Source organism: Bifidobacterium moraviense (assembly GCF_012932365.1).
GTDB classification, from domain to species: domain Bacteria; phylum Actinomycetota; class Actinomycetes; order Actinomycetales; family Bifidobacteriaceae; genus Bifidobacterium; species Bifidobacterium moraviense.
On record NZ_JAAIIH010000004.1, the window covers coordinates 57,672 to 113,388 of the forward strand.

The 55,717-nt window shown below is 67.2% G+C and carries 56 protein-coding genes, 1 tRNA gene and 1 pseudogene (1 of these 58 running past the window's edge); 6 read left to right on the forward strand and 52 right to left on the reverse strand.

All coding sequences use genetic code 11. The features are described from left to right. The 11 genes from G1C96_RS04250 to G1C96_RS04300 all read right to left on the reverse strand — a co-directional run. A protein-coding gene (locus G1C96_RS04250) for a DNA-directed RNA polymerase subunit alpha (protein WP_169275417.1) crosses the window boundary here: on the reverse strand, nt 1-368 show its 5' portion. Its footprint begins 628 nt before the window's first position; the window shows 368 of its 996 coding nt (coding positions 1-368); its start codon is at nt 366-368; its stop codon lies off the left edge, out of view. A gap of 79 nt (nt 369-447) precedes the next feature. Beyond that, nucleotides 448-846 carry a 30S ribosomal protein S11 gene (gene rpsK, locus G1C96_RS04255; protein WP_043164473.1) on the reverse strand — a complete coding sequence of 133 codons (399 nt, stop codon included), beginning with the start codon at nt 844-846 and terminating at the stop codon, nt 448-450. A gap of 80 nt (nt 847-926) precedes the next feature. Further along, on the reverse strand, nt 927-1,304 hold the full coding sequence (rpsM, locus tag G1C96_RS04260; protein WP_169275418.1) for a 30S ribosomal protein S13: 378 nt from the start codon (nt 1,302-1,304) through the stop codon (nt 927-929). Nucleotides 1,305-1,432: 128 nt separating this feature from the next. Next, a complete protein-coding gene (gene rpmJ / locus G1C96_RS04265; RefSeq protein WP_003808136.1) occupies nt 1,433-1,546 on the reverse strand; it encodes a 50S ribosomal protein L36 in 114 nt (37 codons plus the stop codon). A gap of 22 nt (nt 1,547-1,568) precedes the next feature. Further along, nucleotides 1,569-1,787 carry a translation initiation factor IF-1 gene (infA, locus tag G1C96_RS04270; protein ID WP_004268611.1) on the reverse strand — a complete coding sequence of 73 codons (219 nt, stop codon included), beginning with the start codon at nt 1,785-1,787 and terminating at the stop codon, nt 1,569-1,571. A 485-nt stretch (nt 1,788-2,272) separates the two neighbouring features. Then, nucleotides 2,273-3,172, reverse strand: a complete 900-nt coding sequence (locus G1C96_RS04275; protein ID WP_169275419.1) for a carbohydrate ABC transporter permease — start codon at nt 3,170-3,172, stop codon at nt 2,273-2,275. 1 nt (nt 3,173) lies between these two features. Further along, on the reverse strand, nt 3,174-4,142 hold the full coding sequence (locus tag G1C96_RS04280) for a carbohydrate ABC transporter permease (RefSeq protein WP_169275420.1): 969 nt from the start codon (nt 4,140-4,142) through the stop codon (nt 3,174-3,176). Nucleotides 4,143-4,327: 185 nt separating this feature from the next. Further along, nucleotides 4,328-5,686, reverse strand: a complete 1,359-nt coding sequence (locus G1C96_RS04285; RefSeq protein ID WP_169275421.1) for an ABC transporter substrate-binding protein — start codon at nt 5,684-5,686, stop codon at nt 4,328-4,330. A 439-nt stretch (nt 5,687-6,125) separates the two neighbouring features. Beyond that, nucleotides 6,126-9,509, reverse strand: coding sequence for a glycoside hydrolase family 2 TIM barrel-domain containing protein (locus tag G1C96_RS04290; protein WP_169275422.1), 3,384 nt, complete (start codon nt 9,507-9,509; stop codon nt 6,126-6,128). A 251-nt stretch (nt 9,510-9,760) separates the two neighbouring features. After that, a complete protein-coding gene (locus G1C96_RS04295) occupies nt 9,761-10,591 on the reverse strand; it encodes an alpha/beta hydrolase (protein ID WP_169275423.1) in 831 nt (276 codons plus the stop codon). Between the two features lie 8 nt (nt 10,592-10,599). Continuing rightward, a complete protein-coding gene (locus G1C96_RS04300; RefSeq protein ID WP_169275424.1) occupies nt 10,600-11,646 on the reverse strand; it encodes a LacI family DNA-binding transcriptional regulator in 1,047 nt (348 codons plus the stop codon). 670 nt (nt 11,647-12,316) lie between these two features. Here G1C96_RS04300 and G1C96_RS04305 point away from each other — a divergent pair. Next, entirely contained in the window at nt 12,317-13,522 is a 1,206-nt protein-coding gene (locus tag G1C96_RS04305; RefSeq protein ID WP_169275425.1) for a Gfo/Idh/MocA family protein, read from the forward strand. An 86-nt stretch (nt 13,523-13,608) separates the two neighbouring features. On the opposite strand, the gene G1C96_RS04310 is transcribed toward G1C96_RS04305, so the two are convergent. The 23 genes from G1C96_RS04310 to rpsJ form a co-directional block, all read right to left on the reverse strand. Next, nucleotides 13,609-14,172 carry an adenylate kinase gene (locus G1C96_RS04310; protein ID WP_169275426.1) on the reverse strand — a complete coding sequence of 188 codons (564 nt, stop codon included), beginning with the start codon at nt 14,170-14,172 and terminating at the stop codon, nt 13,609-13,611. Nucleotides 14,173-14,269: 97 nt separating this feature from the next. After that, nucleotides 14,270-15,604: a preprotein translocase subunit SecY gene (gene secY / locus G1C96_RS04315; protein ID WP_169275427.1), complete on the reverse strand. Its 1,335-nt coding sequence runs from the start codon at nt 15,602-15,604 to the stop codon at nt 14,270-14,272. A gap of 277 nt (nt 15,605-15,881) precedes the next feature. Continuing rightward, complete coding sequence (gene rplO, locus G1C96_RS04320; protein ID WP_169275428.1) at nt 15,882-16,340, reverse strand: 50S ribosomal protein L15; 459 nt, start codon at nt 16,338-16,340, stop codon at nt 15,882-15,884. Nucleotides 16,341-16,342: 2 nt separating this feature from the next. Beyond that, entirely contained in the window at nt 16,343-16,525 is a 183-nt protein-coding gene (gene rpmD / locus G1C96_RS04325; RefSeq protein ID WP_169275429.1) for a 50S ribosomal protein L30, read from the reverse strand. A gap of 2 nt (nt 16,526-16,527) precedes the next feature. Then, nucleotides 16,528-17,265: a 30S ribosomal protein S5 gene (rpsE, locus tag G1C96_RS04330; RefSeq protein WP_169275430.1), complete on the reverse strand. Its 738-nt coding sequence runs from the start codon at nt 17,263-17,265 to the stop codon at nt 16,528-16,530. Continuing rightward, nucleotides 17,262-17,633, reverse strand: a complete 372-nt coding sequence (rplR, locus tag G1C96_RS04335; RefSeq protein ID WP_169275431.1) for a 50S ribosomal protein L18 — start codon at nt 17,631-17,633, stop codon at nt 17,262-17,264. Before rplR ends, rpsE begins: the two co-directional genes overlap by 4 nt. Before the next feature lies 1 nt (nt 17,634). Continuing rightward, the gene (rplF, locus tag G1C96_RS04340; RefSeq protein WP_169275432.1) at nt 17,635-18,174 is read right to left on the reverse strand and encodes a 50S ribosomal protein L6; all 540 of its coding nucleotides are present in this window, start codon (nt 18,172-18,174) and stop codon (nt 17,635-17,637) included. A 17-nt stretch (nt 18,175-18,191) separates the two neighbouring features. Next, nucleotides 18,192-18,590 (reverse strand): 30S ribosomal protein S8, encoded by a 399-nt coding sequence (rpsH, locus tag G1C96_RS04345; protein WP_169275433.1) that lies wholly within the window; start codon nt 18,588-18,590, stop codon nt 18,192-18,194. 79 nt (nt 18,591-18,669) lie between these two features. After that, entirely contained in the window at nt 18,670-18,855 is a 186-nt protein-coding gene (locus G1C96_RS04350) for a type Z 30S ribosomal protein S14 (protein WP_033493929.1), read from the reverse strand. A gap of 1 nt (nt 18,856) precedes the next feature. After that, entirely contained in the window at nt 18,857-19,432 is a 576-nt protein-coding gene (rplE, locus tag G1C96_RS04355) for a 50S ribosomal protein L5 (RefSeq protein ID WP_169275434.1), read from the reverse strand. Beyond that, on the reverse strand, nt 19,429-19,764 hold the full coding sequence (rplX, locus tag G1C96_RS04360; RefSeq protein ID WP_169275435.1) for a 50S ribosomal protein L24: 336 nt from the start codon (nt 19,762-19,764) through the stop codon (nt 19,429-19,431). Before rplX ends, rplE begins: the two co-directional genes overlap by 4 nt. 2 nt (nt 19,765-19,766) lie before the next feature. Further along, on the reverse strand, nt 19,767-20,135 hold the full coding sequence (gene rplN / locus G1C96_RS04365; RefSeq protein ID WP_169275436.1) for a 50S ribosomal protein L14: 369 nt from the start codon (nt 20,133-20,135) through the stop codon (nt 19,767-19,769). A 103-nt stretch (nt 20,136-20,238) separates the two neighbouring features. Then, nucleotides 20,239-20,502 carry a 30S ribosomal protein S17 gene (gene rpsQ, locus G1C96_RS04370; RefSeq protein WP_169275437.1) on the reverse strand — a complete coding sequence of 88 codons (264 nt, stop codon included), beginning with the start codon at nt 20,500-20,502 and terminating at the stop codon, nt 20,239-20,241. 2 nt (nt 20,503-20,504) lie between these two features. Then, on the reverse strand, nt 20,505-20,768 hold the full coding sequence (gene rpmC / locus G1C96_RS04375) for a 50S ribosomal protein L29 (RefSeq protein ID WP_169275438.1): 264 nt from the start codon (nt 20,766-20,768) through the stop codon (nt 20,505-20,507). Continuing rightward, entirely contained in the window at nt 20,768-21,187 is a 420-nt protein-coding gene (gene rplP / locus G1C96_RS04380; protein ID WP_169275439.1) for a 50S ribosomal protein L16, read from the reverse strand. The genes rpmC and rplP overlap by 1 nt, the downstream gene beginning before the upstream one ends. A gap of 4 nt (nt 21,188-21,191) precedes the next feature. Next, on the reverse strand, nt 21,192-21,989 hold the full coding sequence (gene rpsC / locus G1C96_RS04385) for a 30S ribosomal protein S3 (RefSeq protein ID WP_169275440.1): 798 nt from the start codon (nt 21,987-21,989) through the stop codon (nt 21,192-21,194). Between the two features lie 2 nt (nt 21,990-21,991). Continuing rightward, nucleotides 21,992-22,351, reverse strand: a complete 360-nt coding sequence (gene rplV, locus G1C96_RS04390) for a 50S ribosomal protein L22 (RefSeq protein WP_169275441.1) — start codon at nt 22,349-22,351, stop codon at nt 21,992-21,994. Between the two features lie 20 nt (nt 22,352-22,371). Continuing rightward, on the reverse strand, nt 22,372-22,650 hold the full coding sequence (rpsS, locus tag G1C96_RS04395; protein WP_003814508.1) for a 30S ribosomal protein S19: 279 nt from the start codon (nt 22,648-22,650) through the stop codon (nt 22,372-22,374). A gap of 15 nt (nt 22,651-22,665) precedes the next feature. Next, nucleotides 22,666-23,496 (reverse strand): 50S ribosomal protein L2, encoded by an 831-nt coding sequence (rplB, locus tag G1C96_RS04400; protein WP_169275442.1) that lies wholly within the window; start codon nt 23,494-23,496, stop codon nt 22,666-22,668. Between the two features lie 36 nt (nt 23,497-23,532). Next, complete coding sequence (gene rplW, locus G1C96_RS04405) at nt 23,533-23,829, reverse strand: 50S ribosomal protein L23 (RefSeq protein ID WP_169275443.1); 297 nt, start codon at nt 23,827-23,829, stop codon at nt 23,533-23,535. 5 nt (nt 23,830-23,834) lie between these two features. Beyond that, nucleotides 23,835-24,500: a 50S ribosomal protein L4 gene (gene rplD / locus G1C96_RS04410; protein ID WP_169275444.1), complete on the reverse strand. Its 666-nt coding sequence runs from the start codon at nt 24,498-24,500 to the stop codon at nt 23,835-23,837. A gap of 6 nt (nt 24,501-24,506) precedes the next feature. Continuing rightward, nucleotides 24,507-25,160, reverse strand: a complete 654-nt coding sequence (gene rplC, locus G1C96_RS04415; protein WP_169275445.1) for a 50S ribosomal protein L3 — start codon at nt 25,158-25,160, stop codon at nt 24,507-24,509. 17 nt (nt 25,161-25,177) lie between these two features. Beyond that, entirely contained in the window at nt 25,178-25,486 is a 309-nt protein-coding gene (gene rpsJ, locus G1C96_RS04420) for a 30S ribosomal protein S10 (RefSeq protein WP_003827292.1), read from the reverse strand. A 688-nt stretch (nt 25,487-26,174) separates the two neighbouring features. Between rpsJ and G1C96_RS04425 the strand changes: the two genes are divergently transcribed. Next, nucleotides 26,175-27,344 (forward strand): type IV toxin-antitoxin system AbiEi family antitoxin domain-containing protein, encoded by a 1,170-nt coding sequence (locus G1C96_RS04425; protein ID WP_169275446.1) that lies wholly within the window; start codon nt 26,175-26,177, stop codon nt 27,342-27,344. Between the two features lie 521 nt (nt 27,345-27,865). Here the strand turns inward: G1C96_RS04425 and G1C96_RS04430 are convergent. After that, complete coding sequence (locus G1C96_RS04430; protein ID WP_335341923.1) at nt 27,866-28,798, reverse strand: glycosyltransferase family 2 protein; 933 nt, start codon at nt 28,796-28,798, stop codon at nt 27,866-27,868. Nucleotides 28,799-29,123: 325 nt separating this feature from the next. Between G1C96_RS04430 and budA the strand changes: the two genes are divergently transcribed. Next, the gene (gene budA / locus G1C96_RS04435) at nt 29,124-29,888 is read left to right on the forward strand and encodes an acetolactate decarboxylase (RefSeq protein WP_169275448.1); all 765 of its coding nucleotides are present in this window, start codon (nt 29,124-29,126) and stop codon (nt 29,886-29,888) included. A 66-nt stretch (nt 29,889-29,954) separates the two neighbouring features. On the opposite strand, the gene G1C96_RS04440 is transcribed toward budA, so the two are convergent. Beyond that, nucleotides 29,955-30,890, reverse strand: a complete 936-nt coding sequence (locus G1C96_RS04440) for a YwiC-like family protein (RefSeq protein WP_169275449.1) — start codon at nt 30,888-30,890, stop codon at nt 29,955-29,957. A gap of 227 nt (nt 30,891-31,117) precedes the next feature. Then, nucleotides 31,118-33,859: a bifunctional acetaldehyde-CoA/alcohol dehydrogenase gene (gene adhE / locus G1C96_RS04445; protein WP_169275450.1), complete on the reverse strand. Its 2,742-nt coding sequence runs from the start codon at nt 33,857-33,859 to the stop codon at nt 31,118-31,120. 407 nt (nt 33,860-34,266) lie between these two features. On the opposite strand from adhE, the gene G1C96_RS04450 reads away from it, so the two are divergent. Both G1C96_RS04450 and glgX read left to right on the forward strand, forming a co-directional pair. Next, nucleotides 34,267-35,640 (forward strand): ROK family transcriptional regulator, encoded by a 1,374-nt coding sequence (locus G1C96_RS04450; protein WP_205832046.1) that lies wholly within the window; start codon nt 34,267-34,269, stop codon nt 35,638-35,640. An 80-nt stretch (nt 35,641-35,720) separates the two neighbouring features. Next, nucleotides 35,721-38,480 carry a glycogen debranching protein GlgX gene (gene glgX, locus G1C96_RS04455; RefSeq protein WP_169275452.1) on the forward strand — a complete coding sequence of 920 codons (2,760 nt, stop codon included), beginning with the start codon at nt 35,721-35,723 and terminating at the stop codon, nt 38,478-38,480. A gap of 116 nt (nt 38,481-38,596) precedes the next feature. Here glgX and rpsI read toward each other — a convergent pair whose 3' ends face one another. From rpsI to G1C96_RS04505, 11 genes and pseudogenes are all read right to left on the reverse strand, one after another. Continuing rightward, complete coding sequence (rpsI, locus tag G1C96_RS04460) at nt 38,597-39,088, reverse strand: 30S ribosomal protein S9 (RefSeq protein WP_169275453.1); 492 nt, start codon at nt 39,086-39,088, stop codon at nt 38,597-38,599. Nucleotides 39,089-39,112: 24 nt separating this feature from the next. Next, a complete protein-coding gene (gene rplM, locus G1C96_RS04465; RefSeq protein ID WP_169275454.1) occupies nt 39,113-39,562 on the reverse strand; it encodes a 50S ribosomal protein L13 in 450 nt (149 codons plus the stop codon). A gap of 289 nt (nt 39,563-39,851) precedes the next feature. Next, the gene (malQ, locus tag G1C96_RS04470) at nt 39,852-42,017 is read right to left on the reverse strand and encodes a 4-alpha-glucanotransferase (protein ID WP_169275455.1); all 2,166 of its coding nucleotides are present in this window, start codon (nt 42,015-42,017) and stop codon (nt 39,852-39,854) included. Nucleotides 42,018-42,183: 166 nt separating this feature from the next. Continuing rightward, entirely contained in the window at nt 42,184-42,822 is a 639-nt protein-coding gene (locus tag G1C96_RS04475) for an AbrB family transcriptional regulator (RefSeq protein ID WP_240945100.1), read from the reverse strand. 26 nt (nt 42,823-42,848) lie between these two features. Then, a complete protein-coding gene (locus G1C96_RS04480) occupies nt 42,849-43,502 on the reverse strand; it encodes an IMPACT family protein (protein WP_169275456.1) in 654 nt (217 codons plus the stop codon). 10 nt (nt 43,503-43,512) lie between these two features. After that, nucleotides 43,513-44,511, reverse strand: coding sequence for an NAD(P)-dependent oxidoreductase (locus G1C96_RS04485; protein ID WP_169275457.1), 999 nt, complete (start codon nt 44,509-44,511; stop codon nt 43,513-43,515). Between the two features lie 55 nt (nt 44,512-44,566). Beyond that, a complete protein-coding gene (locus tag G1C96_RS04490; protein ID WP_169275458.1) occupies nt 44,567-46,000 on the reverse strand; it encodes a CapA family protein in 1,434 nt (477 codons plus the stop codon). Nucleotides 46,001-47,445: 1,445 nt separating this feature from the next. Continuing rightward, nucleotides 47,446-47,568 carry a hypothetical protein gene (locus G1C96_RS10355; RefSeq protein WP_277347682.1) on the reverse strand — a complete coding sequence of 41 codons (123 nt, stop codon included), beginning with the start codon at nt 47,566-47,568 and terminating at the stop codon, nt 47,446-47,448. 1,294 nt (nt 47,569-48,862) lie between these two features. After that, nucleotides 48,863-49,039, reverse strand: a pseudogene (locus G1C96_RS04495) (transposase-like zinc-binding domain-containing protein); the annotation flags it as partial. A gap of 237 nt (nt 49,040-49,276) precedes the next feature. Continuing rightward, nucleotides 49,277-49,365, reverse strand: a tRNA-Ser gene (locus G1C96_RS04500). A 40-nt stretch (nt 49,366-49,405) separates the two neighbouring features. After that, a complete protein-coding gene (locus G1C96_RS04505) occupies nt 49,406-50,338 on the reverse strand; it encodes an EamA family transporter (RefSeq protein WP_169275459.1) in 933 nt (310 codons plus the stop codon). A gap of 311 nt (nt 50,339-50,649) precedes the next feature. Here G1C96_RS04505 and dinB point away from each other — a divergent pair, with 311 nt between their 5' ends. Further along, nucleotides 50,650-51,984, forward strand: coding sequence for a DNA polymerase IV (gene dinB, locus G1C96_RS04510; protein WP_169275460.1), 1,335 nt, complete (start codon nt 50,650-50,652; stop codon nt 51,982-51,984). Between the two features lie 45 nt (nt 51,985-52,029). Here dinB and G1C96_RS04515 read toward each other — a convergent pair whose 3' ends face one another. From G1C96_RS04515 to G1C96_RS04530, 4 genes are all read right to left on the reverse strand, one after another. Then, nucleotides 52,030-53,172, reverse strand: coding sequence for a hypothetical protein (locus G1C96_RS04515; protein WP_169275461.1), 1,143 nt, complete (start codon nt 53,170-53,172; stop codon nt 52,030-52,032). Further along, a complete protein-coding gene (locus G1C96_RS04520; protein ID WP_169275462.1) occupies nt 53,169-53,873 on the reverse strand; it encodes an ABC transporter ATP-binding protein in 705 nt (234 codons plus the stop codon). Before G1C96_RS04520 ends, G1C96_RS04515 begins: the two co-directional genes overlap by 4 nt. Beyond that, the gene (locus tag G1C96_RS04525; protein ID WP_169275463.1) at nt 53,864-55,060 is read right to left on the reverse strand and encodes a hypothetical protein; all 1,197 of its coding nucleotides are present in this window, start codon (nt 55,058-55,060) and stop codon (nt 53,864-53,866) included. Before G1C96_RS04525 ends, G1C96_RS04520 begins: the two co-directional genes overlap by 10 nt. A 67-nt stretch (nt 55,061-55,127) precedes the next feature. Beyond that, nucleotides 55,128-55,688, reverse strand: coding sequence for a hypothetical protein (locus G1C96_RS04530; protein WP_169275464.1), 561 nt, complete (start codon nt 55,686-55,688; stop codon nt 55,128-55,130). Nucleotides 55,689-55,717 lie beyond the last annotated feature (29 nt).

Sequence of the window (55,717 nt, forward strand, 5' to 3'; positions counted from 1 at the left end):
AGATCCGGGTTGGCGATGGTGACGCCGGCCGGAGGGGTGATGTCCCCCGCGGTGGCCTCGCCCTTGCCGTTCTTGCGCAGATACATGACGACCGGCTCGTCGTACTCGCTGGTGAGCACGATTCCCTTGATGTTCAGCAGGATCTCGGTGACATCCTCCACGACGCCCGGCAGAGTGGTGAACTCGTGCAGGGCACCGGAGATGCGCACCGACGTCACCGCCGCTCCCGGGATGGAGCTCAGGAGGGTACGGCGCAGCGAGTTGCCAAGCGTGTAGCCGAAACCGGGCTCGAGAGGCTCGATCGTGAAACGGGAGCGCTGGGGATTGACTACTTCCTCAGTCAATGTCGGACGCTGTGCGATCAGCACTTTGGTTATCCTTTCAGCTTTGGCCGGTTGTGCACCTCACCGGCGCGAAGCGGGTGGACGATTGGGTTCTTCTCAGTGCTCAGACGCGACGGCGCTTCGGGGGACGAACGCCGTTGTGGGCCTGCGGGGTGACGTCGGTGATGGAACCGACCTCGAGACCCGCGGACTGCAGGGAACGGATGGCGGTCTCGCGACCGGAGCCCGGGCCCTTGACGAAGACGTCGACCTTCTTCAGGCCGTGCTCCATGGCCTTGCGGGCGGCCGACTCGGCGGCCATGCCGGCGGCGTACGGCGTGGACTTGCGGGAGCCCTTGAAGCCGACGTCACCACCGGACGCCCAGGACACAACCGCGCCGGACGGATCCGTGATGGAGATGATGGTGTTGTTGAAAGTGGACTTGATGTGCGCCTGCCCGACCGGGATCGACTTGCGATCGCGACGACGGGGCTTGCGTGCGGCTTGCTTGGGAGCTGCCATTGACCCTCGTTTCCTAATAACGAATGTTCACTATTGTCCGGGCGATGGGACTCGCGTCCCGTGGTCCGGACGGGCCGACCTTACTTGGTGGCCTTCTTCTTTCCGGCGACGGTGCGCTTCGGACCCTTGCGGGTACGAGCGTTGGTCTTGGTGCGCTGACCGCGGACGGGCAGACCGCGGCGGTGACGCTGACCCTGGTAGCAGTTGATCTGGATCTTGCGGCGAATGTCGGCGTCGATCTCACGACGCAGATCGCCCTCGATCTTGAAGTTGGCTTCCAGGTAGTCACGCAGCGTGATCAGCTGCTCGTCGGTGAGATCCTTGACGCGGATGTCCGGGCTGATGCCGGTGGCCTCAAGGGTCTTCTTCGCGCGGGTACGACCGACACCGAAAATGTAGGTGAGGGCGATTTCAATGCGCTTCTCATTGGGGATGTCGACTCCGGCAAGACGTGCCATTGCGATTCCTTCTGTGTTCACGCAGGTCGTGCACCGAGTCGCCCGGTCTCCCGGCCCGGGCCTGCGTACCCGGGGTTCAGCTTTCGCTGTGACTCAGCGCCTGATGGTATTGCCGCTGGAATCTGCTCTCAGCCCTGACGCTGCTTGTGGCGGGGGTTGACGCAGATCACCATGACGCGGCCGTGACGGCGGATCACGCGGCAGTTCTCGCAGATCCTCTTCACGCTAGGGCTGACCTTCATGGTTTTCCTTTGCTTGTACCTTTTACTTGTAACGGTACGTAATGCGACCGCGGTTCAGATCGTAGGGGCTCATCTCAAGCACCACGCGATCCTGCGGAAGGATGCGAATGTAGTTCTTGCGCATCTTGCCGGAGATGGTGGCGAGCACGATGTGCTTGTTCTCGAGTTCGACGCGGAACATCGCGTTCGGCAGTGCCTCCACCACCCGACCTTCGACTTCAATCACACCGTCTTTTGCCATGAGCCTCAGTTTCCGTTCGTTGGTCTGATTACATTGCGGCATGTCAAAAGACACGCCAAACTGCGACTCTACCAGAAAGCTTCAAATGACACAACGGCGTGTCGCGCCCGCGGAGCCTCTCCGGGCGTCTGTACGAGGACACTATAGCACGGGCGGGCGCGGGCGGCCAAGGAACCCCGGGAATTCGGGGCCGGATGTGCGAAAAACCGGTGCGCCGCATGGCGAAGGACCATGCGGCGCACCGGCGGAAGGAAAGGTAAGGAAAGAAAGCATCGACGTATTGGGCGACCTCCAGAAGACGGGTGGATGGTGATGCGGGCACTCAGGCTGAACCTGCGAGGGAGCCCACCGGGCTCCCCGTAACGGCTCGCCTCCGGCCCTGCAATTACTGACTCGCCTACGGCGAGACTCATCGTTACCTTCGCGCCCTTAGCGGGCGCTCAGGCTGACGCTACGCGGAGCCCACTGGGCTCCGCGTAAACGCGTCAGCCCTTCATTCCCGAAGTGGCGATGCCCTCGATGAAGTACTTCTGACCGAAGAGGAAGACCACGAGGATCGGCAGGACGGAGAGCACCGAGCCGGTCATGATCATGTCGTACGAGGCGGAGTACTCGCCGATGAACGTCTTCAGGCCGATCTGGATGGTCCACAGCTCCGGGGAGCGCAGGTAGATCAACGGCTGCATGTACTCGTTCCACGCGTTGGTGAACGTGATGATGCCCAGCGCGGCGATGGACGGGCCGGACAGCGGCAGGATGATGCGCCCGTAGATGCCGAACTCGCTCAGGCCGTCGATGCGGGCCGCCTCGGAGAGCTCCTCGGGAATGGTGTCGTAGAACTGCTTCATCATGAACACGCCGAACGCGGAGAACGACTGCATGAGGATGATCGAGGGCAGCGAATCGGACAGGCCCCAGCTGGAGAGCATCTTGAACTGCGGGATCATGTAGGACTGCCACGGCACGGCCATCGTGGCGATGTAGCACAGGAACAGCACGTCGCGTCCGGCGAACCTGATCTTGGAGAAGCCGTAGGCGGCGAACGATCCGGTCACGATCTGCAGCAGCGTCACGGCCACCGCCAGGATGATCGTGTTCTTGGTCCAGCCCAGCAGGTCGGCCTTCTGCCAGATCAGCCCGTAGTTCTCCCAGTGCCACACGTCGGGCAGCCACTTGAGCGGGACGGTGAAGATCTCGTTGTTGTTCTTGACCGACGAGAGCACCATCCACACGAACGGCAGCAGCGTGAACGCGGCGATGACGATCATGATCACGTAGCCGACCGCCGTGGCCGCGACCTTCAGCGGACTGACGGGCCTTCTGTTGAACGGGATGTCGGCCGAATGGACGGTGCCGGCCGGGGTGTAGGGAATCGCGGCGCTCATCTCACTTCTCCTTGATGTTGTTGTAGACGAACTGGATGATGGTGACGACCATGCACATCGCGAAGAGCACGATGGAGATGGCGCCGGAGTAGCCGAACTCGTAGTCCTGGAACGCGGTGTCGTAGGCGTACTGCGCGAGCACCATGGTGGCGGTGCCGGGGCCGCCCTCGGTCATGACGAGGGTCAGGTCGAGGACGCGGAACGAGTTGATGGTCAGCGTGACCATGACGAAGAACAGCGTGGGGCGCATCATCGGCACCGTGATCTTCCAGAACTGCTGCCATCCGTTGGCGCCGTCCACGCGGGCGGCCTCGTACAGCTCGGTGGGGATGGTCTGCAGGCCGGCGAGGATGAGGATCATGAAGTATCCCACCTCGCGCCACGTGCCCACGATGATCACGGCGGGCATGGCCCACTGCGTGGTGGACAGCCAGCCGGGGGCCCAGCCGTCCGCGCCGCCGGTGAAGACGCGGATGAACTGGTTGATCGGGCCGGAGTTCGGGTCGAACATCATGTTCCACACCTGCGCGGCGGCCACGATCGACGTGATGTACGGGAAGTAGGCGGCGGTGCGGAAGAACGCGCGGCCCTTGAGCTTCGAGTTGAGCAGTACGCCCAAGCCGAAGCCGATGGCCAGGGTGAGCGGGATGTGCACCAGCGCGTAGTAGCAGGTGTTCCAGAACGCCGTCCAGAACAGGTCGTCCTTGGCGAGGCGGATCCAGTTCGCCGCGCCGGTGAAGGTCGGGTCGCCGAACGCGCTCCACTCGCTGAAGCAGATGTAGAACAGCGTGAGCACCGGGAACATGATGAGCACCGCGAAGCCGATGAAGTTCGGGGCGATGAAGATCAGGCCGTTGCGGATGTTGCGCCTGTGCACGACCCGGAAGGCCTTGTCCAGTTCCTTCGCGTTGTCGCGGCCCGGGGCGACGGGTCCGGTCGCCGCGGCCATGCCGGTTGTGCTGTTGGTCATGGCACAACTCCTTTGTGTTGGTTCATGCCGCCCCGCGAGATGCGGGCCGGTTGGATGTGGTGGGATATGACGGATGAGAGAGATGATGGGGACGGAAGGCGCGGCGAGGCCGGCGCCCGGCGGAGAGACGTGCCGGGACGCCGGCCTCGCTGCGGTTGGGAAACGGAAGGAGGAGGACTGCCTGCCTACTTGCTGAGCACGCCGCTGTCCGCGATCTTCTGCTCGGCGTCGGCCAGGGCCTGATCCACGGTGGCGGTCTCGGTCATGATCGAGGAGTGCGCGTCGCCGAGCAGCGAGGTGACCTTGGAGACCGCGGTGCCGGTGATGACGGGCGTGGACTGCTTGGTGTCGTAGTCGGAGAACGCGGCCTTGCTCAGATCGTCGTTCGGGATGCCCTCCACGGAGAAGAACGCCTCGGTGACCTTGTCGGAGATGTAGGCCGGGTTCACGCCGTTCTTGGCGAGCGCCACGGCGCCCTCCTCGCCGACGGCGAACTTGGCGAACTCGCGGGCCGCGGCGGCCTTCTGGCCGGTGGCGAAGGCGGAGACCGCCAGACCGGTGGCGCCGGCCACGGTGACGGGCTTGTCCGTCTGCGTGTTGGTGGACTTGTCCGGGTTCTGCGGCACCGGAGCCATGCCCCAGTTGAACTTCTGGGAGTCACCGGACTTCTGCTGGCTCAGCAGCGTGGCCGGGTACCAGGAGCCGGTGGGGAACATGGCCACCTTCTGGGTGCCGAACTGGCCCTGATAGGTCACCTTGGTGGAGGTGATGGTGTTGTAGCTCAGGGTCAGGCCCTCGTCCTGCAGCTTGAGCGCGCGCTCGTAGTAGGGCTTGAAGAAGTCGTACTTGCCGGAGAGCTTGGCGGCCTTCGGGTCCTTCTGCGTCTGGTTGAGGGCGAAGTCCTGCACGAACGCCTGCTTGTTCCACGTGAAGGTGGGGTACACGTCGTCGCCGTAGCCGGCGGCGGGCAGCTTCTGCTTGAGCTCCTCGGCGGTCCTGATGTAGTCGTCCCAAGTCCAGGTGCCGTCCGGGGTGGCCACGCCGGCCTTCTCGAACATGTCCTTGTTGTAGTAGAGCACCCACAGGTCACGGCGGTACGGCAGGCCGTAGTACTTGCCGTCGATCTCGTGCGTGGAGACGTCCAGGTGGGAGGAGTCGAAGGACTTGGCGATGTCGGTCAGGTCCGCGAGTCCCTTGGCGTCCTTGGCGTAGGTGTAGTAGCTGGTCATCGACTTGAGCGGGAAGACCTCGGGGACCTTCTGGGAGGCCAGATCGGCGGTCATCTGCTTGTCGTAGGAGTCGGAGCTGTATTCCTTGATGTTCACCTTGACGTTCGGATACTTGGCCATGAACGCGTCGGCGAGGGTCTGGAACTCGATCGAGGAACTCAGCGACCAGCCGGCGAAGCTGATCTCGGTCTTCGCGTTCGGGTCGAACGCCTCGGTCTTGCCTCCCGCACCGGCTCCGTTGGAGCCGCAGGCGCCGAGCATCATCGTTCCGGCGGCAAGGATGGCTACGGCCCCGGTGAGCTTCGTGGATTTCATGATTCTCTCCTTCTCGGCGTCAGCGCCGATCGTTGACGAACCCGTCACATGCCACTGCGCATGTAATCGTTGGCTCTCAAGCTCTGTGCAGTTCTCTTCCGAACTGTTGCAATGATTGTATTACAACGTCGGAAGTTTTGTCAACCACAAACTTCCCTTTGTTGCGGCACTGCTTGTTTTTCTTGCATTGGAATCCTTGGAAAACCAACGACTCCGACCCTTTACAACGTTGTACGCTACATCGTTTTCATAGGACACGCGGGGCGGTTGCCCTATGTTTCCAATCAGTCCAGCCTCCGATCGACCCGGCTCCCGATCGACCCCGCCCCGATCGGTCGCCGCCCGTCCGCCGCCCGGTCTTCGGCACGGAACGACATGACGTCGGCCGCCCCGCTCGTTCACGGGACGGCCGACGTCATGCATGGGCCTCAGGCGGCGCTCAGCGCACGGTCGCACGCGCCAGCGAGGACGGCGAGGGGACGGCGGAGATCTCCATCGCGGCCGGCGTGAACGCGTCGCCGCCGTCCAGCGCGCCGGTGTCCACGCGCAGCACATGCACGCGCTCGTCGTACTGCACGGTCACGTCCTCGATCCAACTCACCAGCGCCGCAACCTCCATCACCACGTCGCCGCGCGGCGACAGGTACGGCTCGCCGTCCATGAGGTTCTCCCTGCCGTCCACGAGCAGATGGGTGCGCCCCACCTGCGCCTGCACCACGTGTCCGCCGGAGCGCAGCGTCAGCGTTCCCGCAGCCGGATCCCACGCATACGTGAACCGGTCGCCGCACTGCATGGTCATGCGTTCGAGCACCACCATCACGTTGCCCCACACCGCGCCGTTCTTGTTCACGGTGGGCACCATGCGCGAATCCGGCTCCTGGCCGTCGATGAGGATCTTGCAGAAGTCCTCGCTCGGCGGCACGTACTTCGCCTTGTCGGCGGCCTTGTTCGGCGGGAACTCGCGTGTCGGCAGCGGCGCGACGGGCGCATACCGCGCATAGGAGCGCGCCGGCGCCTCGTCGCTCAGCGGCGACAGGTCGGCGGTCACCGTGCGGATCCGCGCCACGGCCTGCGGCACGCCGTCCATCGACGCCGTGACGCGCACGACGCCCGGCGTCTCGCCGGCGCGCAGGAACACGCGGTTGAGGCCGCAGTCGGCGAACACATGGCTCGTGTGGATCACGCTGTCGTCCGGCCTGCCGTCGACACGGTCGTCGAACCGCCCCTCGTTGTAGCCGCCGAGGAACGTCGCCGGGCCCTCCAGCGAGAAGTCGATGCGGTCGCTGGCCAGCGGGCATACGCGCCCCTGATCGTCCACCACCGTCACGTCGATCCAGGCGAGATCCTCGCCGTCGGCGCGCAGACCGCCCGGCGCCGCATGCGGCTCAAGCACCAGACGCGTCGGCTTGCCGGCGGTCTCGATGCGGTCGCGGGCGACTTCCCGGCCGTCGTAGCCGTACGCCACGGCCTCCACGGCGCCGGAGCGGGTCACGTCCACGTGCTCGAACGCGAAGACGAACGTATCGGTGGGGCTGTCGCACTCCCCCACCTTCTCGCCGTTGACGAGCAGCTCGACGCGGGCCACCGGGTAGCTGGCGATCGCATACACGGTCTTGTCGGTGGGGTCGCGATAGCCGAATTCGCCGGCGCCTTCCCAGAACCTGCCGTTGAACCGCTTCTTCTCGTAGCGGTAGACCGGCCCTTCGTGCGCCGTGTTCGCCGGCTCGTAGTTCCAGTGCCCCACGATCTTCACCGCCGGCGCCTCGCTCTGCATGACGCGGAACACGTCGAAGTTCTGCTTGCGCACGCGGTCGGGGCGCACGCGTCCGGACATGCGCGCGTTCTCCGAATACGACTGGCGTCCGTGCTGCGCCGAATCCGTCCAGCACAGCGCCGCCGCGGCGGCGTACAGGTCGCGATGCGAGCCGCCGCCGAGACGGTCGTTGAAGAACTCGGCGTAGCCGTGCGCGTCCGCGAGCGCCAGGCCTTCGGCGGTCAGGTCGTAGAAGTCGACGCCCGGGCCCTTGCGTCCGCCCACGCCGATCCACTTGTTGCGGTAGTCGTAGTCGGGGCCGGTGTAGTCGTCCCAGATGCGTCCCGGCGCCTCCTCGCGGGCGTATTCGGTTTCGGTGACGGGTCCGTGCTCGGCGATGAAGCGCGCCGCATGACGGTTGAGCATCGTGCCCACGTATTCGGATTCGGCGACGGTCTCCTCGGTGTTGAGCGTGCGGCATCCCATGAACCGGCCGCCGCGGGGGTCGAGCAGGCGCTTGAGCTGGAGCATCTCGTGCATGTGGTTGGCGTGCAGCGAGTTGTTGCCGGCCTCCCAGAACACGATGCTCGGGTTGTTGCGGAACGCGATGATGACGTCGCGCATGAGCTCGACGCGCTGGTCCCACTGGCGTCCGAACGTCTCCTTCTCCTTGTCGCCTGCGGGCTGCGTGCATACCACGCCGTGCGCGTCGTAGGCGGCGACGTCCGCCGGACTGGCGGCCACGTGCATCCAGCGCACGTGGTTGGCGTTGGAGGCGCGGATCAGCGCGGCGTCCTCGTCCTTCATCCATGCGGCGGCGATGCCGGTGGCGGACCATTCGTTGGTGGCGCGCTGCGCGTAGCCGCGCAGCCACACCGGCACGTCGTTGATGGTGACGCCCTTGGCGTTGTCGTAGCCGATCTTGCGGAATCCGGTTTCGATGACGGTCTCGTCCGCGTCCTCGCCGCTGACCTCCAGCGTCACGGTGACGCGGTACAGGTACGGGTCGTCGAGCGACCACAGGCGCAGCGGCACGGCTTCGCTCTGCGCCTGCATGACCGACACGGCGCGCGAATCGGTGACGGTGGGCCTGACGGCGTCCTCGTCGTCGACGGCGACGTAGCGCTGCTCCTGCTCGTTCCATGCGTAGGCGTCGTCGGGCGTGATGGACGGCGGCTGGTCGAGCGTGCCGACCGCGGCGATGGTCTGCGGCGCGGAGGCGAACGAGGCGACCTCGACGCCGTCCAGCGTGCGGATAACCACCTTGAGCCGCGCTTCGACGGCGTCGTCACGCTCGTTGCGCACTTCGGATTCCACGGTGATCCTGGCCTTCGGCGCGGCGGGATCGCTCAGATCGAAGTCCGACGCGGTGACGTACGTGCCCTTGGTGCGCAGGTTGGAGTACAGCGGCAGGGTGAGGTAGGCGTAGGGCTTGAAGTGCACCTTGACCGGACGCGTGATGCCGCCGAGCGTGGGGTTGAAGTCGTTGGTGTTCCAGAAGAACGGGGTGCCTTCCGGGTGGCCTGCGGGCACGTCGCCTTCGCCGCGCGCGATGTAGGAGCCGGGTTCGACGCCGTCCCTGTTGGGGGTTTCCGCGCCGTAGAAGGGCAGGTTGCGCGAGCTGGTGTTGTCGGTGACGACGGTGATCTGGTTCGGGCGCTCGTCGTCGATGAGCGACGTGACGTCGATGCCGAACGGCGCGACGCCGTTCTCCACGTAGCCGGCGAGCGTGCCGTTGACGTAGAGGTAGCAGGTCTGGCGGATGCCTTCGAATTCGAGGATCACCTTCTGCCCGCGGTGCTCGGGCGGGACGGTGAGCCGGTTGCGGTAGAAGGCGGCGCAGCGCTTCTGCCGGCTGCCGCCGTCGAGGATGCGGTCGCGGAAGATGTCGACGTCGTTGAAGGTGTGGGGCAGCGCGACGGACTGCCACGAGGCGTCGTCGTAGGCGGGGTCGAAGACGTCCCGGCCGTCGGCGTCGCGCCACCGGGCGAGCGCCTCGCGGATCGGGAAGGCGTCGGCGCATTGGAACTTCCATCCGTGGTGGAAATAAAGGGTGGCTGCTTGGCTCATTGGGGGTCATCTCGCTTCGTTGCCTGACATGGTCCCGGTTCATCGCGCGCATCGTGCTTCGTTGACACTTCGTGAAGTAACCGTTTACCTGCACTATAGCCAAGGTTTTTATGCATGTCAAACACGTGAGCATTACCGTCGTTGTATGTTGATCGCAGCGTCGGCGCATGCCCGTTGCATATGTGTTGCACGCGCCCCGACGGCAACGCGTCACCGGGCGCGGCACGTCCGCGCCGCGCCACGGGAGGCGGTCACAGATAGCGCGCCAGGAATCCGATGTACAGCGTGACGGCCCGCTCGTTCTGGAACACGTCGTCGTGCCCGTGCCCGCCGGTGGGCGGATACCAGCTCACCACGGCGCCGCCGGCCGCGCGCAGCGCGCGTTCCATCGTCGGCGTCATGTCCCAGTTGACCACCGGATCGTCCTGCGCATGCGCCAGCAGCATCGGCACCGGAGCCGACCGCTCCCCCACGTGCGCCACGGGGCTCGCCTCGAGCGCCGACTCACGCGTGTATCCGCGCCCCAGGAAGCGTTCGATGAAGTCGCCGTTCGCGTTGGCGCTCGGCGGCACCAGCCACGCGCTCACGTCGCTGATGCCGTAGCTGGAGAGCACCGCCCGCACGTCGCTCGACGCCTCCGGCGAGCCCATGGCGCGGTCCTCGTATCGTTCGTCGCCGTTGGTGACGCCCAGGAACTGCGCCAGATGCGCGCCGGACGACGACCCGTACGCGGCGATGCGCGCCGGATCCACGCCGTACTCGCCGGCGTGCGCGCGCAGATGGCGGATCGCGGCCTTGCAGTCGAGGATCTGCGCCGGCCAGAGCGCCTCGTCCGTGAGCCGGTAGTTGACGAACGCGAGCGCGTAGCCGGCCGCCAGCATCGCCGGGAAGATCGGGCGTCCCTCCACCTCGATCGGCTCGCCGGCAGGGAAGTTGCCGTGCTCCCAGCCGCCGCCGTGCACGTAGACGACCAGCGGCCAGCCGTGCGCGGGCGCCTCGCCGTCCGGCGTGACGACGTACAGCAGCTGGGAGTCGAGGTCCGAGCCCTCGACGTAATGGACTTGTGGATGCGTGACGGGCATGATGCAGCTCACTTTCTGGTCGAGTCGCGCTCCACCAGGCGTGGATGCAGCGCGATGGTGGCGTACGGCGAATCGTCGCCGTTGATGCGCGCCAGCAGACGCGTGACGCACATCTTGGCATAGTCCTTCCACATCGGGTCCACGGTGGTGAGCGACGGCGAGGAGAACCGGCTTTCCGCGATGTTGTCGAAGCCGATCACCTGCACGTCCTCGGGCACCTTCACGCCGCGCAGCTGCAGCTCGTAGAGCGCGCCCAGCGCCGACGAATCGTTGTAGCACACGATCGCGTCCGGCTTCGTCCCGGCCCGCAGCATGTCCTCCACGGCGGACGCGCCGCCGCCCAGCGTCCAGCGCCGTCCGTCCGGCACCAGATCCCAGTCGATCGGCACGTCGTTGTCGCGCAGCGCGTCGAAGTATCCCTCGAGGCGGTCGATGACCGCGGCGCCGCGCACGGCGTCCTTCTTGTGGTACGTCTCGCGCGTGATCCCCTCCGGAGCGCACAGCGCGGCGATGCGGCGGGCGCCGCGGTCGAGCAGGTGCTGCGTGGTCTCCTTGAGCGCGCCGCGGTTGTCGAGCGTGATGAGGTCGGCCTTGCCGAACGCGGTGTAGTTGCCGCACTGCACGATCGGATAATCGCCCTCCAGCACCTCGCCCTCGTTGTTCAGCGGATGGCTGGCGTACACGATCCACCCGTCGGCGTTGGAGTACGGCGCCTCGCGGATCAGCTCCTCCACGCCGCCCTCGAGCTGGTTGTACGTGCTGATGGTCACGGTGAAGCCATGTGCGGTGGCCTCCTCGATCACGCCCTCGAGCAGCTGCGTGTAGAACGGGCTGTCGAAGCCGCCGATGGCCAGACCGATGGTCTGGTGGCGGCGGGTCTTGAGGTACCGCGCGGCGGTGTCGATGCGGTAGCCGAGCTTGGCCACGGCGTCGTCCACCTTCTTCTGCGTCTTCGGCAGCACGTTGCCCACGCCGTTGATCGCGTTCGACACGGTCTTGATGGACACGCCCGCTTCCTTGGCCACATCGGCCATCGTGACTCGTCTTCCCGCCATGCCCACGCTCCTCGTCGTGCTCGTCTGTGTTCGCCCGCGCGTCGCCACGGACCGTCCGGCCGCGCCGCCGGACTCGAATGCTAAGTAAATGATTACCCACACTATATAGAGGGGATCCGATGTTTGTCAACGCATCGTCCGCACTGCGCGCATTACCCGCGCCGCGCATCACAGGACCGTCGCATGCGCACGCTCCCGACGCACGCGCTTCCCACGCGCACACTCCCATCACGCACGCTCCCGTCACACACTCTCCCGCACACGGGCCGTACGTCACGCGGACCGCGCGTCACGCGGGCCGCGCATCGCGGAATCGCTGCAATATCGCCGTTTTCCGAAGGTACGGCCCAGGTGACGCACGGTCCGCGTGACGCAATACCCGGTCCGCGTGACGCAACGTACGGCCCGCGTGACGTCCGACGACCCATGCACCCGCCGCCGTCTCGCAACGACTGTCTTGCCGCAATGGAAAAGTAGGCCATGCAACGTTGCATCACCGGCGTCGCGCCGCAGCGACACGGAGACACGGAGACACGGATGAGACGCGTTGCGCGGGATTCCGCGGAACGGCATCGACGCCGAACCGCACGGGCATCCCGGGCAACACAGACGTCCCGACGCAACACAGACGGACCGGACGATCCAGTCGTCCCCAGGCAAGGAGGCTTCCATGCACGCACCGACCACACCGACCGCACCGAATGCATCGGACACATCAGGCACGCCGCACGCGCCGGACGCGCGCGTCCGCGTCGCGCTGATCGGCACCGGCGGCATGGGGCGGCAGTACGCCGAGCTCATCCGCGACCACCCGGACGGTCCGCTCGTCCTGACCGCGGCCTGCTGCCGCAGTCCCGAATCGCAGCGCTGGGCCGCCGAGGCGCTGGGCCCCGGCACCGCCACGTACCCGAGCGTGGACGAACTGTACCGTCATGCGGACGACTTCGACGCGGTGCTCATCGTCACCCAGCAGGAGCTGCATCCGGCGCTCGCCGTGCAGGCGTTCGAGCACGGCAAGCATGTGCTGTGCGACAAGCCGGCCGCGCGGTCGCTGGGCGAATGCCGCGCGATGACGGAGGCCGCCGACCGCACCGGGCTCACGTTCGGCATGATCTTCCAGCAGCGCTGCTACGCGAGGCACCGCCGCGTGCGCCAGCTGCTGCGCGACGGTGCGCTGGGCGAGGTGCGGCGCATGCAGCTCACCGACACCCAGTACTTCCGCACGGTCTCCTACCATCATTCGCGCCCGTGGCGCAGCAGCTGGGAGCACGAGGGCGGCGGCGTGCTCACCAGCCAGGGTCCGCACATCCTCGACCTGTGGCAGTGGCTGTTCGGCATGCCCTCCGCCATGCGCGCGGTGATCCCGTTCGGCAAGTACAACGACTTCGCCGTGGACGACGAGTCCACGCTGGTCATGACCTACCCGGACGGCCGCACGGGCGCGTTCGTCATCTCCACCGGCGAGCCGGTTCCGGAGACGCGGCTCGACATCCGCGGCTCGCGCGGGCGGCTGCTCATGGACGGCGACGTGCTGCGCCTGTGGACGTACGACCGCGACGCGGACGAGTACCGGCGCACGGCCGCCTGCACCGACGCGCGCGAACTGGGGATCGCGTACCGCGAGGAGCGCATCCCCGATCCCGTGGGGCTGGAACACTACTGGGAGGTGCTGGAGAACTTCGGGTTCGCCGTGATGGGCGAGGCGGAGCTCATCGCCGACGGACGCGAGGGGCTGCGGTGCCTGGAGCTGGCGGATGCGGCGTACTTGTCCGCGTGGGACGACGCGACCGTGGCGCTGCCGCTGGACGCCGATCGGTTCGATCGGGAGCTGCGGGCGCACGTGGACGAGGAGCGGGCGCAGCGGGCGGAGGCCTGAGCGGCGGCTGAATACGAGAACGGCCCCTGCGGCAATCCGCAGGGGCCGTTGCGCCACATCGGCGCGTCAGTTCGACGCCGCCATGCTCAGGCGTCGAGCTTGGCGATGATGTTGGCGGAGATCTCCTTGATCTCGCCCACGCCGTCCACCGCGACGAGCTGGCCGCGGTCGCGGTAGATGTCCAGCAGCGGAGCGGTCTCCTTGGCGTAGGTCTCGAGACGCTTGGCGATGGCCTCGGGCGTGTCGTCCGAGCGGCCCTCGATCTGCGCGCGCTTGGCGATGCGCTCCATGAGCACGTCGTGATCGGCGTCCAGCGCGACGACCTTGTCGAGCGGGGTGCCCAGCTCCTCGAGGATCGCGTCGAGCGCCTCGACCTGTGCGGCGTTGCGCGGGTAGCCGTCGAGGATCCAGCCGTTCTTCGCGTCGTCCTGGGCCAGACGGTCCTTGACGATCTTGTTGGTCAGCTCGTCGGGGACCAGCTCGCCCTTGTCGGTGTACTTGAGCGCCTCGAGGCCGAGTGGGGTCTTGTTCTTGATGTTGTAGCGGAAGATGTCACCCGTGGAGATGGCGGGGATGTCGTAGTGCTCGGCGAGCAGCGCGGCCTGCGTGCCCTTGCCGACGCCCTGGGGACCCATGATCAGCAGACGCATGGTGATCTCTCTTTCTGGTTGTGCGGTGGTTGGAAAATCGCGGTGATACGGGAAGTCCCGTCGCGCGATGCGGCGGGACTTCATGACGAGCGGACGCTCAGTCCTTCTCGACGGCCTTGGCGTCGTCCTCGAAGAGGAAGCCGGCGTACTGGAACTGCTCGGTCTGGGCCTTGGCCTGGCGCAGGGTGTCGAGGCCGACGCCCGCGATGATCAGGATCGTGGTGCCGCCGAAGGGCAGCTGCTGGCTGATCTGCAGGGCCATGATGAGCACGGTCGGGATGAGGGCCACGAACAGCAGGTAGATGGCGCCCACGGTGTTGAGGCGGTTCATCACGTAGGTGAGGTAGGCGCTGGTGGCGCGACCCGCGCGGATGCCGGGGATGAAGCCGCCGTACTGCTTCATGTTGTCGGCCGTCTCGTCCGGGTTGAACGTGATGGACGTGTAGAAGAAGCAGAAGAACACGATCATCAGCGCGTACAGCGCGATGTACCACACGGAGGTGGTGGAGGCCAGGTTCGACTGGATCCACTGCACCCAGCTCTGATCGGAGCTGCCGAACTGGGAGATCAGGGTCGGGATGGCCAGGATGGACGACGCGAAGATCGGCGGGATCACGCCGGACATGTTGATCTTCAGCGGCAGGTAGGTGGAGGAGCCGCCGTACATCTTGCGGCCGATCATGCGGCGCGTGTACTGCACCGGGATGCGGCGCTGGGAGAGCTCCACGAAGTCCACGAAGATGAAGATGACGAGCAGCACGCCCACGACGATGCCGAACTTGGTCCAGTTGCCGTCGGTGCCGTTGGTGCCCCAGCCGATCTCCCACAGCTGCGGCAGGAAGCCGGAGCAGATGGACATGAAGATGAGGATGGACATGCCCTGGCCGATGCCCTTGTCCGTGATGAGCTCGGCCATCCACATGATCAGGCCGGTGCCGCCGGTCATGATGAGCACCATGACGAGCAGGTTCCACACGGAGCCGTCCGGGATGACGGACTCGGTGCAGCCGGAGAACAGGGCGCCGGAGCGGGCGGTGACGAGGATGGTGGTGGACTGCAGCACGGCGAGTCCGATGGTGAGGTAACGCGTGTACTGCGTGAGCTTGGCCTCGCCGGACTGGCCCTCCTTGTGCAGGGCCTCGAAGCGCGGGATCACCACGCGCAGCAGCTGGATCACGATGGACGCGGTGATGTACGGCATGACGCCCAGCGCGAAGATCGACAGCTGGAGCAGTGCGCCGCCGGAGAAGAGGTTGACCAGACCGATGAAGTCCTCGCTGCCGGCGGAGGCCATGCAGCTCTGCACCGCGGTGTAGCTCACGCCCGGGGTGGGGATGAACGAGCCGATGCGGTAGATGATGATGATGAAGAACACGAAGAAGATCTTCTTCCTGAGTTCCTTCGTTCTAAAGGCCTGGATAAGCGTCCTCACCTGATGTCCTCCTGAATACCGCTCCAATTGCGGAACGTCTACAAACACAAACTGTCAACGAGTCTACTCGCTCCTAGGACCAAACCCAACCCTTCGAGGTCGTCCGTGGAACGTTGCGGGCCGCTCGCGGGCCCTGCGCGCGTGTCGCCGCGCGCGACGCGACGTGGCGGATGCCTGCTGCGCGCCGAACTCGCACCGAATACGCAGATGACCCTCCCTGCGCCTTGCGGCGTGGGGAGGGTCATCTCATCGCTTGTTCAGCGCTTCCCCGAAAAGCTTACTCCTCGGAGACGGAACCGCCGGCGGCCTCGATCTTGGCCTTGGCGGAGGCGGAAGCCTTGACGCCCTTGATGTTCAGGGCGACGGCCAGATCGCCGTCACCGAGCACCTTCACCGGGGCGCCGTCGCGGACGAGGCCCTTGGCGACGAGGTCGGCCACGGTCACATCGCCACCGGCCGGGAACACCTCGGCCAGACGGGCGACGTTGACGACCTGGAACTCGACCTTGAAGGGGTTGCGGAAGCCACGGAGCTTCGGCAGGCGCATGTACAGCGGCAGCTGTCCGCCTTCGAAGCCCGGACGCACCTGGTAGCGGGCCTTGGTGCCCTTGGTGCCGCGGCCCGAGGTCTTGCCCTTGGAGCCTTCACCGCGGCCAACGCGGATGCGGTCCTTGTTGGCGCCCGGCGCGGGCTTGAGATCATGCATCTGCAGGATGGTGGTCTCTTCGTTAGCCATAATCAGTCAGCCTCCTCGACGGTGACCAGGTGACGCACGACGGCGATCTGGCCGCGGACGGCCTTCGTGTCCTCGCGGGTCACGGTCTTACCGATCTTGTTCAGACCCAGGGTCTGAGCAGCGGCGCGCTGCTTCGGGGTGGAATTCACCAGACCATGGTGCAGAGTGATGTTGATGTTGGCCATGCTCACTCACCATCCTTCTCTTCGGCGGCCTTGGCGGCAGCGGCTTCCTCGCGGGCCTTGCGGGCCTCGGCGATGCCGGCGGCGCGGGCGCGCAGGAGCGCGTCCGGAGCCACTTCCTCGAGGGTGAGGCCGCGGCGGGCCGCGATCTCCTCGGGCTCCTCGAGCTGCTTGAGGGCATCCACGGTGGCGCGGACCATGTTCACCGCGGTGGCGGAGCCCATGGACTTGGTCAGGATGTCGGTGATGCCGGCGCACTCCATGACGGCGCGGACCGGGCCACCGGCGATAACGCCGGTACCGGGGGCGGCGGGGCGCAGCAGGACGGTGCCTGCGGCGTCGTGACCGATCACCGGGTGGGTGACGGTGCCGCGCACGCGCGGGACGGAGAACATGTGCTTCTTGGCGTCCAGCTGGCCCTTGGCGATGGCCGCCGGGACCTCACGGGACTTGCCGTAGCCGACGCCCACGGTGCCGTTGCCGTCGCCGACCACCACGAGGGCGGCGAAGCTGAACGTACGGCCACCCTTGTGGGTCTTGGAGACGCGGTTGATGGTCACCACGCGATCGAGGAGCTCATCGCCCTTGTTCTCTTCGCGACGGTTGCGGCGCTCGCCGCGACGACCTTCACCGCGCTGGCCGCGACGGCCGCCGCGACGGTCGTCGTTGTTCTTGGTCTCTTCGGTGGCCACGGTGTTCTGGGTTTCTTCAGCCACTTGAGTTTCCTTTTCGTTGTCGCTCACAGTGCCAGACCTCCCTCGCGGGCGCCCTCAGCAACGGCTGCGACGCGACCGGTGTACTTGTTGCCGCCGCGGTCGAAGACCACTGCAGTGATGCCGGCCTCCTGGGCCTTCTTCGCGAGCAGCTCGCCGACGTGCTTTGCAGCCTCGGTCTTGGTGCCCTCGAAGCCCTGGAAATCGTTGTGCAGGGTGGACTCGGAAACGAGGGTGACGCCCTTGGTGTCATCCACGATCTGAGCGACCATGTGGCGGTTGGAACGGGTGACGACGAGACGCGGACGCTCGGGGGTGCCGACGATCTTCTTGCGAAGACGCGCGTGACGACGCTGGAGAGCGACCTTCTTGCCCTTACCGAAAATCTGGACGGTCATATTACTTACCAGCCTTTCCAGCCTTGCGCAGGATGTGCTCATCGGCATACTTGATGCCCTTGCCCTTGTAGGGTTCCGGAGCACGAAGCTTGCGGATGTTCGCCGCGACCTGGCCGACCTGCTGCTTGTCGGTGCCCTTCACCACGACCTCGTTCGGGTTCGGCAGCTCGAAGGTGATGCCTTCGGGAGCCTCGACCGTGATGGTGTGGGAGTAGCCGAGGGAGAACTCGATGCCCTTGCCCTTCATGGCGGCACGGTAACCGGTGCCGACGATGAGCAGGTGCTTCTCGTAGCCGTCGTGCACGCCCTTGACCATCGAGGCGATGATCGAGCGGGACAGACCGTGCTTGGCACGGGTCGGACGGAGGTCATCGGCCGGGGTGAGGATGATCTCGTTGCCCTCGACGACGGCGGTGATGCCCTCGGGGATCACGTAGGAGTCAGAGCCCTTGGCGCCCTTGGCGGCAAAGTTCTGACCGTCGATCGTGACTTCCACGCCAGCGGGAATGGTGACGGGGAGCTTACCAATATGCGATGCCATGTGTCAGCTCTCCTTTCTCACCACACGTAGGCGACGATCTCGCCGCCGATGCCCTTGTCCAGGCATTCCTTCTGGGTCAGCAGTCCCGACGAGGTCGAGATGATGGCGATGCCGAGGCCGCCCAGAGGCATGGGCAGGGAATCGGACTTCGCGTAGCGACGCAGGCCCGGCTTGGAGATGCGCTTGATGCCCTGCAGGGAGCGCTCGCCGTTCGGACCGTACTTGAGGGTGACCTCAAGGGTCTGGCCGACCTTCGCTTCCTTGGCGGAGAAGTCGGCGATGTAGCCTTCGCGCTTGAGGATCTGCGCGATGTTGGCCTTGAACTTCGAGTACGGCATGTCAACGGTGGTGTGCTTAGCCGCGCTCGCGTTACGCAGACGCGTAAGCATGTCTGCGATCGGATCTGTCATTGTCATTGTGGGCTTATGCCCTTTCTCGTCGTGGTTTCCGCCGCCTGCCCGATGGGCTGGGGCCGCGGACCTTCGGCGTCGATGTTTACCAACTGGACTTCGTCACGCCGGGCAGCTCGCCGCGGTGGGCCTTCTCGCGAAGGCAGACGCGGCACAGGCCGAACTTGCGGTACACGGAATGGGGACGACCGCACACCTGGCAGCGCGTGTAGGCACGCACCTTGAACTTCGGCTTGCCGGCCGCCTTGTTCTTAAGAGCGGTTTTTGCCATATCAGTTCTCCTTGAAGGGGAAGCCGAGGTGCTTGAGCAGCACGCTGGCTTCCTTGTCGTCCTTGGTGCTGGTCACCACGGTGATGTCCATGCCGCGCTGGTGATCGATCGAATCGGGATCGATCTCGTGGAACATGGACTGCTCCGTGAGGCCGAAGTTGTAGTTGCCCTGGCCGTCGAACTGGTTGCCGTTGATGCCGCGGAAGTCGCGGATGCGCGGCAGGGCCAGCGTCAGGAGACGATCGAGGAACTCCCACATGCGGTCGCCACGCAGGGTGACGTACGCGCCGATGGCCTGACCCTCACGCAGGTGGAACTGCGCGACGGACTTCTTGGCCTTGGTGATCTTCGGCTTCTGGCCGGTGATCAGGGTGAGGTCCTTGACGGCGCCCTCGATGAGCTTGGAGTCGCGGGCCGCGGCACCGACGCCCATGGAGACGACGACCTTCTGGAGACGCGCCACCTGCATCGGGTTGGAGTAGTTGAACTCCTTCTCGAGCTCGGGGATGATGACGTCCTTGTACTGCTGCTTCAAGCGCGGGACTGCAGGCGCTTCAACTGCGGTAGTATCGCTCATGCCAGCTCCTTGCCTGACTTCTTGGCCACGCGGACGCGCACGGTCTTCACCTTGCCGTCGCGGGCTTCTTCCTTCACGATCACGCCGACGCGGGTGGGCTTGCCGGTCTCCGGGTCGATCAGCATCACGTTGGAGCGATGGATCGGAGCCTCGACGGAGACGATGCCGGCCTGCTCGCCCTGCTGGGTGGCGCGCACGTGCTTCTTGACGATCTGCACGCCCTCGACGATCAGACGATCGTCCTTGAGCACGCGGAGGACCTTGCCCTCCTTGCCGCGATCCTTGCCGCGGATGACCTTGACCTGGTCGCCGGTCTTGATCTTGGCTACCATACTCAGATCACCTCCGGGGCGAGGGACACGATGCGCATGAACTTCTTGTCGCGAAGCTCACGGGCGATCGGTCCGAAAATACGAGTGCCCTTCGGTTCACGGCCGGAGCCGAGAATGACGGCGGCGTTCTCGTCGAACTTGATGTAGGAGCCGTCGACGCGACGGTGCTCCTTGACGGTGCGGACGACGACGGCCTTCACCACGTCACCCTTCTTGACCGACCCGCCGGGGATGGCGTCCTTGACGGAGGCGACGATCACGTCGCCCAAGCCGGCATAGCGTCGCTTCGATCCACCGAGCACGCGAATGGCAAGGAGTTCCTTGGCACCCGTGTTGTCGGCGACATGAAGCCGCGATTCCTGCTGAATCATTGATTCTCCTTAGCCGAGCTGGTTCTCCCCGCACACCGCGGCGCCACCAGCCAGTCTCCTGGTCAGTGGCGCCACGGTGTACGCGGAGCCTTGCCGAACTTGTTTACTTGGCGCGCTCGATGATGGATTCGAGACGCCAACGCTTGGTCTTGCTCAGAGGCCGAGTCTCCATAATACTCACAAAATCGCCAACGTGTGCGGCGTTTTGCTCATCATGGGCCTTGACCTTGCTGGTGGTGCGGACGACCTTGCCGTACAGCGGGTGGGTCGAACGCTGCTCGAGCTCAACCGTGATGGTCTTGTCCATGGAGTCGGACACGACGTAACCACGGCGAACCTTGCGGAAATTGCGCTGTTCCTCAGCCATGTTCACTTCTCCTCAGCCTTAGTCTCGGCGGACTCCTCGGCCGGCGTCGGGACGATGCCAAGCTCGCGCTCGCGCAGCACGGTGTACATGCGGGCGATGTCGTGCTTGACGGCCTTCAGACGAGAGGAGTTGTCGAGCTGACCGGTGGCCGCCTGGAAACGGAGGTTGAAGAGCTCCTCCTTGGACTTCTTGATGAAGTCCTCGATCTCAGCGTTGGTCTTCTCGGTCAGATTCTTGATGGAATATTCCTGGGTTCCGACTGCCATCAGATGTCACCGCCTTCACGAGCAATCACACGGCACTTCATGGGGAGCTTGTCGATCGCGCGACGCAGGGCCTCGCGAGCGACGTCCTCGGACACGCCGCCGATCTCGAAGAGCACACGGCCGGGGTGGATGTTGGCGATCCAGAATTCCGGAGCACCCTTACCGGAACCCATTCGGGCGCCGAGAGCGTGCTTGGTCAGCGGACGATCCGGGAAGATGTTGATCCACACACGACCGCCACGCTTGATGTAGCGGGTCATGGCGATACGGGCGGCCTCGATCTGACGGTTGGTCACGTAGGCCGGCGCCAGGGCCTGGATGCCGAAATCACCGAACGCGATCTCGGCGCCGCCCTTGGTCATACCACGACGGGTAGGACGGTGCTGCTTGCGGTACTTGGTCCTCTTTGGGATAAGCATCAGCTCACTCCTTCGTTTCCGTGGCGGCAGGGGCCTCGGCGGCGGCCGGAGCGGCCTGCTGCTGAGCCTCGGCGGAACGGTTGCCACGGCGCGGACGGCGATCGCGATCGCCACGGCGGCCGGGGCGGTTGTTCTGCTGAGCCTGCTGCTCTTCGAACTCACGCTCGGTCATATCGCCCTTGTAGATCCACACCTTCACGCCGATGCGGCCGTAGGTGGTGCGGGCCTCGAAGAAGCCGTAATCAATCAGGGCGCGCAGGGTCTGCAGCGGAACGCGACCCTCGCGGTAGAACTCGGAACGGCTCATTTCCGCACCGCCGAGGCGGCCGGAGAGCTTGATGCGGATGCCCTTGGCGCCAGCACGCATAGCGTCCTGCTGGGCCTTGCGCATCGCGCGGCGGAAGGTGACGCGGTTGGTCAGCTGCTCCGCGATGCCCTGAGCGACGAGCTGGGCGTCCAGCGCGGCGTTCTTGACCTCGAAGATGTTGAGCTGGACCTGCTTGCCGGTCATCTTCTCGAGCTTGGCGCGGACGCGCTCGGCCTCGGCGCCGCGGCGGCCGATGACGATGCCCGGGCGGGCGGTGTGGATGTCCACACGCACGCGGTCGCGGGTGCGCTCGATCACGATCTTGCTCACGCCGGCGCGCTCGAGGTCCTTGCTCATCTCCTTGCGGATCTGATCGTCCTCAAGCACGAAGTCGCGGTAGCGTTCGCCGGCCTTGGCGGAATCGGAGAACCACTTGGAGCGGTGGTTCTCGGTGATGCCCAGACGGTAGCCAAAGGGATTGATCTTCTGACCCATCTTTAGCGGGCTCCTTCCTTGTTGGCGACGACGACGGTGATGTGGGACGTGCGCTTGTTGATGCGGCCCGCACGGCCCTGGGCGCGAGCGCGGAAGCGCTTCATGGTCACGCCCTCATCGACGTAGGTCTCCTTGATGACCAGTTCGTTCTCGCGGAACGGCTCGTTGGCCTTGTCGGCCTTGACGCGCGCGTTGGCGATGGCGCTCTCCAGGACCTTGCGCACCGGGGTGGCGGCATCCTGCGGGGCGAACTTGAGGATGGTGATGGCTTCGGTCGCCTGCTTGCCTCGGATGAGGTCGACAACGCGGCGAGCCTTGCGAGGCGTCACGCGGACGTGACGGGCAATTGCTTTAGCTTCCATGTGTCTCTACTCTTCCTGCCTCAGCGGCGTGCTTTCTTGTCGTCCTTCACGTGACCCTTGAAGGTCTTGGTCGGGGCGAACTCTCCGAGCTTGTGGCCCACCATGGCCTCGGTGACGAACACCGGGACATGCTTGCGGCCATCGTGAACGGCGAAGGTGTGGCCGATGAAATCGGGGGTGATCATCGAGCGGCGCGACCACGTCTTGATGACGTTCTTCGTGCCCTTCTCGTTCTGCTCGTCGACTTTCTTCTGCAAGTGGGCGTCGACGAAGGGGCCCTTCTTGATGCTACGAGTCATCTTCTCGATACTCCCTTACTTGCGGTTCTTACCATTCGGACGGCGACGAACGATCATCTTGTTCGAAGCCTTCTTCGGACGGCGAGTACGAACCTCACCCTTGCCCCAAGGCGACACCGGCGGCTTGCCGCCGCGGGTACGACCGCCGTGCGGGTGGTCGACCGGGTTCATGGACTCACCACGGGTCCACGGACGCTTGCCGACCCAGCGGGCGCGGCCGGCCTTGCCGAGCTGGATGTTGGCGTGCTCCTCGTTACCCACCTCGCCGACGGTCGCGCGGCAGCGCGCGTCGACGTTGCGGATCTCGCCGGACGGCATACGCAGCTGGGCGTAGGCGCCGTCCTTGGCGACGAGCTGGACGGCGGCACCGGCGGAACGCGCGATCTTCGCGCCGCCGAGCGGGCGGAGCTCGATGTTGTGCACCACGGTACCGGTGGGGATGTTCTTCAGCGGCAGGTTGTTGCCCGGCTTGATGTCGGCCTGCTCGCCGGTCTCGATGCGGTCGCCCTGCTTGACGCCCTTCGGCGCGATGATGTAGCGCTTCTCGCCGTCGGCGTAGTGCAGGAGGGCGATGCGGGCGGAGCGGTTCGGATCGTACTCGATCTCGGCCACGGTGGCGGGCACGCCGTCCTTGTCCCAACGCTTGAAGTCGATGAGACGGTAGGCGCGCTTGTGGCCGCCGCCGCGGTGGCGGGAGGTCATACGGCCGTAGGAGTTGCGACCGCCGGTCTTGGTCAGCTTGCGAACCAGCGACTTCTCAGGCGTGGAACGCGTGATCTCGGAGAAATCCGAAACGGACGCGTTGCGGCGGCCTGCAGTCGTCGGCTTATAAACGCGGATAGCCATAATGTAGTTCTTCCTTTAACTTTTCTCGGCTAGCCTTCAGTTGCCGAAGATGTCGATCGACTGGCCCTCGGCCACGGTCACGATGGCGCGCTTCTGGTTGACGCGCTGACCGATGCCGAAGCGGCTGCGGGTCTTCTTGCCAGCACGGTTGAGCGTGTTGACGTTCGTCACCTTCACCTTGAAGATCTGCTCGATAGCCTGCTTGATCTGAACCTTGTTGGCGTCGTTGGCCACCACGAAGGTGTACTGGCCGCGGTCAGAGTTGGCGTAGCTCTTCTCGGAGACGACGGGCTTGATGATCACGTCGTATGCGGGGTTGTGAATAGCTGCCATGAGGATCAGGCCTCCTTGGTCTCGGCAGGAGCGGTCTTGGCAGCCACGAAGGCCTCGAAGGCCTCCTTGGTGAAGACGACGTCCTGGGCGGTGACCACGTCGTAGGTGTTGAGCTGATCGGCGAAAATCGGGTGCACGGTGGGCAGGTTGCGAACGGACAGCCACTCGTTCACGTTTTCGCGGGAGAGCACGACCGTGGTGAAACGGTTCTCGGTCACGGCAAGGGCCTTGACGGCGGCCTTGGTGGACGGAGTCTCGGCGACGCCGAAGTCGACCACGTGCACGCGACCGGCGTTGGCGCGGTCGGAGAGGACGTAGCGCAGGGCTGCGGCCTTCATCTTCTTGGGGGTGCGCTGGGAGTAGTCACGCGGCTGCGGGCCGTGGACGGTGCCGCCGTGGTACCACTGCGGGGCGCGGATGGAGCCCTGGCGGGCACGACCGGTGCCCTTCTGCTTCCACGGCTTCTTGCCGCCGCCGGAGACCATGCCACGGGTCTTGGTGGCGTGGGTGCCCTGACGGGCAGCGGCGAGCTGGGCGATGACGACCTGGTGGATCAGCGGGACGTGGTTCTGCACTTCCTCGGCGGAGAAGCCGAAGAGCTCAGCGGGGGCGTCCACCGTGCCGGCGGCCTGGCCCTGGGCGTCCGTGATGTTCAGAGCGATGTTAGCCATGAGTTATCAGGCTCCCTTCACTGCGGTGCGGACGAGGACGATGCTGCCCTTGGGGCCGGGGACGGCGCCCTTGAGAGCCAGCACGCCGTTCTCCACATCGGAGGACACGACGGTGAGGTTCTGCACGGTGGCGGTGACGTGGCCCATGCGGCCGGCCATGCGCTTGCCCTTGAGGATGCGGCCCGGGGTGGCGCAGGCGCCGACGGAACCGGGACGACGTTCGTTCTTGTGAGAACCGTGGGTACGACGGTAGGACTTGAAGCCCCAGCGCTTGATGGTGCCGGCGAAGCCCTTGCCCTTGGTGGTGCCGGTGACGTCGACCTCGGAACCCTCGGCGAACACCTCGGCGGTGATCTCCTGGCCGGGCTCGTAGGTCTCGGCGTCCTCGGTGCGCACCTCGACGAGGTGGCGACGCGGGGTGACGCCCGCCTTGGCGAAGTGGCCGGCGAGCGGCTTGGTCACCTTGGTGGGGTCGATCTGGCCGTAGCCGATCTGGACGGCCTTGTAGCCGTCGGTCTCCTCGGACTTGACGGCGGTCACCACGTTGGTGGAGACCTCCACCAAGGTGACGGGGACGAAGAAGCCATTCTCGTCCCAGACCTGGGACATGCCGAGCTTCTTGCCGAGCATAGCCTTGTGGCTGCCACGCTGCGAAGTCATGATGGTCTCCTCCTCCCTTACAGCTTGATCTCGATGTTGACGTCCGCCGGCAGATCGATGTGCATCAGCGAATCCACGGCCTTGGGGGTCGGGTCCACGATGTCGATGAGACGCTTGTGCGTGCGCATCTCGAAGTGCTCGCGGGAATCCTTGTACTTGTGAGGAGAACGGATAACGCAGAACACGTTCTTCTCGGTCGGCAGCGGAACGGGGCCAACAACAGTTGCGCCCGCGTTCGTCACCGTTTCGACGATCTTCTTCGCCGATTGGTCGATGACCTCGTGGTCATAGGACTTAAGCCTGATGCGGATTTTCTGTCCCGCCATTGCCGTCCGCCCTTTCTAGCGATTCGTTACTATTACCAACCTGCTTCTTCAAGGGCACCGGCGCGCATGACCCCCATTGGACACACGTCCTCATGGCGGCACACCACATCAGTGCGCGGAGTGAATCCGCGCTCGCTTTGTTATTTCCAATTTGCGAGCCCAAAAACAGGCAACTTGACTATTAAAGCACCATCCCTGCCCCTAGCAGAATTCGGGCGTGTCGCGCTTTGCGCGCCCCGCCCTCATGCCGTTTTCCTGCCCTCGCCTCCTTGGCGTCGGCTCGGCGTCGCCTACCGGCAGCCCACCGGGCTGCCGCCTTCACGGCGCCGTGGACGTGTCGCGCTTTGCATGCCCCGCCCTCATGCCGTTTTCCCGCCCGCGTCTCCCCGGTGTCGGTTCGACGTCGGCTCGGCATCGCATACCGGCAGACCACCGGCAGCCCCGCCCGTCACCGCCAATCTGCCTATCCTTGGCACGCGTTTCGCAAGAATCTGCAGATATGCGCTGATCGAAGCACTTTCGGGCTCCGTAGAACGCATTTCTGCATATTCCTGCGCAGCGCGTGCCAAGGATCGGCAGATCTGCATCGCATGGCGCCCGCCACCGGGATCACTCCCGCGACGGCTCCCGCCTCGCCCCGGGACGTTCGCGAACGGGTCAGAAACGGCAGACCCGACCAACCGTTCGCATGACGCACGATCCATCGTCCATTCGCTCGGCCACGCAGCGAGCGGATGGACGCGCGAGACAACCGCCGGCGGCGGTCATTCATCGGCGGGCACGGTCGCGACACGCGCACGCCCCACATTCGACCACAGGATCCGCAGGATTTCTTCGCACCGTGACTTTTCCCTACGCTTGGGTCATGCAACGCAACGACCGAATCGAATACACGCTACGACAAGCGGAGCAGGCCCGCATGTGCGCATGGACGAAGGACCGGACGCTACGCCAGTCCTTTCGCGGACGCGTCGAGACCGGCGAAATCGTCGCGGTACACCCCGACCTGTTCGCGCGTCCCGCATATTGGCAGAGCCTCGACTACCGCGAACGCATCATGCACACGCTGCGGGCGGTGCAGGACATGCACCCGGCATGGATATTCTGCAACGTCAGCGCCGCGGCGGCATGGGGACTCAATGAGACATATGCGATGCATGACTTCGTGCACCTGGCAGCGTCGCACGGCACGATGTCTCGCAATCGCGGCTATCGAAGATTCCACTACGTAGCGCCGTTGGACGTGCGCCGCAGCGACGGGGTACGCGTCACGGACCTGCTGCGGACCATGTTCGACTGCGCCCGATCGCTGCCGTTCCCGCAGGCGTTGGCGATCTGCGACGCCGCACTGCGCATCCATCGCATCGACAGGGAGGAGTTCATAGCGTACTGCGAGCGGCTGGGCAGTCGCTACGGCATACGACGAGCGCTGTTCGTGGCCTCGCATGTGGACGGACGCAGCGAGAACGGCGGCGAGTCGATACTGCGGGCACAGCTCATCGCGTGGGGATACGTCCCGCCCGAACTGCAGCAATGGTTCCGAAGCCCGTTGAACGGACAATCCTGGCGCGTCGATTTCCTATGGAGTCTGACGGACGGACGGCTGATCGTCCTCGAGCTGGACGGACGCGAGAAATACGAGAATCCCTCGATGACGGCCGGCGGCGACGCCGTGGACGTCGTGCTCGCGGAGAAGCGCCGCGAAGGCGATCTGATGCTCAACGGCAACGTCGGCATCGTGCGCACCACATACCGCGAAGTCACGCAGGAGCCATGGACGCTGCAGCGCAAGCTCGACATCGCGGGCGTTCCCAAAGGGGTGCCGCCCGTGATCCCGCCGTCGCCGTTCGTGCACTGATGCGTCCCGCGACACGTTCCGACGCGCACCGTCCCCGACGCGCACCGGACGCATGACACGGCGCTTCGTCTTCGCAAGGCAATGAGCGATGCAGCACCGTCGCCGCGATCACTATTGGGCGCCACGGAGCACGGTGGAGCACGGTGGCGCACGGTGGGCAATGCCATCGCATCGTGTCTCTCCGCCGCAAATGAGTCAAGGAAGCATTTCGCGGTGCGTCGATCATGTATTTCTGCCGATCCTTGGCATGCGAATCGCAAGGATCGGCAGAAATACGCGCTACGGCGGCTAAAACCGCTCCAATCAGCGCAGATCTGCCGATTCTTTGAAACCACATGCCGAGGATCGGCAGATCTGCATATCAGGGGGGACCGGAACAAACGGGAAGGCACGTCTGCCCGCAGGCAGGCGGAGGCAATGCGATCGGGCGGCAACGGATCGGACGATTCCGGAGAGTCAGGAGGCATCGGGGGAACGTCAGGAGGCGTCGGCGGGAACGTCAGAGGACATCGGCAAGAACGTCAGGAGGCGTCGGCCGGATAGAACGGGGCGGAGCAGCGGGCGCGGTTGATGCGCACGGCGGAGGCCATGCCGCCGTCGCCGTACGACGGATGCTCGAGAAAGCCGCGCGTGCGCATCGAATGCTGCCGCAGCTCGGGATGCACCTGCACGGCGTCCTCCCACATGCCCAGACGCTCGCCGGCCAGCGCGTCGAGCGCCAACAGCGCGGACTCCATGTGCGCGGCGTATGACGCGCGATGACGTTCGATGATCCGTCCCAGCAGCCTGGTGCGCCTGCGCATGCTCCTGACGTTGGAGCTGCCCGGCGCCGTGCGGTAGTTGATCAGCGGCTCCGGCACGATGCCCACGGCCGTGTCCTCGCCGCCCGCCTCCAGCAGGCGCAGCATGAACTCCCAGTCCTCGAAGCCCTCGCGCATCGTCTCGTCGTAGCCGCCGGCACGCTCCCACAGCTCGCGACGGAACACGCAATCGGCCGGGCAGGCGTTGCGCGGCAGGAAGTCCTCGATGCGGCCGCCGCCCGGACGCACCACGCAGTCCAGCACGCCGTAGCATTTGAGCCACGACGAGGCGGCCACCATATGCGGATCCGCATCGAGCAGCGCGACCGCGGAGGCAAGGAATCCCGGCATGAGCAGATCGTCGCCGTCCAGCACGCATATATATGGTGTGCGCGCCGCGGCGATGCCCGCGTTGCGCGCGGCCGATACACCGGCGTTGGTCTGCCGGATCAGCGTGACGCCGTCGAGCGCGGACAGTTCGTCCAGCGCGGCCACGGACGCGGGGTCCGTGGAGCCGTCGTCCACGACGATGACGCGCGCGGGGCACATGGTCTGGCGCAGCGCCGACCGGGCCGCGGCGACGGGCATGCGGCCCTGATCGAAGCTGGTGATGATGACGGTGACGTCCGATGCCGATGCCGCTGACGAAGACACCGCCACCGAAGACACCGACGCCGAAGACACCGACGCCGTGGCCGTCTCCGAAAATGTCTCCTCCGATTGCCGATGAGCGTTCATGCCACCGATCCTAGCGCCGCGGGACGCATTTCACTCGCGGATCCGCCCGCGCACGCCGCTGCGAGGGGATCTACCGGTCGCATTTTCGATTCGTGTGGTGGTTCTTCAGGGAACTGCCGGATAGCACCCGAGAACCACCACACGAATCGAAAATGCTACAGACGCCGGCGGCTCTTCCACGGCCTCATCGGCCGGTGAGCCGCCTCTGGCGCGGCCGGGACGCGTGCCTTATGGTGAAGGCATGAGCGCATCCATCGCGAAGAACATCGAACCGATCACCGAGCATCGGGCGAACGTGCTGTACCAGCACGGCACACTGGCGTTGCTGGTGCCCGGCCTGCTGGAGGGCACGACGACCATGGGCGAGCTGCTCGCGCAGGGCGACACCGGCATCGGCACCGGCGAAGGGCTCGACGGCGAGATCATCGTGCTCGACGGCAAGGCGTGGCGCGTGGGCCGCACGGGCGTCGTGGAGCCGGTGCCGGACGATTTCACGATGCCGTTCGCCACGATGCATCGCGCGGCGTTCCAGTACCAGTGCGAGCGCGCCGACATCGGCCTGGAGGAGCTGAACCGGCGCATCGTGGAGGCGAACGGGCGCGCGAACACGTTCTTCGCGGTGATCGTGCGCGGCACGTTCAGCTTCATGAAGACGCGCGCGGTGATCAAGCAGCAGGCGCCGTACCCCACGCTGGAGGAGGTGGCGGACCGGCAGGCGATCTTCCTCGGGCAGGACGTGCGCGGCACGATGCTCGGCTACTTCTCCCCCGTCATGTTCCATGGCGCCGCGGTGGCCGGATTCCACGAGCACTTCCTGGCCGACGACCATTCGATCGGCGGGCACGTGCTCGACGCGGTGCTGGAGCGCGGCGAGATCCACACGCAGGTGTTCGACACGCTGGTGCAGCATCTGCCGGTGGACAACCCCGAGTACCGCAACCACGACTTCACGCGCGACAACATCGCCGACGCGATCACCAAGGCGGAGGGCGATACGGCGAAATAGCCCGCAGGGCCACGCGGTCCCGCAGGCATCCGATCCCGAGTCGCGCCGCGCCGCGCCGAGCGGGACTCATGCCGAGGCGAGCACCAGTCCCATGCTGCCGGCGAATGAGACGAGGCCCGATACGCCTTCGACCGCGCCGGTGACGAGCGGGCGGATCGGCCGCAGCCGCCCGAGCAGCGGAAGTACGACCGCGCGTGCCAGCAGCAGCAACGCCACGGCGACGATCCACGGGCCGGCCTGCGATCCCAGCGAGGAATCGGGCCCGAGACCGAGCAGCGGCCCGAGCACGGACCACACGACGAACGCGGCGTGCCACGCCCACGAGACGGCGAGACGCCGCCGGCCGCCGCCCGAGCCGGACATCGTCCCGGCGAACAGCACCGAGCCGAACTGCGTGACGAAGAAGTAGCGGAACAGCGCCATGCCCATGTCGGACATCGGCGGGATCGACGACGTCCAGTCGCCCAAAGACACGGCGGACGCCGCGCCCGCGATGCCGCCGATGCCCGCACCCGCACCCGCACCCGAGCCGAGCATGCCGTAGGCGTAGGTGAGCGACGGCATCAGACTGGATGCGGCCACGACCATGCCCTTCGCCCACAGGGAGCGGTCCCGACGCCGGTAGGCGGCAACGAACGATGCGGCGATGAGCGCCGCGAACGCGGGCGCCCATGCGAGGACGCCGGGATGCAGCACGACGAACGGGACGCCGACCGCGGCGAGGGCGGCGCAGTAGACGAGGACCGGATTGCGGTAGCGGCGCGCGAACCCGGACCTGAGCCACCGGACGACGGTGAACTGCACGCAGTAGCACAGCACCCAGCAGGCCAGCAGCCAGAACGCGGCGACGGTCGGACGTCCGTATTCGGTGCCGGCGACGAGGCCGGCGAGGGCCGGGGCGGTGGCCGTCACCCATGCGACGGGATGGTCGGGGACCCATCGGCGCACGGTGGATCGGACGGTGGCGCGCATGCCGCGCCTGCTGCTTCTGGTACTGCTCATGGTCCATCACCATACGGGATGGACGGCTGAAACGGCGGATCTGCGGGGACATGCGCCGTCGGCGGCAGCAGCAGCAGCGTCGGCGGCAGCCGCACCGGATATGGGAAGGCCCCGGCTTCCCTGATGGAAGACCGGGGCCTGCGTCACTCAGCCGGTTCGGTCGGCTCCGCCGCCGGCGCCCTCAACGGGATTGCCGGCGGCATTGTCCGACGCGCGGGTCGCGCGGGTCAGACGCGCTGGGAGGCCTCCTCCGTGGCCGCCTCGCCCTCGCGCTCCACGCGGATGCGGTGGCCTTCGGCCTGAGGCACGCCGTAGTACGCGGCGATGGCGATGTCCTTCATGTCCTCGATCATCGGGATGCGCGGGTTGGCCGGGGTGCACTGGTCCTCGTAGGCGCGCATGCCGATCTGGTCGAGCACGCTCCAGAAGTAGTCCTCGTCCACGCCGGCGTCCTGGAAGGACTTGTTCATGCCGAGCTTGTTGTCGCGGTAGTCCTCCACGGCCTTCGCCAGGTTCTCGACGCCTTCGGCCGGGGTCTTGCCCGGGTCGATGCCGAGGTTGCGCGCGATGTCCTGGTAGCGCTCGGCGGCGATGTACTTGTTGTACTTCGGCCAGCTGGTGGGCTCCTCCGGGATCTCGCCGTTGTAGCGGATCACGTACGGCAGCAGGATGGAGTTGGTGCGGCCGTGCGCGATGTGGCACAGGGCGCCGATGGTGTGCGCCATGCCGTGGCACATGCCCAGGAACGCGGAGCCGAACGCCATGCCGGCCATGGTGGCGGCGTTGTGCATCTTCTCCTGCGCGGTGGTCTTGGCCAGGCCCGGTTCGCCGTTGACGGACTCCGCCAGGTTGTCCCAGATGAGCTTGGCCGCGTGCAGGGCCATGCCGTCGGTGAAGTCGTTGGCGTACACGGAGACGTAGGCCTCCATGGAGTGGGTCAGGGCGTCGAAGCCGGCGTCGGAGGCGAGCTTGCGCGGCTGGGTGCGGGCGAGCACCGGGTCCACGATGGCCACGGACGGGGTGAGCGCGTAGTCGGTGATCGGGTACTTGTAGCCGGTCTTGTGGTCGGTGATCACGGCGAACGGCGTCACCTCGGAGCCGGTGCCGGAGGAGGTGGGCACGCACACGAGCTTGGCCTTCTTGCCCAGCGGCGGGATCTTGAAGGCGCGCTTGCGGATGTCGAAGAACTTCTCGCGCACGTCGGAGAAGGAGATCTCCGGGTGCTCGTAGAGCAGCCACATGATCTTGGCCGCGTCCATCGGGGAGCCGCCGCCGACCGCGATGATGGTGTCCGGCTCGAACTCCTCGCGCATCATCTCGGCGCCGCGCTCGACGGTCTCGACGGAGGGCTCCGGCTCGACGTAGTCGATGATGCGGAAGGTGACGCGGTTGGAACGCGCGCGCAGCTGGTCGATGACCTTGTCGATGATGCCGAGCTGCTCCATGACCTTGTCGCACACGATGACGGCCTTCTCGATGCCGTACATGTCGCGCAGGTACTTGATGGCGTTCGGCTCGAAGTAGGTCTTGGCCGGGATCTTGAACCACTGCATGTTGTTGTTCCTCCGCGCGATGCGCTTGATGTTGATGAGGTTCACGGCCTGCACGTTGCCGGAGACGGAGTTGCCGCCGTAGGAGCCGCAGCCCAGGGTGAGGGACGGGGCGATGGCGTTGTAGATGTCGCCCACGCCGCCCAGCGAGCTCGGCTGGTTCCAGATGATGCGGCAGGCGTGCATGCGCAGGCCGTACTCGCGCACCAGATCCTGGTTGTTGGTGTGGATGGCGGCGGTGTGGCCGGCGCCGAGCCTGAGCATGGCCTCGCACATCTCGAACGCCTGCTCCTTGGAGTCGGCCTTGAGGACGGCCTGCACCGGGGCGAGCTTCTCGTGGGTGAGCGGCTCGTTGTCCGAGACCTCGGTGCACTCGGCGGCGAGGATGGTGGCGTCCTCGGGGATCTCGAAGCCGGCGGCGCGGGCGATGAACTGCGGGGACTTGCCCGGCACCACGGAGTTGAGCCTGGGGGTGCCGCCGGAGAACGAGGTGCAGCCGAACATGTACTGCTCGAGCTTGGCCTTCTCCTCCGCGTTCACGAAGTAGGCCTTGCGGCGCTTGAGCTCCTTGACGAGCGGCGCGTAGACGTCCTTGTGGGCGATGATGGCCTGCTCGGTGGCGCAGATCATGCCGTAGTCGAAGTGCTTGGACAGGATGAGGTCGTTGGCGGCGCGCACGATGTCCACGTCCGCGTCCACGTAGGCCGGGGCGTTGCCGGCGCCCACGCCGAGGGCGGGCTTGCCGGAGGAGTACGCGGCCTTGACCATGCCGGGGCCGCCGGTGGCGAGGATGGTGGCGATGCCCGGGTGCTTCATCAGGGCGCCGGTGGCCTCGATGGACGGGTGCTCGATCCACTGGATGCAGTTGGCGGGGGCGCCGGCCTCGATGGCGGCGTCGCGCACGATCTTCGCGGCGGCCACGGAGGAGTTCTGCGCGCCGGGGTGGAAGCCGAAGACGATCGGACAGCGGGTCTTCAGCGCGATGAGGGACTTGAAGATGGCGGTGGAGGTGGGGTTGGTGACCGGGGTGACGCCGGCGACCACGCCCACGGGCTCGGCGACCTCGTCGATGCCCATGATGTCGTCCTCGCGGATCAGGCCCACGGTCTTCTGGCCGGCCATGTAGTGGGTGACGTGCTCGCACGCGAAGATGTTCTTGGTGGCCTTGTCCTCCACGAGGCCACGGCCGGTCTCCTCGACGGCCATCCTGGCGAGCACCAGGTGCTTGTTCAGCGCGGCGACGGACGCCTTGGCGACGATGTGGTCGACCTGCTGCTGGTCGAGCTTCTCGAACTCGTCGAGCGCGACGAGCGCCTTCTTCACGAGCGCGTCGACCTCGGCCTCCGCGGCCGCCTGCTTCTCCTCCGGAGTCGGCTTGGTGGGCTCGACGGCCTCGGTGTTCTGCTTCGCTTCTGCCACGATATCCTCCTTGATGGATGACGGTTGTTGGGCAAAGTCCGTGTTCGTTTGTCCGGCGTCTCCGCCGTTCGCCTCATGGCGATGCCGTCACATGCGATGTGACCTGAGTCACAATGTACCGAAGAGCGCCACGCGCCGCATCGAGGTCATGTGTCGTGCGCTTGATGTTCGATTACGAGCTGTTTTTGTGAGTAAATATCGTTGAAACTCACATTCACTAGCGGAAATATGGCTATTTGATACCTTCTGTTCGCTTTCCGCCCCTACATCACACCATTCCACGGCGCGCCACGATGCCACTTCCATAAAGCGACTTTCCTTATTGTCGGAACGATGTAGTATTTCGATAAAACAATTTTATGAAAGTACGTCGCGGCATCGCCGCCGCGGCGAGGAAGGCCCGTCCCATGTCAGCCGCATCCACTCCGGCCGCGCGCACGCACACCACGCCGGCACCGCTCCCGCAGGCACCCGCACCCGCACCCGCCCGCGCCACGACGCCGGACGACGTGCGCCGCCGCAACCGGGCCGCGATGCTCCGCTACCTGTACGGACGCGAACGCGTCACCCGCCAGGAGCTGGCCGCGAATCTGGGCCTCAGCCTGCCCACCGTCACGCAGAACCTGCACGCCATGCTGGAGGAGGGTCTGGCGATGCCCGGGGACGCGCTCTCCTCCACCGGCGGGCGCAGGGCGCGCGGCTACGCGTTCAACCCCCGGCATCGCCTCGCCGTGGGCGCGCAGGCCGGCCCCACGACGCTGCTGCTGCGCGCGGTGGACCTGTACGGCAACGTGGTCATGGAGCGCGTCCGATCGCTGCCGTACCGCGCGGACGTCGCCTACCGCCAGCGCGTCGGCGGCATCGTGGGCGAATTCGCGGCGGAATGCGGGGCGGTGATCGGCGCCGGCGTCTGCCTGCCGGATGCGGCCGGCGCGGGCGCGGAACATCGACCGGACCACGCGCGGACGCCCGCCGCGCAGTCACCCGCCGCACGGACGCCCGCCGCGCAGCCGTTCGCCGTGCAGTCGTCTCCCGCACAGCAGCCGCCCATCTCGCAGCCGTCCGCCGCGCAGTCCGTCGCCGTCGCCTTCGCCCGGCACTCCCCCGCCCCATGCGCCACGGTGCGCCCGCCGCAGGCCGCCGCCTTCGCCGAGCTCTGGCACGACCGCACGCTGCGCAACGCCCTGTGCATCTATCTGGACCGCCGCCCCTCCGGCGCGATGATCGTGAACGACTCCGTGCTGCCCGGCTGCGCCATCGAGCACATGACGCTGGTGCCGGGAGGGCGCGAATGCCGCTGCGGCCGGCGCGGGTGCATGGACGCCTACTGTTCGCTGGAGACGCTGCCGGAGGACTACGAGAGCATCCCGGGCTTCTTCAGCGTGCTGGAACAGGGCGAGACGCATCACCGCGAACGCATGAACCGGTGGCTGGACCATGTGGCGCTGGCCATCGCCAACGCGCGATCCGTGGTGCCGGGGGACGTGATCGTGGGCGGGGAGGCCGCGCAGTACCTGGACGACGCGGACATCGCCGCACTCACGCGACGCGTGGCGGATCTCGACGCGCAAAGCGTCGGCGGCCACGCGGACGCCAACGTCATGAACGACGACGCGTACGGCACCGGTGCAGACGCCAACACAGGCGCCGACGCGCACGGCACCGGCGGCACGGGTCCCGCCCTCACGCTGCGCACCGCGTCCTGCGACGACGGCGCATGCGCGACGGGCGCGGCGCTGCGGTTCGTGAGGCCGTACCTGGACGGCCTGTTCGGCGTCTGACCGGCCGTGCCGTGCATGGCGGAACCGCGGGCGCCGGGCCCGAAACCCGCCGGCGAAACCCCGCCGCCTACAATGGGGGTATGAAGCGCGCAATACCCCAGCGGTATGCGATACCGCACCGATACGCAACGAGGCCCGGCCTGTACTTCACCGACGATGGCGGCGCCGACGCCGTGGTGCGCTCGGAGACGGCCGATCAGGTGTGGCTGTGCGTCTACGAACCGGTGGACCAGCCGTCCGCCTTCTTCAACGACGCGATCCGCATCTTCGAGGACTCCCCCGTCCCCTTCATCAAGGAGATCCACAGCCATCCGGTGTGCACGCGCATCATCGAGTCGATGTACGTGCGCGAGACACTGTTCCGCATGGAGGGTCCCAACTACGGCCTGTGGTACGTGCACCTGCCCAAGGCGTGGGACGGCATGCGCTACGCCTACCGCGTGGATGGCGCGTGGGACCCGGACAAGGGCGTGCGGTTCAACCCGTACAAGCTGCTGCTCGACCCGTATGGCAAGGGCATCGACGGCGAGATGCGCCTCGACCCGGCCGCGTTCTCCTACGCCTGCGAGATCGGCCCCGACCGCCGCGTCCGGGGCTCCGCGTTCGGCCCGATGAGCACCGTGGACGCGCTCGGCAAGGTGCCGGTGTCCGTGGCCATCGACGACCGCGACGAGACCAAGCACGACGCCGACCCCACGCACCCGCACGTGCCGTGGAGCAAGACCGTGCTCTACGAGCTGCACGTCAAGGGCTTCACCGCCAACGCGCCGTGGCTGCCGCCCGAGCTGCGCGGCACCTACGCCGGACTCGCGCACCCCATCACGCTCGCCTACCTGCAGGGCCTCGGCGTCACATCCATCGAACTGCTGCCCATCCAGGCCAAGCAGGACGAGCTGTTCCTGCAGGAGCGCGGCCGCCACAACTACTGGGGATACTCCACGCTGAGCTACTTCTCCCCCGAGCCCAGCTACGCCACCAGGGAGGCGCAGCGCAAGGGCGCCGGAGCCGTGCGCGACGAGGTGATCGCGATGGTGCGCGCCCTGCACGAGGCCGGCTTCGAGGTGATCATGGACGTGGTCTACAACCACACCTGCGAAGGCGGCGTGGAGGGGCCCACGGTCTGCTGGCGCGGCCTGGACGCGATCGCCTACTACCGGCGCGGCAAGGACAACCCGGGCCAGCTCATCGACACCACCGGCTGCGGCAACACGTTCGACTTCACGAACACGCACGTGGTGACGTTCGCCGTGGATTCGCTGCGCTACTGGGCCAAGCGCATCGGCATAGACGGCTTCCGCTTCGACCTGGCCGCCACGCTGGGCCGCCTCGACGGCAACTTCACCAAGCACCACCCGTTCCTGTACGCCCTGCGCTCCGATCTGCTGCTGGGCAACCTCAAGCTCATCATGGAGCCGTGGGATCTGGGCCCGGACGGGTGGCGCACCGGCGAGTTCGGCATGCCGTTCAGCGAATGGAACGACCGCTTCCGCGACTCCACGCGGCGCTTCTGGCTCACGGACACGCAGCCCGGCGCATCGCCCGCCATAGGCATGCAGGAGATGGCCACGCGCCTGTGCGGCTCCGCCGACCGGTTCGCCACCGAACCCGGCCGCGGCTGCGTCTCCTCGATCAACTACGTGGTGAGCCACGACGGCTTCACGCTCACCGACCTGACGCGCTACGAGCACAAGCACAACGAGGCCAACGGCGAGAACAACCGCGACGGCACGGACAACAACCACTCCGCCAACTTCGGCGTGGAGGGGCCGAGCGACGATCCGGCGATCGAACGCAAACGCGAACTGGCGGCGATGAACCTGCTCGGCACGCTGCTGCTCTCCCTGGGCACGCCGATGATCATGGCCGGCGACGAGTTCGGCAACACGCAGCAGGGCAACAACAACCCGTACGCGCAGGACAACGACATCACGTGGCTGGACTGGGACTGGCTCTACCAGAACCGCAAGACCCCGCAGATGCGCCGTCTGGAGCGCATCTCCCGGCTGATCGCGCTGCGCAAGTCGCTCGACCTGTACCATCACGAGGAGTTCTTCACGCGCCTGACGCTGATCGGCCTGTTCCGCCCGTCGAGCCGCGTGCAGTGGTACCTGCCCGACGGCACCACGCCGATGGACCGCGACTGGTTCGACGTGGGACGCCGCAGCTTCGTGATGCGTCTGCGCTCGCAGAGCGACGACGACGCGCGCGACATCCTGATCGTGATCAACGGCACCGACCACGACATGGGCTTCCGCCTGCCGTCCGACTACGACTGGCAATGCGAGTGGAGCTCCGCCTCGGCGATCGGCCTGTGCCCGGCGCCCGGCCGGCGCGTGCGGCGGCTCGGGGAGCCGGACGACGGCCGCAACTGGACGACGATCGTGGGCGAGGGCGACGCGATCACCGAGCTGGTGCATCAGGTGCAGTCGCGGCTGGCGGCGCAGGCCAAGCTGGACGCGCGCATCGCGGCGGACGACGCGGCCGCGGCCGTGGGGCACGAGCGCGGCAACGACACCTCCGGCACCGACGATCCGCACGTGCTGATGGCCGCGCGGCGCAGCCCGATGGGCAACGCCACCGACGACGCGATCAGCGCCGCCACCACGGCGATGGACGTGCGCGACTCCGGCGAGCCGCCGATCGACGCCGCGGCCGACGCGGCGGATGCGGAGAGCCGCGCCCGGAACGCGCAGGCCGAGCGCGATGCGGCGAACGCGGACGGCGCGGACGCCGATGCCGACGACGTCACGACCGACGCCGTGACCGACGCCATGGGCGCGGAGCGGGATCTGTGGACCGTGCCGGCGCTGAGCATCAGCGTCATGTGCCAGATCCAGTGAGACGACGCCGAGCGCGGACCGATACGAACCGTCGTGACCGACGCCGGATACGGGAAAGGCTCCCCTGGAATCGAATTCCAAGGGAGCCTTTCGACTGCAGCCCGTAGGGCCGAACCTTAACGCTTCGAGAACTGCGGAGCGCGGCGGGCCTTGTGCAGACCGGCCTTCTTGCGCTCCACGACGCGGGCGTCGCGGGTCAGCATGCCGGCCTTCTTCAGGGCGGCGCGGTTGGAGTCGCGGTCGATCGCGTTCAGCGCGCGGGCCACGCCGAGGCGGATGGCGCCGGCCTGGCCGGTCACGCCGCCGCCGTCCACGAGGACGACCACGTCGAACTTGCCCTCAAGCTTGAGGAGCACGATCGGGGAGTTGACCTCGCGCTGGTGCAGGCGGGACGGGAAGTACTCCTCCAGCGTGCGGCCGTTGATGGTCCACTTGCCGGAGCCCGGGATCAGGCGGACGCGGGCGACGGCCTCCTTGCGGCGACCGGTGCCGTAGCCCGGCTCGATCGCGGAGGTACCGGTGCCGGCGCCGGCATTGGTCTCGGTGGTGTAGCTGGTGAGCTCCTCCTCGGTCTCGAGAGCCGCGGAATCGTTGGTGTTCTCAGCCATGATGTTCTATCTCCTTCGGATCTCTCACTTGGCCTGCTGCGAGACCTGAGCGATCTCGAAGACCTGGGGCTTCTGCGGGGTGTGCGGATGCTCTTCGCCAGCGAAGATGTGGAGACGGTCGAGCTGGACCTTGGCCAGACGGTTCTTGGGCAGCATGCCCTTGACGGCGCTCTTGATGATGCGCTCGGGGTTCGCGGCAAGCAGCTCGGCGTAGGAGTCGCGACGCAGACCGCCCGGACGACCGGAGTGCTGGTAGAGCTCCTTGCCCATCTTGTTGCCGGTCAGCGCGATCTTGCCGGCGTTGATGACGATCACGTGGTTGCCGGAATCGGCGTGCGGAGCGTACGTCGGCTTGTTCTTGCCGCGCAGCAGCGTGGCGACCTGGGTGGCCAGACGGCCGAGCACCACGTCGGTGGCGTCGACGATGTACCAGTCATGAGTGAGATCAGCTGGCTTCGGAGTGAAAGTCTTCACTGTTAACCCTTTTCTTGACTATTGTGTTCCGGGTCTGGGCTGCCCGGACGTACGCCTGGTTGGGACGCGCGGCACCGGGAGGCTTCGACCTCATTATCCGTGGGCTCCCTGAAAGTCCTCGGTGGCGAGTGGGAAAGCGCTTTGAAGGACCCCTTAGGGAAACACAACAATCGTCCAGTATATAGCCGCCCTTGACATTGGGCAAACGCCAGCGTGGGCGCGACACGCCGAAGCGCGCCGCGCCCACGCGGTTGCGGACGGATGCGGACGGATGCGGAATCCCCGGGGATCAGGCGTTGAGGATGTCCGCCAGCGCCTGCATGCCGGGACGCTCGAAGAGCCCCTCCACGGGCACCGCGTCGCCCGCGGCGTCGGCCAGCGGCACGCGCCAGTTCGGGTACTCGTTGTTGGTGCCGGGCTGGTTCTGCGTGCGGGTCTCCCCCACGCCGTCCACGATGGCCGCGGCCAGCAGCTTGCACGGCGAGGCGGTCATCGCGCGGTACATGGCGCGCACGATGTCGTCGAGGTGGCCCGGCACGTCCGCCGCCCACTCGCTGGGCAGCCAGCCGCCGTTGACGAGCATGCGCAGCATGGACTTCTGCTCCCGCTCGGCGCCCTCGCGGAACTGCTCCACCGGCCCCTCGAGCAGGCCCAGCTCGGCGCGCACCTTGACGTGCTCGTACTGCAGGTAGCCGGCGCAGGGCGGCATGTCGTGCACGTCCACGGAGGCGAGCGCCATCTCGCGCCAGTGGCGCGGATCGCGGAAGACGCCATCGAACTGCTCGAACCACTCCACGGCGCATCCCAGCACGCCGTGGTCGGCGAGGGACTTGGCCACGTAGTCGGGCACCACGCCCAGATCCTCGCCCACCAGCACGGCGCCGGCGCGCGTGGCCTCGATGGCCAGGATGCCCAGCATCACGGCCGAGTCGTACATCACGTACGTGCCGTTCTTGGCGCCCTTGCCGGAGGGAATCCACCACAGGCGGAACAGACCCAGGATGTGGTCGATGCGCACGGCGCCCGCATGGGCGAACATGCCGCGCACCATCTCGCGGTAGGTCTCGTAGCCGGTGTTCTTCAGGGAGATGGGGTTGAGCGGCGGCTGGCTCCAGTCCTGGCCCTGCTGGTTGAACATGTCCGGCGGCGCGCCCACGGTGGCGCCCTTGGCGTAGCGTTCGGGGTTCCACCACACGTCCGATCCCAGCGGGTGCACGCCCACGGCCATGTCCGCCATGATGCCCAGATGCATGCCCTCGTCGCGCGCGGCGCGCTGCGCGGCGTCGAGCTGCTCGTCCGCGATCCACTCCAGCCAGCGGTAGAAGTCCAGCGTGTCCGGGTAGCGGTTGCGCAGGTCGTTGACGCGCGGCGAGTCCTTGCTCTCCGTGGCGATCCACGACTGCGGGTCCCCGGTGGGCGCGCCCCACTTGTCGTAGGCGAGGCACCACGTGGCGTACGCCTCCAGCCCCTCGCCGGCGCGGCGCTTGTAGTCGTCGAAGCGGGCCTGGCGCTCGGGGGTGCGTCCCACCTTGAAGATGATCCACAGCGCCTGCATCTTGGCGGCCCACATGGCGTCGCGGTCGATGTGGTCGGCGTTGGCGTTGAGCGCGCGCACGGAGTCGTGCAGCTGGCGCACGCGCTCCAGCGACTCGGCGCCCAGCAGACCGTACTCCTCGATGGCCTCGGGACGGATGTACGTGAAGTTGAGGAAGCGGCGCGAGATGGGCAGGTACGGCGAGGGGGTGAGCGGCGTGACCGGCTCGCCGGCGTGCAGCGGGTTGACGAGCATGAAGTCCGCGCCGGTGTGGCGGCGCGCGTCCGTGAGCATGGTGCGCAGGTCGGCGAAGTCGCCCACGCCCCACGAGTCGCGGGAGCGGATCGAGTAGATCTGCGCCATCCAGCCCCACAGGCGTCCGTCCTTCATGGCGTCCACGAGCTCGATGCGCCTCGGCGCGCTGATGAGCGTGGCGTCCTCGGTGCGGTCGCCCACGGTGACGTGCAGCGTGTGGTAGCCGATGGGCAGGTCCGCGGGGATGGTGACGGCGGACGTGGTGACGAAGCCGCCGTCCAGCCAGTACGCGGCGGACCCGTCGCCGGCGGCGGGCGCCAGCGTCCTGCCGTAGTCGGTGCCGTCCTCGAGCGTGATGGTGGCGCTGGGGATGTCGAGCACCCCGGCGTTGACCAGCACCTTGGAGTCGGCGCCCTCGACGTGCAGCACGGTCGGGGCCACCAGACGGCGGTGCTCGCCGTCCAGCACGGTCTTCAGGGAGGTCTCCACCGCGGCTTCGTCGTGGGCGTCGATGCCCAGCGCGGCGAGGACGGAGACGAGGACGTCGTCGGCGATTTCGTGGTAGTCGTTGCTCATGCCCACGTAGGACGTCGACACCCCGACTGCTTTGGCGAGGCGGATCAGCGGGCGAGCGCAGCGCTCACGTGATTCTTGTTTGTGGCTCATACCGCCAGTGTAGCCCCGGAGGCGCCGGAACGACACCCTTTCGGCAGCAATACGGCAAACGTTTTCATCACCGTAATGCAAACGTTGCGGCGCGATGCGCGGACCGCGGCGGCGCATCCGCGCATCATTCCGTCATCCGTCGGGCATCATCCGGCGCCGTTCCGCATCATTCCGCCGCGCGCCGCGCCACCTCGCCGCTCGGATCCCGCGCGAGACGCGCCTTGGTCTCCGGCGAGACGTTGGGGTTGCCGGCCACCGCGCGGCGCACCATGGAGGCGAGCACGGCGGGCGCGTTCTGCTCCGTCTCCACGCCGAGACGGCTCAGCGCGTCGAGCGTGGCCGCGTCCACATCCGGGTTCTGCGCGCCCTCGAGACGCATCTTCCACGAGGTGCGCGGGTTGAGCAGCGCCGTGTCGCGCACCTCGGGATCCGCGTCCTTGGTGAGCAGTCCCACCAGCCAGTTCTTGTCCGCCTCGTTGCCCGCCACGGCCTTGCGCACGCTCGCCTCCGGATCGCCGGAAAGCTTCACCAGCACGTTCGGGAACGGCATCGTCTCGGCCAGGAAGACGCGGTCCTCCACCGGCGTGTGCGCGTTGCCGGCCACCGCCTCCAGCAGTGCCGTGGCGCGGGAGAACGCCGCCTGGTCGGCGCGGTCCGGCAGCGGCGTGCGCGCGAACCGGCTCAGCTCCTCCACGTCGGTGGAGTGGCGCAGACGCTCGTAGGTGACGGTGAGGGGCTCGAAGTCGTCGGGCAGCGCGTCCTCCGCGGACTGGGCGGGCTTGGTGGTCTGGTCTTCTTCGCTCATGCCCACCACCATACCGCCCGGCCCGATCAGCCGAGCGGCACGGGACGGTGCACCGCCCCCAGCGGTTCGGGGACCACGGCGGCGTTGAACGCCTCGGTGACGCGCGCCTCGAAGCGCGCCGCCTCGTCCGCGGGGATCACGGCCGTCAGGCTCACCTTCTCCGTGTACGACTCATCCGTGCACTCCCCGCGCGCGGAAGCGACGAGCTGCTGCAGCGTGCCGAGCTGCGGATAGGCCACGGTCAGCGCGAAGCGGCGGCAGGTCTCCATGCGCGCCAGCCGCCCCGCCTTCACCGCCAGCGACGCAGCCGACGAGTAGGCGCGCACCAGACCGCCGGAACCGAGCAGGATGCCGCCGAAGTAGCGCGTCACCGCGATCACGGTGTCCGTAAGTCCGCTCTGACGCAGCACGTCGAGGATCGGCTTGCCGGCGGTGCCGCTCGGCTCGCCGTCGTCGCTCATGCGTTCGCTCAGCCGTCCGTCGGCGCCGCCGCACACCGCCGCGTACGCCACGTGGCGCGCCTTGGGATGCAGCTCGCGGACGGACGCCACGAACGCCAGCGCCTCGTCGAGCGAGTCGACGTGGCAGGCGTCGCCGATGAACTCGGACTTCTTCTCCACCAGCGCGTCGTGCGCCGGGGCGTCCGCCGTGTTGAGCAGGGTGAGGGTGTCGCCGGCCATGCGCACCGCCTCAGCGCACCACGTGCGCCGGGGTTCCGGCGAACCAGGCGCGGATCGTCTCCACGTTCTGCCGCGCCACGTTGTCCAGCGCGCGCGTGGTCTTCCACGCGGTGTGCGGCGTGGCAAGCAGATGGTCGAGCCTCAGGATCGGGTCGTCCGGGGCGAGCGGCTCGTGGTCGTACACGTCCACGCCCGCCTCGATGTCGCCGCGCGCCACACGTGCCTCCAGCGCGCCCGGGGCGACGAGCTCGGCGCGCGCCGTGTTCAGCAGGATGCTCCCCGGACGCAGCAGGTCCAGCAGCCGCGCGTCGATCATGCCGCGCGTGGCCTCGTTGAGCGCCAGATGCAGGCTCACCACGTCGCTCGTGGCGAACAGGTCGTCGAGCGTGGGCACGGCCTCGGCGCCGTAGTCGGCCAGCGGCGCGGATTCGGGGTGGCGGCACCACACGCGGATGCGCATGCCCAGTCCCCGCGCGATGCGCGCCACGGCCCGCGCCACGCCGCCGAAGCCCGCCAGACCGAGCGTCAGACCGTTGAGCTCGAGCATGCCGCTGGAGCAGAACCATTCGCCGCGGTGCAGCGCCTCGTCCTGCGCGCCCACGCGGCGCGCGATCTCGAAGAGCATGGCGATCGTGTGCTCGGCCACCGAGGCGTCGCCGTAGCGCACGGCGTTGCACAGCGTGACGCCCAGCTCCCCCGCCAGCGGCACGTTGACGAAGCTCGCGACGCCGGTGCCGCAGAACACCAGGCATCGCACGCCGCCGGCCGCCATGGCGCGCAGCACGTCGTCGCCGAAGTGGTATCCGGCGCCGATCACCAGTTCGGCGCCCTCCACGCGGCGCAGGAACTCGGCGCCGTCGGTGATCGAGTCGTCGGCCATGCGCACGCGGCACACGTCGTGCAGTTCGGGCAGATGCGCGCGGTACGGCGCGACGAGCGCGGGCACGCAGCTGCCCAGCACCATGAGCGGCAGGTCCGCGCGGTCGGCGGGCAGTTCGGTCATTGTCATGTGTTCCCCCTTGGTTGGCACTTGTTCACGACGGTTCGCGGCGGTCGCGCACACGTCACTTGGACGACGACGCGGCCGCTTCCTCGGTGATCTTCCATTCGCGCACCACGTTCGGATCCGGATTGTTGCGGTACAGCACGTCGTGGATGCGCTGACGCACCTGCGCGTCCTGGTCGTCGCCCCAGCAGGCGCCGTCCGGACGGTCCTCCGCCAGCGGGCACCAGCGGTACTGGCCCTGGCGCACGCTCGCCGTGGGCAGCCAGTCGATGCGGTTGAGTCGCCAGCTCGACGCCTGACCCTTCTTCCCGGCGAACTGCACGCGGATGGTGACGCCCTGGTTGTTGGACTCGTGGCCGGGGATGGACGACGTGACGGTGACGGCGTTGCCCAGACCGTAGACGATCCACGTGCCGTTGTAGTACTCGATCGGCTGCGCGGAATGGCTGCCGGTGCCGTAGATGAAGTCGAACGCGCCGGTGTCGGCGAGCGCGTGCATCTCGGAGACCTGCCACGAATCGGCGTAGTCGATGTATTCGGTCACGGAGTGCGTGGTGGCCACCACGATGTCCGCGCCCTGCTCGCGCGCCGCCTTGGCCTTGGCCACCGCGCGGTCGATGTCCGACTGATGGTGCGAATCGCCGGTGCCGCGCAGCTGGTCCACCATCCAGTCCGGGTCCGCCTTGTAGCCGTTGAGCGCGCTGGTGCCGGCCACCACGGCCACCTTGCCGCCGCCGGTGGGCGAGTCGAGCACCATGGGCTGCGTGGAGGCGGCCTCGGTGGTGTAGGCGCCGGTGTGGCGGATGCCGGCCGCGTCCAGCATGCCGGTGAGGCGCGCGATGCCCTCCGCGCCGCGGTCCCACGAATGGTTGGTGGCGGTGGTGCAGGCGGTGTAGCCCACGTGCTGGGCGGCGTCCACCACCTCGGGCGGGATGTTGAACACCGGGTAGTCGGCGTACGGGCCGCCGCGCGGGGCCACCGGGGTCTCGAAGTTGCACACGGACAGGTCCGTGGCGGCCATGTAGCGCTTCATCGGCTCGAACAGCGGGTCGAAGTCGAACGCGGTGCCGTCCGTGGCGGAGGTGTCCGGGCCGGCGAAGTTCTGCCACAGGCGCTGATGGAACAGCAGGTCGCCGTTGAACAGCACGGAGACGCAGTCGGTGTCCGGGCAGTCGGGCGCGTTGCCGGGGTGGGTCTGCACCGGGTCGGGGACGGACTGGGTGCGGCTGATCTCGCCCGTCGATCCCGCGGGAGACGTGGCCGCGTTCGCGCCCGCGCCTGCGTTCGCGCCCGCGCCCTGCGACGACGCGGATCCCAGTCCCCCGCGCGTCCATGCCACGGTGACCACGATCACGAGCGCCACGGCCACCGCGGCCGCCAGCGCCGCGATCGTCCGGCGTGCGCCCTTCGTCCTGCGCGTTCCGGGTGCCCTGTGCGTCCCGGGAGCCCTGTGCTCGCCGCCCTGCGGGGGGCGACCGTCGGCCCGCGACATCTGTGATGCTTGTGATGCCTGTGGGGTCTGTGGGGTCTGTGATGCCTGTGACGCCCGTGGGGCTCGTGCGCCGTGCTCGCCCGCCGTGTCCATTGCGTCCCGCCTTCCTCTCTTCTTCCGCTCGGTGTGCCGTTCCGTTCTCCGTCGTTCTTGTCCCACGCCGTTCTGCGGCGCATGCGCGACGCGTCTCTCCAGCGCGCCGTGTCCACGGATGCACGACCCCGAGCATATGACCATGGGCCGATAGCATGACGGGCGTCGGGGTGGTCGGAATCCGTCCCTGTCGCGGCTGCGGCAACGACGACAGCGACGACGGCTGCGGCTGCGGCGGCAACGACGACCGCAGCAGCAGCGGCAGCAACGACGATGACGCGATCGTGCGGCATCCGCGTGACGCGGCCGACGATCGGCGGAATCCCGCCGGTGTGAGCGCTCTCTTTGCCAAACCGTCGAACGGTTCCGTACAATCGCGTAGGACGGTCGGACAACGGCGTACCCTCCGTCCCCTTCCTTAGCGAAGCCCCGAATGCCGTCTCTCGGAATCCCGCACAACCACGTCTCGGAATCCCACACGCCGTGCCGCGGAATCCCGCACCACCACGTCTCGGAATCCCGCACGACCACGTCAGCGGACGCTACCTGCAGCAGGCAGGACGTCGACCTTCCCATTCGATCGCGCTCTCGTCCGAATGCACATCCGTCGCCTGAACCGGATGTGATTCCGGGCGGTTCCGATACCAGAAACGTCCGAAACCACAACCATTCGCGGAACCGGGTGTGATTCCGGACGGTTCCGATACCGAAAACGTCCGGAATCACATCCATCCGGCCCGGGCCCCGGCATCGTCCGCAACGTTGCGGCGATCGGCCATCGTGGACGGCATCGGCGATGTCCAACATGGTCGCCCAGCGCAACGTCACGATCCCCGGACGCACACTTCTGGCCCATACCCCCGGAACGCGCCTCGAAACGGCCTCTGCCGGACATGTCCCGGCAAACGAAGGGCCGGGTTTCCGAAGCAACCCCGGAATCGCAACGACGCGCCAGAAAACCCGCCCCTTCGTTTGCCGTCCGATCCCGCAACGTTGCGACGATCGGCCATCGTGGCGGACGAAACCGGCGTCCAAGATGGTTCATCATCACAGCGTTGCGATCCTCGGACTTTGGCCTATAACCCCAAATTCCGCCGTTTTGGGCATGAAAAAGGATTCAGGAGAGGGTTCCGTCTCAGTACGCCCTTACCCCTTGGAAACATTGGGGTTATGACTTGCCGCTGATAGCTGTTTCCACCTTGTTTACCACCTAACATGCCGAAAACTGCGAGCCGTCACGCGTCCCCACGCGCATGCGCCTTCGCGATGCGTCAAGGTCGTGGCACTCGCCGACGCTTCGTGTTCAGGTTGCAGGCGCGACGGCCCGAGAGTCGCCGCGCCCTTAATGAACGTCACACCAATAGTCGCAGCAGCTGATAGAGCTGCCACAGGCTCCGCACGTTGAAGCGCGTGCCATCGACCGTGGCGAACGCCTCGCCGTCGCCCACATGGACGACGACCGTACACCTGTTCACGGAGAGACTACCGTGTACCGTGATATGATTGCATCTTGCAACCTTGTTGATTAAGGGCGCAAGCCGGTAATCAACGAGCAGGCTCGGTGTTGGTAGCGCCGGGCCTTTTCTTGTACCGGCTTACGCCGGTAACGGCCCGTCATATCAACGGGGACGCCGCATGATACGGCATCGCATAGCAGCCTATCAGCATTTGCGTCGGGACGTGACGACGACGAAAAGGTGCAAACATTACCGATGTCTCCGGCAAAACCGCCGTGGAACGCAATTGACGTATGTCGCCCCCGCCCGAAACCGGACGCGAGGCACTCGCAGACGGCGCCGACATGTATCGGGCAAGACGACAGCGGATCGCGTCGAGATGCTCCGCCTTCGCGAACAAGGACATTGTCCCCATGACGCGGCGTTCCGGTTGTGTGCATGATGCGCATAACCGTCGAAGCCGGTGTGGAGAACTCGCAGTCGTTCGCATCACACGAACAACCGGCTGCATCGTTCAGGAGATGCAACGGCGGCCCGCGCCCGAACGCCCCGGCAAACCGACGGCAAGCAGCATGCCACGTCGGCAAACACCCCTAGGGGGAGGGTCCCCCTAGGTCTTCGCAGCCCGGCCGCTGGGGGCCTGGTTCTGACGCTGAATGCATCTGGGGACATCCTTTGAATTTAGCGTTACATCCCAGTTGTTTCCCAATGGAGAGTAGGAGGTCTAACGATTCACCGCCTCCTCGATGCGCCGCCGGCACGGGCATCCGACATGTGGCCGTCACTGCCACGACTACGCATCACGGGGCACGCCCTCCCCGGCGCCGTAGACACGCCGCCAAGCATGAGGCTTGACTACGGTAATCGGTAGATGGTGGCGGCCATCACGACCCAACCACCCATAACCGAACCCACGAATCCCAGACATGGTATAATCCTTTCGGTTGTGAGATTGCTGACTCGCGTCGGATTGCGCGAGTCAGTGCCCCGCAAGGGAAAAGGCCGCGAACACTCACAATGTTCGCGGCCTTTCACATACCCCCCACGGGGACAACCGAGGAACGACACCACCGATACGCCAACGGGCGTCGTCATTCACGCCCCACGCATGACGGCTGTAAGCGGTTATACGTTGACACAAATGGCACCGGCGAAATTCTCCGTCTCCGTCGATGTATCATCGAAACCACTCCTTGGGTTGGGAGTTACGCGAACTCTTGTTCGCGCCGTACCTCGGGCTCGCAAGCGTTGCACCGCTTGCGAGCCTTTTCGGTACGCCTTCGGATATACCCGGCATGCAGGCCTATAGGCCCCAGCCGAGGAACGCGTCGAACTGTCTGCCACGCGCGGCCCTTTCCTGCGGCATGGTCGGGCTCAGCGAACAGGCCGCGCGCTTCCAACGCTGGGTTCCCTTCGCCGTCAGCCCGTTCTTCCTCATCGGCCGGCCGCAGATCGGGCATTTCTTCGCCTCGCTGGATCTCGTTCTCATGGGTCCAGCCCACCAGAGGAACGTCCCTATTGTCGTGCGAAGGAAGATGACGCCTCGGCGCACCTACTCCCGCAATCCGTACCCCTCAAGGCACCACCTAACTCGCGCCTCACAACGCCCCTTCACGCACCATCGCGCGACAGGACGGCGAGTGCCGGAACGGCTTGAAACCGTTGAAATTCCGCCGTTTTCGGCATGAAAAAAGGGATTCACGGTTTCCCGTAAATCCCTTGTGGGCGGAGTGAGAGGGATTCGAACCCTCGAACCGCTAATACGCAGTTAACACCTTAGCAGGGTGCCCCTTTCGGCCACTCAGGCATCACTCCAGTCACGCTGCGAAGCGCAACGAGGATTCACTATACCACACTATGCGGGGTTGGAATCGCCGGAGAACGTAATTATTACGGCGGCGATCACCAATCCGATGCCAGCGACGTCCCAGATCGTTGGAATCTCGCCGAAAATCAGCGCCACCAGAGACGCCACGGCCGGGTTGATGGACTGCATCACGGAGAACGCGCCGGACGTGGTGCGCCGCATCACCACCTGATCCACCACGTACGGCAGGAACGAGGCGCACACGGCCACCACCAGCAGCACGCCGAGCAGCATCCACGCGCCGCCCGGCCCCGCGGCCCACGTGGCCTCCGCCTTGGGGTGCACGGTGGCGCACACCGCGGGCACGGCGAGCGCGAGCGACTGGGCACCCCATCCGATGAGCATCGCCACGCTGAGCCAGTCGAGGGGCGTGCCGCCGCTGGCCACCCTGCGCCCCAGCACGATGTACACGCCCCACATCGAGCCGCCCACGAGGATGGCCACCAGGCCCACCAGGAACGTGCCGCCGCTCGGCTGGGCCAGCGACATGCCGGCGAGCAACACCACGCCGCACGCCGCCACCAGGATGCCGAGCCGTTCGCGCCACGACCGTCCGGCGATCACCGCCACGGACAGCGGCCCCACGAACTCGATGGCCGTGGCCACGCCCACGTTCATGTTGCTGATGGCCACGTAGTACATGGTGTTCATCAACGCCAGCGAGAGGCCGCAGCCCACCACCACGCCCCAGTCGCGGGCGGAGGCGGGCATGTGGGCGCGCTTGGACGCGGTCCACGGATGCCGCCACGCCAGCATGAGCAGCGCGCAGAACCCCACGCGGTACCACACGGCGTACAGCGGGTCGAGCTGGGTGAACGCCTGCTTGGCCACCAGCGTGGCCGCGTACATCACGATCGCCTCCCCGAGCACGATGACGAACACCGGCACGCGGTCGAGGACGCGCAACAACACCTTCTTCATGAGCGTCACGCTACACGGCGCGGCGGAAGATGAAGCGCTTCCCGGACGCCACGCGAACGCGTCCGAAACGGCGTCCGCATGGCGAGACAAGCCCACGGGGCAACGACGCACGACGGTGCACGACGACGCACGACGGTGCACGATGACGCGCGGCGGCGTGCGACAACGCGCGCGGAAACGCACCGCGGCACCTTGCGCGCCGACGTACGCACCGACTCGCGCGCCGCTCCATCCGCGTACTCCGACCGCGCAACCGACCCATGTCTCCATCCGCGCCCCACCCCGCAACCCCGAGGCGCTACGATGGCCGCATGAGCACCGCACCGAGGCTGGCAGCCGCCAAGAGGGACTGGGGACACGACGAGTCCGGCTGCACGGTGCTGCACATCGACATGGACGCGTTCTACGCCTCGCTGGAGGTGGCGCGGCATCCGGAGCTGAGGGGGCGCCCGGTGATCATCGGCACCGGCCCCCGTTCGGTGGTGTCCGCGGCGAGCTACGAGGCGCGGCGCTACGGCATCAACTCGGCCATGCCGTCCGCCCGCGCGCGCCAGCTGTGCCCGGACGGCGTGTTCCTGCCGGTGGACATGGCGTACTACCGCGAACGGTCGCGCCGCATCTTCGCGGAGGTGCTGGAGCAGGTGACCGACCGCATCGAGAAGGTCTCCGTGGACGAGGGGTACATGGACGTGGCGGCGGCGCTCACGCGGTGGGAGCGTCCGAGCGCGATCGGCGCGTGGATCCGCGCCGAGGTGGCGCGGCGGTTCCACGTGACCTGCTCGGTGGGCATCGCCGGCAACAAGCTGGTGGCGAAGATGGCGTCCACCAACGCCAAGCCGGACGGCATGCTGCTCATCCCGCTGGCGCGTCACGCCGAATTCGTGCAGATGATGCCGTTGCGCGGCATCCCCGGCATCGGCCCTTCGCTGGAGAAGCGGCTCAACGCGTGGGGCGTGAACTCGGTGGCGGATCTGGCGGCGATGGACGAGGCGACGCTCGCGCGGGCCACGGGCTCGGCGCTGGCGGCGCACGGCCTGTGGATGGCGGCGCGCGGCATGGACGACCGCGCGGTGACGCCGTACACGCCGGAGAAGTCGGTGGGCGCCGAGCGCACGTTCCGCGAGGACACGCGATCGATGCGTCAGGTGCGCGACCTGCTGCGCTGGGCGTGCGACGACGTGGCCGGCACCCTGCGCCGCAAAGGGCTTACGGCGCGCACGCTCACGGTGAAGCTGCGGTTCGCGGACCTGAGCTACCGGACGCGCGCGCATACGCTGGAGCAGCCGTTCAGCACCGCCAGCGCGATGCTGCCGGAGGCGACGCGGCTGCTGCGCGCGATGCTGGACATGCCCGAGGACGGAGGCGACGGCAACGGCGGCGCGGGCGGCGGCGGCACGGTCGGCGGCGCGCAGGACGAGCCGCTCCCCCGCCTCGTCCGTCTTGCCGGCGTGAGCGCCAGCGGCCTGCAGGAGGCCGCGCAGACGGCGGTCCAGCCTTCGCTCGACGACCTCATCGAGGAGCGCGACGCCGCCGAGCGACGTCCCGGCGACGGCGCCACCAAGCCGCAGCGCCTGAGCCGCGCGGAGCAGGCGCTGGACGCGGTGCGCGCGCGGTTCGGCAGCGGCGCCGCCAGCTTGGGACTGTGAGCGGCCAAAACCGCGAACGGACGGTCTGCAAACGACCGCAGATGATTACCGCCGCTTGAAGTAGTTGAACAGCTGCCGCTCCCGCGTGAGCAGCAGTGCGAACGCCGTGCCCGCCAGAAGCCCCGCGAATCCCGCGGCAGGGACGCGCGCCAGCGCGTCGAGCACGGGCATGAGGTCCGCGCCCGGAGCGTCGAGCACCACGTAGGCGAACAGCGGCGAGACCGCGCAGGCCGCCAGCAGGAACGCGGCGCACGATTCCAGCAGGATCTGCGCCGTCAGCGCCGGCTTGGGGTATCCGGCGTGCAGCGAGCTGGCGAGCTCCAAACGGCGCGCACGCGTCATGGCGAAGCCGAGCGCGGCGGACAGGACGAGCATCATCCACGGCGTCCATGCCGTGGCGCGGCCGGCGTAGTCGTCCGTGGCGGGGGCCACGCGGCCGAGCGAAGCGTTGAGCTGCGCGACGCGGGGCTTGTCCCCCGCCGAGTACGACGTGACGATCGCGGTGCGCAGGAGCGTCTCGATGCCGACGGGCGTGGGCCAAGTGCGCACGATGCAGGAGGTGTACGGCGAGTCGTCGTTCATGGGCACCACGACGGCGTACCCGTAGCCGGATTCGCGTCCGTCGTCGTCATAGCGGTAGACGTCGCGCACGGTCACCTCGCGTCCGTCCGCGAGCTGCTGCCGATCGCCGGCACGCGCGCCGAGCTGGTCGGCCACGGTCCTGGAGAGCAGCACGCCCATGCCGCCGGTGGAGGCGTCCGCGGCGTGGCCGTCCGCGCGGCCCGTCTCCGTTCCGGCGGCGCCGTACGCCTCGTCGAACACGCCGAGGAAGCCGGGCGTGGCCTCCACCATGGGGATGCCGGTGGACGGCAGCGTGGCGAAGGTCATGCGGGTGTCCACCTGACGGGTGGCGCCGGCGGCCTGCACGCCGTCGAGCGAGACCAGATGGTCGCATGCGGCGCCGTCGATGCCACTGCGCAGCGTGAGCACGTACGTGGAGGCGCCGGCGTCCACCCATGCGCGCGCCTTGGCGGTGAGTCCTGCGATCGTCAGGTAGTCGGCGCCGGCCAGCAGCGCCATGCACAGCGCGAGCAGCAGCGTGCACAGCGCGGTACGGGCGGTTCCGGAGATGACGTCGCGCCACGCCTCGCGCCCGATGGCCCGCCATCCCACGTGCCGCCCGCTCATTGGTAGTCCTCCAGATCGATGACGTCGGTGGCGGCGTCGCGCGTGCGATGGTCGTGCGTGGCGATGACGACGATCATGCCGTCGCGCGAGAGGGCGCCCAGCCGGGCGTTGACGGTGTCCGCGGTGTGCACGTCCAGCTGCGCGGTGGGCTCGTCCACCAGCAGCAGGTCGGCGCAGGTGGCCACGCCGCGCGCCAGCATGAGCCGCTGCGCCTCGCCGCCGGAGAGTTCCTGGAAGCGCCGACGTGCCAGATCGTGCAGTCCGAACACGTCCATCTGTTCCATGGCGAGTCGTTCGGCCTCGTCCGGCGCGTAGCCCTGCGCGAGGTACGGCAGCGCCACGTGGTCGAGCGCGGTGCGGCGCGCCACGCCGTGCGGGTTCTGGAACACCCAGCTCACCTTGCGTACGCGTTCTCGCGTCACGGTGCCTTCGGACGGTCTCTCCCATCCGGCGATGATGGACAGCAGCGTGCTCTTGCCGGAGCCGGACGGACCCACCAGCGCGTACACGTGCCGCGGCAGCAGCGTGATGGTCAGTCCCCGGAACAGGCGCGTGGCGGCGTTGAACGCGTGGCCCACGCCGTCGAGGATGACCAGCGGCTCGTTCGCGGCGGCATCCGAGGCGGCATCCGCGACGCCATCCACGGCGACGGATCGCGCCTGCACCGGCGGCGGCACCGGCACCGATTCGACTAGCGGCATGACGCACCTCCGTCCGGTCGTATCCGCACCTCGCCCAGCGCGGCCCCGGAGTCCACGCTCACCATGGTCTTGCCGAGTTCGGAGGCGACGATGCGCACGGCCGTGGGCCTGCCGTCGGAGACCAGGCACGCCTGCGCGCGGCTCACGTCGTACAGGGACGACGGCGAGACGGTCCATGTGGCGATGGGCGCGTCCAGCGTCCATTTGAGCGTGACCGTCAGGCTCGAAGCCCCGGTTCCTCCCGCGGACGACCCGCCCATGCCGGCGTTCGCCATGGCCTGCGCCTGACGGTACGCGCCGGAGGCGAGGATCGCGTCCAGCACGGTCCGGTCGTCGATCCGCGTGGCGTCGGCGGCGAGCGGGAAGCGTCGGTCGTCCACCTGCAGCGAGCGCGCGCCCTCGGTGCCGGGCTGCTCGGCGATGCTCACCGCGGCGGGCTGCGGCACGCCGGCGGCCACGATCAGCGGCTCGCCCGGCGTGACGGTGGCGCCCAGCGCGGCGGGGCACGACGCGACGGTGACGGATTCGCGTTCCATCCATGCGGCGGCGGTGGAGGGGATGACCCAGCCGGCGTCCTTGGTAACGGTCGCGGCGCCGACGGCCTTGGCCACGGCGTTGAACGCGGCGACGGTGGCCTGCGTCACCGCATCACCGTCCGGGGCGTCCTGGCCGAGGCGGCGCAGCTCGGCGTTGAGCGCGGCGGCGTCCGTGCCCTTGTCTCCGGGCTTGAGGGCGCGGTACGGGGGCACGGCGGTGTGCAGGGCGAGCACGGGCGTGCCGTCCACGGCGATGAGGCTGCCGCCGGAGTCGAGCGTCGCGCCGGGCGCGCAGGTGGTGGACGTGACCACGCCGGCGGTCGGCGAGGCAATGGTCTGCCCGGCTCCGGTGGTCATGGTGACGGAGACGTTGAGCGGGTCGTCGTACTGTCCCTCGGTGGCCCTGAGCACGCCCGGGTCCGTGGAGGAGACCACCGCGTCCGGGATGCGCGAACGGGTGAGCAGGAATCCTCCGGCCACGCCCACGGCGAGGGCCGCCGCCACGAGCGCGGCGATCACCGACGTCGCGACGGGCGTGCCGGACCGCGTCTGCGCGCCGCGGCCACGCCCATGATCGGCCTTGCCGTTGTTGCCCATGCCCACGCCGGCGTCCTTGCCGGCCTTGCGTGCCTTGCGGATGCTCCATGCCATGATGACCTCCCTCGTCCGCGTGTCGTTCCCGTGCGGCCGTTCGCACGACGCTCCCCATGTGCCGCCGTCAGTGCGGCACGAGGATGTTGATCAGCGTCATCCATTCGTCCGTGGGACCGGTGTGCCCGCACGTCCGCACGGCCTCGCTCAGCTCCTTGTAGCTGTTGTTCGCGTGAGCCCCGTCCCACTGCATCGGCACCGCGGCCTTGAGGTCCACCACGATGCCCGCGGCGGCGTAGCAGTCGTATTTGAGGTTGTTGGCCATGCGCTCCTCCGCGATGGTGACCTGGCCGTCGTCGAAGATGGCACGGACGCGCGGATCGGTGGTCCTGGCCAGCGCCTCCTCGTATCCCGCGGGCGGCGGGTCCGGCACGGTGACCCACACGCGGTTGACGTCGTCCTCCGGCTCGGTGGGCGTGTACGGCGTGGCCGTCTGCGGCACCGCGGGCGACGGGTTCGTCGCCGCGGCGGTCTCGTCGGTGGATTCGGCGGTGGGCGCCGATCCGCATGCCGCGAGCGCGGCGACCGCCGCGGCACATGCCGCCGCAGCGCGCAGCTTCGCGAAGACCGCCCCTGTGCGGCGTCCACGCGCCGTCCTTCCGGCATTCCCCTGCATGACGCTCATCATGAGCCTTCCTCCCAAGCATCGGCGGGCGG

Excerpts from the sequence above, each read along its gene's own strand:
- rpsK (WP_043164473.1), bottom strand. The coding sequence starts at position 846 with ATGGCAGCTCCCAAGCAAGCCGCACGCAAGCCCCGTCGTCGCGATCGC.
- rpsM (WP_169275418.1), bottom strand. The coding sequence starts at position 1,304 with ATGGCACGTCTTGCCGGAGTCGACATCCCCAATGAGAAGCGCATTGAA.
- rpmJ (WP_003808136.1), bottom strand. The coding sequence starts at position 1,546 with ATGAAGGTCAGCCCTAGCGTGAAGAGGATCTGCGAGAACTGCCGCGTG.
- infA (WP_004268611.1), bottom strand. The coding sequence starts at position 1,787 with ATGGCAAAAGACGGTGTGATTGAAGTCGAAGGTCGGGTGGTGGAGGCA.
- G1C96_RS04275 (WP_169275419.1), bottom strand. The coding sequence starts at position 3,172 with ATGAGCGCCGCGATTCCCTACACCCCGGCCGGCACCGTCCATTCGGCC.
- G1C96_RS04280 (WP_169275420.1), bottom strand. The coding sequence starts at position 4,142 with ATGACCAACAGCACAACCGGCATGGCCGCGGCGACCGGACCCGTCGCC.
- G1C96_RS04285 (WP_169275421.1), bottom strand. The coding sequence starts at position 5,686 with ATGAAATCCACGAAGCTCACCGGGGCCGTAGCCATCCTTGCCGCCGGA.
- G1C96_RS04290 (WP_169275422.1), bottom strand. The coding sequence starts at position 9,509 with ATGAGCCAAGCAGCCACCCTTTATTTCCACCACGGATGGAAGTTCCAA.
- G1C96_RS04295 (WP_169275423.1), bottom strand. The coding sequence starts at position 10,591 with ATGCCCGTCACGCATCCACAAGTCCATTACGTCGAGGGCTCGGACCTC.
- G1C96_RS04300 (WP_169275424.1), bottom strand. The coding sequence starts at position 11,646 with ATGGCGGGAAGACGAGTCACGATGGCCGATGTGGCCAAGGAAGCGGGC.
- G1C96_RS04305 (WP_169275425.1), top strand. The coding sequence starts at position 12,317 with ATGCACGCACCGACCACACCGACCGCACCGAATGCATCGGACACATCA.
- G1C96_RS04310 (WP_169275426.1), bottom strand. The coding sequence starts at position 14,172 with ATGCGTCTGCTGATCATGGGTCCCCAGGGCGTCGGCAAGGGCACGCAG.
- rplO (WP_169275428.1), bottom strand. The coding sequence starts at position 16,340 with ATGGCTAACGAAGAGACCACCATCCTGCAGATGCATGATCTCAAGCCC.
- rpmD (WP_169275429.1), bottom strand. The coding sequence starts at position 16,525 with ATGGCCAACATCAACATCACTCTGCACCATGGTCTGGTGAATTCCACC.
- rplR (WP_169275431.1), bottom strand. The coding sequence starts at position 17,633 with ATGACCGTCCAGATTTTCGGTAAGGGCAAGAAGGTCGCTCTCCAGCGT.
- rplF (WP_169275432.1), bottom strand. The coding sequence starts at position 18,174 with ATGGCATCGCATATTGGTAAGCTCCCCGTCACCATTCCCGCTGGCGTG.
- rpsH (WP_169275433.1), bottom strand. The coding sequence starts at position 18,590 with ATGACAATGACAGATCCGATCGCAGACATGCTTACGCGTCTGCGTAAC.
- G1C96_RS04350 (WP_033493929.1), bottom strand. The coding sequence starts at position 18,855 with ATGGCAAAAACCGCTCTTAAGAACAAGGCGGCCGGCAAGCCGAAGTTC.
- rplE (WP_169275434.1), bottom strand. The coding sequence starts at position 19,432 with ATGAGCGATACTACCGCAGTTGAAGCGCCTGCAGTCCCGCGCTTGAAG.
- rplX (WP_169275435.1), bottom strand. The coding sequence starts at position 19,764 with ATGGTAGCCAAGATCAAGACCGGCGACCAGGTCAAGGTCATCCGCGGC.
- rplN (WP_169275436.1), bottom strand. The coding sequence starts at position 20,135 with ATGATTCAGCAGGAATCGCGGCTTCATGTCGCCGACAACACGGGTGCC.
- rpsQ (WP_169275437.1), bottom strand. The coding sequence starts at position 20,502 with ATGGCTGAGGAACAGCGCAATTTCCGCAAGGTTCGCCGTGGTTACGTC.
- rpmC (WP_169275438.1), bottom strand. The coding sequence starts at position 20,768 with ATGGCAGTCGGAACCCAGGAATATTCCATCAAGAATCTGACCGAGAAG.
- rplP (WP_169275439.1), bottom strand. The coding sequence starts at position 21,187 with ATGCTTATCCCAAAGAGGACCAAGTACCGCAAGCAGCACCGTCCTACC.
- rpsC (WP_169275440.1), bottom strand. The coding sequence starts at position 21,989 with ATGGGTCAGAAGATCAATCCCTTTGGCTACCGTCTGGGCATCACCGAG.
- rplV (WP_169275441.1), bottom strand. The coding sequence starts at position 22,351 with ATGGAAGCTAAAGCAATTGCCCGTCACGTCCGCGTGACGCCTCGCAAG.
- rpsS (WP_003814508.1), bottom strand. The coding sequence starts at position 22,650 with ATGACTCGTAGCATCAAGAAGGGCCCCTTCGTCGACGCCCACTTGCAG.
- rplB (WP_169275442.1), bottom strand. The coding sequence starts at position 23,496 with ATGGCTATCCGCGTTTATAAGCCGACGACTGCAGGCCGCCGCAACGCG.
- rplW (WP_169275443.1), bottom strand. The coding sequence starts at position 23,829 with ATGGCAGCTATTCACAACCCCGCATACGACGTGATCATCAAGCCCGTC.
- rplD (WP_169275444.1), bottom strand. The coding sequence starts at position 24,500 with ATGGCTAACATCGCTCTGAACATCACGGACGCCCAGGGCCAGGCCGCC.
- rplC (WP_169275445.1), bottom strand. The coding sequence starts at position 25,160 with ATGACTTCGCAGCGTGGCAGCCACAAGGCTATGCTCGGCAAGAAGCTC.
- rpsJ (WP_003827292.1), bottom strand. The coding sequence starts at position 25,486 with ATGGCGGGACAGAAAATCCGCATCAGGCTTAAGTCCTATGACCACGAG.
- G1C96_RS04425 (WP_169275446.1), top strand. The coding sequence starts at position 26,175 with ATGACGCACGATCCATCGTCCATTCGCTCGGCCACGCAGCGAGCGGAT.
- budA (WP_169275448.1), top strand. The coding sequence starts at position 29,124 with ATGAGCGCATCCATCGCGAAGAACATCGAACCGATCACCGAGCATCGG.
- G1C96_RS04440 (WP_169275449.1), bottom strand. The coding sequence starts at position 30,890 with ATGAGCAGTACCAGAAGCAGCAGGCGCGGCATGCGCGCCACCGTCCGA.
- G1C96_RS04450 (WP_205832046.1), top strand. The coding sequence starts at position 34,267 with ATGTCAGCCGCATCCACTCCGGCCGCGCGCACGCACACCACGCCGGCA.
- glgX (WP_169275452.1), top strand. The coding sequence starts at position 35,721 with ATGAAGCGCGCAATACCCCAGCGGTATGCGATACCGCACCGATACGCA.
- rpsI (WP_169275453.1), bottom strand. The coding sequence starts at position 39,088 with ATGGCTGAGAACACCAACGATTCCGCGGCTCTCGAGACCGAGGAGGAG.
- malQ (WP_169275455.1), bottom strand. The coding sequence starts at position 42,017 with ATGAGCCACAAACAAGAATCACGTGAGCGCTGCGCTCGCCCGCTGATC.
- G1C96_RS04475 (WP_240945100.1), bottom strand. The coding sequence starts at position 42,822 with ATGAGCGAAGAAGACCAGACCACCAAGCCCGCCCAGTCCGCGGAGGAC.
- G1C96_RS04480 (WP_169275456.1), bottom strand. The coding sequence starts at position 43,502 with ATGGCCGGCGACACCCTCACCCTGCTCAACACGGCGGACGCCCCGGCG.
- G1C96_RS04485 (WP_169275457.1), bottom strand. The coding sequence starts at position 44,511 with ATGACAATGACCGAACTGCCCGCCGACCGCGCGGACCTGCCGCTCATG.
- G1C96_RS04490 (WP_169275458.1), bottom strand. The coding sequence starts at position 46,000 with ATGTCGCGGGCCGACGGTCGCCCCCCGCAGGGCGGCGAGCACAGGGCT.
- G1C96_RS04505 (WP_169275459.1), bottom strand. The coding sequence starts at position 50,338 with ATGAAGAAGGTGTTGTTGCGCGTCCTCGACCGCGTGCCGGTGTTCGTC.
- dinB (WP_169275460.1), top strand. The coding sequence starts at position 50,650 with ATGAGCACCGCACCGAGGCTGGCAGCCGCCAAGAGGGACTGGGGACAC.
- G1C96_RS04515 (WP_169275461.1), bottom strand. The coding sequence starts at position 53,172 with ATGAGCGGGCGGCACGTGGGATGGCGGGCCATCGGGCGCGAGGCGTGG.
- G1C96_RS04520 (WP_169275462.1), bottom strand. The coding sequence starts at position 53,873 with ATGCCGCTAGTCGAATCGGTGCCGGTGCCGCCGCCGGTGCAGGCGCGA.
- G1C96_RS04525 (WP_169275463.1), bottom strand. The coding sequence starts at position 55,060 with ATGGCATGGAGCATCCGCAAGGCACGCAAGGCCGGCAAGGACGCCGGC.
- G1C96_RS04530 (WP_169275464.1), bottom strand. The coding sequence starts at position 55,688 with ATGATGAGCGTCATGCAGGGGAATGCCGGAAGGACGGCGCGTGGACGC.